This is a genomic window from Acetobacter pomorum (assembly GCF_002738225.1).
Taxonomy (GTDB): domain Bacteria; phylum Pseudomonadota; class Alphaproteobacteria; order Acetobacterales; family Acetobacteraceae; genus Acetobacter; species Acetobacter pomorum.
In genome coordinates, this window is record NZ_PEBQ01000212.1 from 1 (window position 1) to 57,671 (window position 57,671).

51 protein-coding genes, 1 tRNA gene and 2 riboswitches (1 of these 54 running past the window's edge) are annotated in these 57,671 nt (G+C 48.7%); of the genes, 19 read left to right on the forward strand and 33 right to left on the reverse strand.

What is annotated here, in order from left to right; genetic code table 11:
- Positions 1-792 (forward strand): glycosyltransferase family protein (locus tag CSR02_RS16705; RefSeq protein WP_167384176.1); only part of this gene is annotated, 792 nt, incomplete at its 5' end.
- A 661-nt stretch (positions 793-1,453) separates the two neighbouring features.
- On the opposite strand, the gene CSR02_RS15890 is transcribed toward CSR02_RS16705, so the two are convergent.
- Both CSR02_RS15890 and CSR02_RS15895 read right to left on the reverse strand, forming a co-directional pair.
- Positions 1,454-1,530 (reverse strand) — tRNA-Arg (locus CSR02_RS15890).
- A 73-nt stretch (positions 1,531-1,603) separates the two neighbouring features.
- A complete protein-coding gene (locus tag CSR02_RS15895) occupies positions 1,604-2,056 on the reverse strand; it encodes a hypothetical protein (protein WP_042788349.1) in 453 nt (150 codons plus the stop codon).
- Positions 2,057-2,275: 219 nt separating this feature from the next.
- On the opposite strand from CSR02_RS15895, the gene guaA reads away from it, so the two are divergent.
- Complete coding sequence (gene guaA, locus CSR02_RS15900) at positions 2,276-3,877, forward strand: glutamine-hydrolyzing GMP synthase (RefSeq protein WP_042788347.1); 1,602 nt, start codon at positions 2,276-2,278, stop codon at positions 3,875-3,877.
- Positions 3,878-3,947: 70 nt separating this feature from the next.
- Here guaA and CSR02_RS15905 read toward each other — a convergent pair whose 3' ends face one another.
- From CSR02_RS15905 to mtnA, 4 genes are all read right to left on the reverse strand, one after another.
- A complete protein-coding gene (locus CSR02_RS15905) occupies positions 3,948-4,988 on the reverse strand; it encodes a cysteine synthase A (RefSeq protein ID WP_099542335.1) in 1,041 nt (346 codons plus the stop codon).
- Positions 4,989-5,101: 113 nt separating this feature from the next.
- The gene (locus tag CSR02_RS15910; protein WP_099542336.1) at positions 5,102-6,025 is read right to left on the reverse strand and encodes a DUF2272 domain-containing protein; all 924 of its coding nucleotides are present in this window, start codon (positions 6,023-6,025) and stop codon (positions 5,102-5,104) included.
- Positions 6,026-6,170: 145 nt separating this feature from the next.
- Positions 6,171-6,662, reverse strand: coding sequence for a Cys-tRNA(Pro) deacylase (ybaK, locus tag CSR02_RS15915; protein WP_099542337.1), 492 nt, complete (start codon positions 6,660-6,662; stop codon positions 6,171-6,173).
- 144 nt (positions 6,663-6,806) lie between these two features.
- Positions 6,807-7,904 carry an S-methyl-5-thioribose-1-phosphate isomerase gene (mtnA, locus tag CSR02_RS15920; protein ID WP_099542379.1) on the reverse strand — a complete coding sequence of 366 codons (1,098 nt, stop codon included), beginning with the start codon at positions 7,902-7,904 and terminating at the stop codon, positions 6,807-6,809.
- 317 nt (positions 7,905-8,221) lie between these two features.
- Between mtnA and CSR02_RS15925 the strand changes: the two genes are divergently transcribed.
- Positions 8,222-8,926 carry a histone gene (locus CSR02_RS15925; protein ID WP_099542338.1) on the forward strand — a complete coding sequence of 235 codons (705 nt, stop codon included), beginning with the start codon at positions 8,222-8,224 and terminating at the stop codon, positions 8,924-8,926.
- Positions 8,927-9,076: 150 nt separating this feature from the next.
- Here the strand turns inward: CSR02_RS15925 and CSR02_RS15930 are convergent, their stop codons facing one another.
- The 3 genes from CSR02_RS15930 to CSR02_RS15940 all read right to left on the reverse strand — a co-directional run bounded on the left by CSR02_RS15930 (position 9,077) and on the right by CSR02_RS15940 (position 11,228).
- Positions 9,077-10,105, reverse strand: a complete 1,029-nt coding sequence (locus tag CSR02_RS15930) for an asparaginase (protein ID WP_099542339.1) — start codon at positions 10,103-10,105, stop codon at positions 9,077-9,079.
- A gap of 20 nt (positions 10,106-10,125) precedes the next feature.
- On the reverse strand, positions 10,126-10,371 hold the full coding sequence (locus CSR02_RS17135; RefSeq protein ID WP_244177072.1) for a hypothetical protein: 246 nt from the start codon (positions 10,369-10,371) through the stop codon (positions 10,126-10,128).
- Between the two features lie 284 nt (positions 10,372-10,655).
- Positions 10,656-11,228: a Fur family transcriptional regulator gene (locus CSR02_RS15940; protein ID WP_099542340.1), complete on the reverse strand. Its 573-nt coding sequence runs from the start codon at positions 11,226-11,228 to the stop codon at positions 10,656-10,658.
- 130 nt (positions 11,229-11,358) lie between these two features.
- Between CSR02_RS15940 and CSR02_RS15945 the strand changes: the two genes are divergently transcribed.
- The 3 genes from CSR02_RS15945 to CSR02_RS15955 are packed head-to-tail and all read left to right on the forward strand — an operon-like array spanning position 11,359 to position 13,862.
- Positions 11,359-12,261 carry a metal ABC transporter solute-binding protein, Zn/Mn family gene (locus CSR02_RS15945; protein ID WP_244177075.1) on the forward strand — a complete coding sequence of 301 codons (903 nt, stop codon included), beginning with the start codon at positions 11,359-11,361 and terminating at the stop codon, positions 12,259-12,261.
- Positions 12,261-13,067, forward strand: a complete 807-nt coding sequence (locus tag CSR02_RS15950; protein ID WP_099542342.1) for a metal ABC transporter ATP-binding protein — start codon at positions 12,261-12,263, stop codon at positions 13,065-13,067. The genes CSR02_RS15945 and CSR02_RS15950 overlap by 1 nt, the downstream gene beginning before the upstream one ends.
- Positions 13,068-13,862 carry a metal ABC transporter permease gene (locus CSR02_RS15955; protein WP_099542343.1) on the forward strand — a complete coding sequence of 265 codons (795 nt, stop codon included), beginning with the start codon at positions 13,068-13,070 and terminating at the stop codon, positions 13,860-13,862. It begins immediately after the preceding gene.
- Between the two features lie 18 nt (positions 13,863-13,880).
- Here the strand turns inward: CSR02_RS15955 and CSR02_RS16710 are convergent, their stop codons facing one another.
- Complete coding sequence (locus CSR02_RS16710) at positions 13,881-14,030, reverse strand: hypothetical protein (RefSeq protein WP_167384177.1); 150 nt, start codon at positions 14,028-14,030, stop codon at positions 13,881-13,883.
- A gap of 12 nt (positions 14,031-14,042) precedes the next feature.
- Entirely contained in the window at positions 14,043-14,549 is a 507-nt protein-coding gene (locus CSR02_RS15960) for a flavin reductase (RefSeq protein WP_042788333.1), read from the reverse strand.
- A 66-nt stretch (positions 14,550-14,615) separates the two neighbouring features.
- Here CSR02_RS15960 and CSR02_RS15965 point away from each other — a divergent pair, with 66 nt between their 5' ends.
- A complete protein-coding gene (locus CSR02_RS15965) occupies positions 14,616-15,635 on the forward strand; it encodes an enoyl-CoA hydratase/isomerase family protein (protein WP_042788332.1) in 1,020 nt (339 codons plus the stop codon).
- Between the two features lie 60 nt (positions 15,636-15,695).
- On the opposite strand, the gene CSR02_RS15970 is transcribed toward CSR02_RS15965, so the two are convergent.
- The 3 genes from CSR02_RS15970 to CSR02_RS15980 all read right to left on the reverse strand — a co-directional run bounded on the left by CSR02_RS15970 (position 15,696) and on the right by CSR02_RS15980 (position 19,224).
- A complete protein-coding gene (locus CSR02_RS15970) occupies positions 15,696-16,319 on the reverse strand; it encodes an acetate uptake transporter (protein ID WP_042788330.1) in 624 nt (207 codons plus the stop codon).
- A 141-nt stretch (positions 16,320-16,460) separates the two neighbouring features.
- Positions 16,461-18,716, reverse strand: a complete 2,256-nt coding sequence (locus tag CSR02_RS15975) for an FUSC family protein (protein ID WP_099542344.1) — start codon at positions 18,714-18,716, stop codon at positions 16,461-16,463.
- Positions 18,706-19,224 (reverse strand): MarR family winged helix-turn-helix transcriptional regulator, encoded by a 519-nt coding sequence (locus CSR02_RS15980; protein WP_099542345.1) that lies wholly within the window; start codon positions 19,222-19,224, stop codon positions 18,706-18,708. The genes CSR02_RS15975 and CSR02_RS15980 overlap by 11 nt, the downstream gene beginning before the upstream one ends.
- A gap of 155 nt (positions 19,225-19,379) precedes the next feature.
- Positions 19,380-19,619: riboswitch (cobalamin riboswitch) on the forward strand.
- A 159-nt stretch (positions 19,620-19,778) separates the two neighbouring features.
- On the opposite strand from CSR02_RS15980, the gene CSR02_RS15985 reads away from it, so the two are divergent.
- The 7 genes from CSR02_RS15985 to CSR02_RS16015 all read left to right on the forward strand — a co-directional run bounded on the left by CSR02_RS15985 (position 19,779) and on the right by CSR02_RS16015 (position 28,973).
- Complete coding sequence (locus tag CSR02_RS15985) at positions 19,779-20,207, forward strand: DUF1636 family protein (protein ID WP_099542346.1); 429 nt, start codon at positions 19,779-19,781, stop codon at positions 20,205-20,207.
- On the forward strand, positions 20,204-21,256 hold the full coding sequence (gene cobW / locus CSR02_RS15990) for a cobalamin biosynthesis protein CobW (RefSeq protein ID WP_099542347.1): 1,053 nt from the start codon (positions 20,204-20,206) through the stop codon (positions 21,254-21,256). Before CSR02_RS15985 ends, cobW begins: the two co-directional genes overlap by 4 nt.
- A gap of 19 nt (positions 21,257-21,275) precedes the next feature.
- Entirely contained in the window at positions 21,276-24,740 is a 3,465-nt protein-coding gene (cobN, locus tag CSR02_RS15995; protein ID WP_099542348.1) for a cobaltochelatase subunit CobN, read from the forward strand.
- Positions 24,737-26,098 (forward strand): cobyrinate a,c-diamide synthase, encoded by a 1,362-nt coding sequence (locus CSR02_RS16000; protein ID WP_099542349.1) that lies wholly within the window; start codon positions 24,737-24,739, stop codon positions 26,096-26,098. The genes cobN and CSR02_RS16000 overlap by 4 nt, the downstream gene beginning before the upstream one ends.
- A 111-nt stretch (positions 26,099-26,209) precedes the next feature.
- Positions 26,210-26,824, forward strand: a complete 615-nt coding sequence (locus tag CSR02_RS16005) for a histidine phosphatase family protein (protein WP_099542381.1) — start codon at positions 26,210-26,212, stop codon at positions 26,822-26,824.
- On the forward strand, positions 26,812-27,438 hold the full coding sequence (cobO, locus tag CSR02_RS16010; protein WP_373319838.1) for a cob(I)yrinic acid a,c-diamide adenosyltransferase: 627 nt from the start codon (positions 26,812-26,814) through the stop codon (positions 27,436-27,438). Before CSR02_RS16005 ends, cobO begins: the two co-directional genes overlap by 13 nt.
- 14 nt (positions 27,439-27,452) lie before the next feature.
- Positions 27,453-28,973, forward strand: coding sequence for a cobyric acid synthase (locus tag CSR02_RS16015; protein ID WP_099542350.1), 1,521 nt, complete (start codon positions 27,453-27,455; stop codon positions 28,971-28,973).
- Positions 28,974-28,988: 15 nt separating this feature from the next.
- Here CSR02_RS16015 and bluB read toward each other — a convergent pair whose 3' ends face one another.
- A complete protein-coding gene (gene bluB, locus CSR02_RS16020; protein ID WP_099542351.1) occupies positions 28,989-29,627 on the reverse strand; it encodes a 5,6-dimethylbenzimidazole synthase in 639 nt (212 codons plus the stop codon).
- Positions 29,624-30,613, reverse strand: a complete 990-nt coding sequence (cbiB, locus tag CSR02_RS16025) for an adenosylcobinamide-phosphate synthase CbiB (RefSeq protein WP_099542352.1) — start codon at positions 30,611-30,613, stop codon at positions 29,624-29,626. Before cbiB ends, bluB begins: the two co-directional genes overlap by 4 nt.
- Between cbiB and cobD the strand changes: the two genes are divergently transcribed.
- A complete protein-coding gene (gene cobD / locus CSR02_RS16030; protein ID WP_099542353.1) occupies positions 30,612-31,730 on the forward strand; it encodes a threonine-phosphate decarboxylase CobD in 1,119 nt (372 codons plus the stop codon). The genes cbiB and cobD overlap by 2 nt on opposite strands.
- Here the strand turns inward: cobD and CSR02_RS16035 are convergent.
- Positions 31,727-32,560 carry an adenosylcobinamide-GDP ribazoletransferase gene (locus CSR02_RS16035; RefSeq protein ID WP_099542354.1) on the reverse strand — a complete coding sequence of 278 codons (834 nt, stop codon included), beginning with the start codon at positions 32,558-32,560 and terminating at the stop codon, positions 31,727-31,729. The genes cobD and CSR02_RS16035 overlap by 4 nt on opposite strands.
- Positions 32,557-33,606, reverse strand: a complete 1,050-nt coding sequence (gene cobT, locus CSR02_RS16040) for a nicotinate-nucleotide--dimethylbenzimidazole phosphoribosyltransferase (RefSeq protein WP_099542355.1) — start codon at positions 33,604-33,606, stop codon at positions 32,557-32,559. The genes CSR02_RS16035 and cobT overlap by 4 nt, the downstream gene beginning before the upstream one ends.
- A 62-nt stretch (positions 33,607-33,668) precedes the next feature.
- Between cobT and cobU the strand changes: the two genes are divergently transcribed.
- Positions 33,669-34,223, forward strand: coding sequence for a bifunctional adenosylcobinamide kinase/adenosylcobinamide-phosphate guanylyltransferase (gene cobU / locus CSR02_RS16045; RefSeq protein ID WP_099542356.1), 555 nt, complete (start codon positions 33,669-33,671; stop codon positions 34,221-34,223).
- A 15-nt stretch (positions 34,224-34,238) separates the two neighbouring features.
- Here cobU and CSR02_RS16050 read toward each other — a convergent pair whose 3' ends face one another.
- Positions 34,239-35,435 (reverse strand): MFS transporter, encoded by a 1,197-nt coding sequence (locus CSR02_RS16050; RefSeq protein WP_099542357.1) that lies wholly within the window; start codon positions 35,433-35,435, stop codon positions 34,239-34,241.
- 197 nt (positions 35,436-35,632) lie between these two features.
- Between CSR02_RS16050 and CSR02_RS16055 the strand changes: the two genes are divergently transcribed.
- Positions 35,633-37,087, forward strand: coding sequence for an NAD-dependent succinate-semialdehyde dehydrogenase (locus tag CSR02_RS16055; protein WP_099542358.1), 1,455 nt, complete (start codon positions 35,633-35,635; stop codon positions 37,085-37,087).
- Positions 37,088-37,192: 105 nt separating this feature from the next.
- Here the strand turns inward: CSR02_RS16055 and CSR02_RS16060 are convergent, their stop codons facing one another.
- The 7 genes from CSR02_RS16060 to CSR02_RS16090 form a co-directional block, all read right to left on the reverse strand.
- A complete protein-coding gene (locus CSR02_RS16060; protein ID WP_099542359.1) occupies positions 37,193-38,512 on the reverse strand; it encodes a c-type cytochrome in 1,320 nt (439 codons plus the stop codon).
- Positions 38,505-40,142, reverse strand: a complete 1,638-nt coding sequence (locus tag CSR02_RS16065; protein ID WP_099542360.1) for a GMC family oxidoreductase — start codon at positions 40,140-40,142, stop codon at positions 38,505-38,507. The genes CSR02_RS16060 and CSR02_RS16065 overlap by 8 nt, the downstream gene beginning before the upstream one ends.
- Before the next feature lie 21 nt (positions 40,143-40,163).
- Complete coding sequence (locus CSR02_RS16070) at positions 40,164-40,784, reverse strand: sorbitol dehydrogenase family protein (RefSeq protein WP_099542361.1); 621 nt, start codon at positions 40,782-40,784, stop codon at positions 40,164-40,166.
- A gap of 164 nt (positions 40,785-40,948) precedes the next feature.
- Positions 40,949-41,419 carry a DUF2147 domain-containing protein gene (locus CSR02_RS16075; protein ID WP_099542362.1) on the reverse strand — a complete coding sequence of 157 codons (471 nt, stop codon included), beginning with the start codon at positions 41,417-41,419 and terminating at the stop codon, positions 40,949-40,951.
- A 41-nt stretch (positions 41,420-41,460) separates the two neighbouring features.
- A riboswitch (cobalamin riboswitch) is annotated at positions 41,461-41,699 on the reverse strand.
- Positions 41,700-41,777: 78 nt separating this feature from the next.
- Positions 41,778-43,370, reverse strand: a complete 1,593-nt coding sequence (locus CSR02_RS16080; RefSeq protein ID WP_099542363.1) for a carbohydrate porin — start codon at positions 43,368-43,370, stop codon at positions 41,778-41,780.
- Positions 43,371-43,723: 353 nt separating this feature from the next.
- Positions 43,724-45,028 (reverse strand): dicarboxylate/amino acid:cation symporter, encoded by a 1,305-nt coding sequence (locus CSR02_RS16085; RefSeq protein WP_099542364.1) that lies wholly within the window; start codon positions 45,026-45,028, stop codon positions 43,724-43,726.
- A 433-nt stretch (positions 45,029-45,461) separates the two neighbouring features.
- Positions 45,462-46,511, reverse strand: coding sequence for an aromatic ring-hydroxylating oxygenase subunit alpha (locus tag CSR02_RS16090; RefSeq protein ID WP_099542383.1), 1,050 nt, complete (start codon positions 46,509-46,511; stop codon positions 45,462-45,464).
- A 124-nt stretch (positions 46,512-46,635) separates the two neighbouring features.
- Between CSR02_RS16090 and CSR02_RS16095 the strand changes: the two genes are divergently transcribed.
- A complete protein-coding gene (locus CSR02_RS16095) occupies positions 46,636-47,550 on the forward strand; it encodes a LysR family transcriptional regulator (RefSeq protein WP_099542365.1) in 915 nt (304 codons plus the stop codon).
- Positions 47,551-47,828: 278 nt separating this feature from the next.
- Positions 47,829-48,797, forward strand: coding sequence for a glycosyltransferase family 2 protein (locus CSR02_RS16100; RefSeq protein ID WP_099542366.1), 969 nt, complete (start codon positions 47,829-47,831; stop codon positions 48,795-48,797).
- A 182-nt stretch (positions 48,798-48,979) separates the two neighbouring features.
- Here CSR02_RS16100 and CSR02_RS16105 read toward each other — a convergent pair whose 3' ends face one another.
- From CSR02_RS16105 to CSR02_RS16135, 7 genes are all read right to left on the reverse strand, one after another.
- A complete protein-coding gene (locus CSR02_RS16105) occupies positions 48,980-50,092 on the reverse strand; it encodes an acyl-CoA dehydrogenase family protein (protein WP_099542367.1) in 1,113 nt (370 codons plus the stop codon).
- Between the two features lie 237 nt (positions 50,093-50,329).
- Positions 50,330-51,067, reverse strand: a complete 738-nt coding sequence (locus CSR02_RS16110) for a class II aldolase/adducin family protein (RefSeq protein ID WP_042788307.1) — start codon at positions 51,065-51,067, stop codon at positions 50,330-50,332.
- 24 nt (positions 51,068-51,091) lie between these two features.
- Entirely contained in the window at positions 51,092-52,138 is a 1,047-nt protein-coding gene (locus CSR02_RS16115) for an isopenicillin N synthase family dioxygenase (RefSeq protein WP_095045908.1), read from the reverse strand.
- On the reverse strand, positions 52,138-53,004 hold the full coding sequence (locus CSR02_RS16120; RefSeq protein WP_042788305.1) for a TIM barrel protein: 867 nt from the start codon (positions 53,002-53,004) through the stop codon (positions 52,138-52,140). The genes CSR02_RS16115 and CSR02_RS16120 overlap by 1 nt, the downstream gene beginning before the upstream one ends.
- Before the next feature lie 29 nt (positions 53,005-53,033).
- Positions 53,034-55,307 (reverse strand): TonB-dependent receptor, encoded by a 2,274-nt coding sequence (locus tag CSR02_RS16125; protein ID WP_099542368.1) that lies wholly within the window; start codon positions 55,305-55,307, stop codon positions 53,034-53,036.
- Positions 55,308-55,454: 147 nt separating this feature from the next.
- Entirely contained in the window at positions 55,455-56,207 is a 753-nt protein-coding gene (locus CSR02_RS16130; protein ID WP_272867655.1) for an amino acid ABC transporter ATP-binding protein, read from the reverse strand.
- A protein-coding gene (locus tag CSR02_RS16135; protein ID WP_099542369.1) for an ABC transporter substrate-binding protein/permease crosses the window boundary here: on the reverse strand, positions 56,197-57,671 show its 3' portion. 103 nt of this gene lie beyond the right edge of the window; 1,475 of the gene's 1,578 nt are visible here — the last part of the coding sequence; the start codon falls outside the window, past its right edge; it ends in the stop codon at positions 56,197-56,199. Before CSR02_RS16135 ends, CSR02_RS16130 begins: the two co-directional genes overlap by 11 nt.

Consider the following 57,671-nt stretch of genomic DNA (forward strand, 5'->3'; position numbering starts at 1 on the left):
AGCAACCTCGTTCCTCGCGGTCATCCACATCGCTGCCGCCGCAGACTGGATCAAGTGCTAACAGGCCCTAGTCTCGCTAATCCGGGAAATTATCACGGAGATATTTTTCTTATCACCGATATTGATGTGAATGAACTTAATGCAATTATTCCAGATTGTTATAAATCGCGCACGCATATCATATCTATGTGCGCTAAAGATCAACTTGATTTCGTCGGTGCGCGTTTAGCTATCTTTGATTCTCCGGCTTTGGAGGGATATCAGCCTATTTTATATTCTGATGCAGATATTGTTTTTGATCGCCCCATTGAGGAATTTTTGCGTGAAGGGGCGCAGTCACGTTACTGCAGTGCGCAAATAGAGCAATTTCATAAAAATTTTAAAGAATCTGCACATAATGGAGGCACACTCTATGAGCAAGATCCTTACGATATTGATGATGTAAATGGCTTTAATGGTGGCTTATTACTTGTTCCTAATATGAAAAATCATGGGCGTTACCTTGCCGCCGCTTATCGTTGCCTGTGTTTGTATACAGCGCAAAATGGCCGAGATAGTATTCCATTTTATGATCAAAGTGTTCTCAATTATGTTCTATACAAAATGAAAGATTTCAGTCCTGATCCAGTTACAAAATGTACACAGATAGGAGGAGACGGGTTACCAGTAATCCGAGAGATGTTTGAGTTAAATCCCAAAAATCCAAAAGGATTTGTGCATTTTTGGAACGCTCCGGCAAAGCATCTTGATATGAAAAATTATTTGGAAGAAGTAAGAAACTCTCGCAATTGATTTTATAGGCATCTTATCAGTGATGAGCTCAAGCGTGATGCTATAGTGCGGATCACTGAATTGGGTGCCTAGGAGCAAAGGTTTTACAAGGGATTAGAATGTATTCGCTGTATGCGTAGAAGCGGCAATTTGTAAAAAGAGCGTTGGACAATGTGCTGACGTTTGAGGCATGCGCATATAGCGAATACGATGCATAGTTATGGAGTCATTAAGCCATATAGGCTTGTAAAGATCCGTGACAAACCAAACTGATCTATTAGAAAAACAAGAATAGCAAAATTTAAGGCTATCGTAAGTTGTATAGTGATCTGCTTTTACCGGCGGTTACAATTTAGAATATTCAACAAAGTAATACGAAAAATTGGCACGATAACACTATGGTGGAAAACTTTCTTCATTTCTCAAGTGGTCAGCGTATCTGATGCACAGAGGCTAAGAAACCAAGCTAGGCAGTTAGCGCGTTCTACGGCTGACCTGTTGAGACTATGAGATCAATGGGAAGAGAGGGTGAGGACTGCTATGGTTTTGAAAGCAGGAAAGAAACAGCGGTGGGAAAAGCCTCTGCCATGCCAGCGTAAAGCAATGGCTGCCAGTCACTCCGCAAAGCAAAAATGCTCTAACAGCCCAAAATGCTAATTTCGAATTTACTTAGGAAAGAGAATGGTGCACCCGAAGAGACTCGAACTCCTAACCCCCAGATTCGTAGTCTGGTGCTCTATCCAGTTGAGCTACGGGTGCGCCGTGGGTGGGTATTTAGCCGAGGGCGGGCAGGTCGGCAACCCCTAAAATGGAAAAAAGTGAAATTTTTTTGTTAGTCATTTCCAAGGAAGTTTTTCCAGCCGCGATCTGCCGGGCGATGGAGTGTGACATGCGCGCGGCATTCGGGCGTGCCATATACTCCTTCAAATGCATCGCCTGCAGGGTGGGCTTCAAACACCATGGGTAAAGGCTGGTTTTTGGCATCTTTCAGAATAAGCTGGGCATGGTAATGCTGTTTGTCCTTGTCAGGAATGCCGCGCAGAATAAGCGTGCCCATTTCTGGTACAAAGATCATGCGTTTTGGCTCAATCTGCATAAGAGATGTGCCGTTAACAGGGCAGTTTTCTCCTTTATCCTGCACTAATGTACCTATCCATTCTCCGTAAGGGTCATCCTCAGCGGATGGGGGTTGCTTGGCGGCATGGGCGGATGTGCAGCACAAGACCAAAGCCCCCAATGTGCCTGCAGCATATTTTAACCAACAGGAAAAACGTGTGTGCTTCATGCAAAAACTCCTGATTTGTTTGGTAATCTGTACCTAGTGTATGGCACAGGCAAGGCAGATCATTGGCAGCGGAGCCCCACACCTTTTTGGTTTTTAGGGTGACGGCATGACAGCATAGCTTTATATCCGCCTGTAAGAGAGCCCGTGCAGCCCAATATGTGGCGGCACATCCCTAAGAAAAGCCAGTTCTGGCACTGAAATCAGAAAGACCTGTAGTTCATGTCTGTTGATGCCACCCCGCCTGTTTCGCCTTCCAAGCTGGATGAATCCCTGCACCATGACCGTATTCTGATTCTGGATTTCGGAAGTCAGGTTACACAGCTGATTGCCCGCCGTGTGCGCGAGAGTGGTGTGTATTGTGAAATCTGGCCGTTTACGGCAGATGCTGAACGGATTCGCCAGTTTGCGCCTCGTGGTATTATTCTTTCTGGCGGTCCAGCCAGTGTAAACAATCCGGATGCGCCACGCGTGCCGGATGTTGTGTTTGAAATGGCTGTGCCGGTGCTGGGCATTTGCTACGGCCAGCAGGCCATGTGCAAACAGCTTGGTGGACAGGTTGAAAGCGGAGATCACCGTGAATTCGGCCGCGCCTTTGTTGATATTGTAGAAGATTGCGCATTGTTCCGTGGTGCATGGGCACGTGGTGGACGTGAACAGGTGTGGATGAGCCATGGTGACCGTGTGGTGGAACTTCCCCCTGGTTTCCGTACTGTTGCTGTGAGTGAAGGTGCCCCGTTTGCGGTTATCGCAGATGAGGGCCGGCGCCTGTATGGCGTGCAGTTCCACCCGGAGGTTGTGCATACGCCGCACGGTGCAGCACTGCTCAAAAACTTTACGCATAATGTTGCAGGTTGTTCCGGCACATGGACGATGGCTGGTTTCCGCGAAATGGAAATTGCCCGGATTCGTGAGCAGGTAGGAGATGGCAAGGTTATCTGCGGTCTGTCCGGTGGTGTGGATTCTTCAGTGGCTGCCGTGCTGATCCATGAAGCCATAGGAGATCAGCTTACCTGTATCTTTGTGGATCATGGCATGTTGCGTGCTGGTGAAGCTGACGAGGTGATTAAGACATTCCGTGGGCAGTTTAATATCCGGCTTGTGCACCGTGATGCATCGGACATTTTTCTGAAAGCGTTGGAAGGCGTTACAGACCCGGAAATCAAACGCAAAACCATTGGCCGCCTGTTTGTAGAAGTGTTTGAAGAAGAAGCCACAAAACTGGGTGGCGCACAGTTTCTTGCGCAGGGTACGCTTTATCCGGATGTGATTGAGAGCGTTAGTTTTACGGGTGGGCCATCTGTTACCATCAAATCACACCACAACGTGGGTGGTTTGCCGGAACGGATGAACATGAAGCTGGTTGAGCCGCTGCGCGAACTGTTTAAGGATGAAGTGCGCGATCTGGGGCGTGAGCTGGGTATTCCCGAAATTATTGTAGGGCGCCATCCGTTCCCTGGCCCGGGTCTGGCCATTCGTATTCCCGGTAACATCACGAGGGAAAAACTGGATCTCCTCCGTAAGGTGGATTCTGTCTTTTTGGAAGAAATTCGTGCAGCTGGGCTGTATGATGCCATTTGGCAGGCTTTTGCTGTGTTGCTGCCTGTGCGCACTGTGGGCGTTATGGGTGATGGCCGCACGTATGATCAGGCCTGTGCCCTGCGTGCCGTAACCAGCACGGATGGTATGACAGCCGATGTCTATCCGTTTGACATGGGCTTCCTTACCCGTGTTGCAGGACGCATTGTCAATGAAGTGCGTGGGATTAACCGCGTAACGTATGACATCACATCCAAGCCGCCGGGCACTATTGAGTGGGAATAAGGTCCCCATCATAAAAAAGGCCGGTGGCTTTTAAGCCCCGGCCTTTTTTGTTGCTTTGTTGCTAAATATCTTACTTGTTCAGCCAAGGTGCGATTGGCAGATTTTTTGCCCGCAGAAATTCTGGGTTGAACAGTTTGGATTCATAACGTGCGCCCCCATCACAAAGAATGGTGACAATCCGATGACCCGGACCGAGTTTGCGTGCGGTGCGGATTGCAGAGGCCACGTTAATGCCAGAAGATCCGCCAACGGAAAGGCCTTCTTCACCGAGCAGGCTATAAATAATTTCTAGTGCTTCGGGGTCTGGAATCCGCTCGGCGTCATCAATAGGCGCGCCTTCCAAATTGCCTGTTACACGAGATTGGCCAATGCCTTCTGTGATGGAAGAGCCAGAAACAGACAGATCATTGTTTTTAACCCAGCCATACAGGCCGGAGCCTTCCGGGTCTGCCAACACAATACGGGGGGCAGTTACGCCATCGCGTTTGGCAGCATCGTGCAGGCCCAGAGCAACGCCAGCTAGCGTGCCACCGGTGCCGCAGGCACAGGTAAAGGCATCTACCTTGCCGCCCATCTGCTGCCAGATTTCCGGGGCAGTCGTGGCACGGTGGCCTTCGCGGTTGGCAGTGTTGTCAAACTGATTGGCCCAAACCCACCCATTTTCTTCAGAAAGACGGCGTGAAACGTGCACATAATTGCCTGGATCACGGTAGGGTTTGGCTGGCACAAGGCGAAGATCTGCCCCAATCATGCGCAGAAAGCCGATTTTTTCCTGACTCTGGGTTTCAGGCATTACAATCACGCATTTATATCCACGCGCATTGGCAACCAGTGTCAGCCCAATGCCTGTGTTCCCTGCCGTGCCTTCAACAATGGTGCCACCAGGCTTGAGCACGCCACGGCGTTCGGCATCTTCAATAATAGCCAGTGCCGCCCGATCCTTAACGGACCCACCTGGGTTCATGAACTCGGCCTTGCCGTAAATATCGCACCCTGTGGCTTCCGATGCTTTACGCAGGCGTACCAATGGGGTTCCACCTACCGCGCCAGGCATATCGGCGGAAAGCGTGGTCCAGCCGGGATGAGGGGTGGAAACGGCATTTTCAGTCATTTGGTTACACCTTATGCTGTCACATATAATATATTGGCTGGATTATATCATGCTTTGCCTGAAAATTCTGCCATAGGGACAAGCAGAGAGGGCATGAGAAATGACACAGCCTTTTATTGGCCTGCTGTGGGTTCCTGTTCTGCATCGTAAAGCACTTCCAGAACTGTGGCCCATGGATAGCGTGAATCATAACTCTGGCCATCAGGCGAGGCGAGACGCCCTTGGGTATCGGTGGGGATGTGTGTCAGGGCAACTGCATCATCAATATTGCCACCGATAATGCTGATCTGTCGGCCAAAGGGTTGTCCGTTCTGGCCAACAGCAACAACAAAGCCGCAATGCGCCGGGAACCCGTAGGAAGTGGGTAGGCTGGAGAATCGGATGGTATCTTTGCTGCGGCCACGTGCCACACACACTAAATCACCGGGTTTAGGTGTGTAGTTTGCTGGATCTTGCGCTCGCAGGATAGGAGATTGCCCAGAAGCGGCAGCATTGATGTAAGTGGAATGGTTGGGAGAATACGGGAAGCGGCTGTTAGCCCCAGCTACGCGCATAACGTAGGAAATAAAGGCAGCGGACCAGGCGTAGGATCCATCATGCACAAAATCTGTCAGCCGTCCGTTAGCATCGTGTTTGCCGGTCCATGATGTTTCGGTCATGTCCGGGTCCATACCAATCCACCAGTATTCTCCAACACGTTCCCAAAGGCCGGGGGCGCGTTCTGGTTTTACGGAAGCAACTTGTGGTTCGGGGCGCTGTTCGGGGTCATCATCATTCACCGGGTTTCCAAACAGGCGCCATTCACGCATGGCAATGCCGACTACATCCTGCCGGTTGAAAGGCTCAAAATTACGGGTGGCAAAATCAGGTACATGACCCCCATAGCCGTAGCCGCTACTGGTTGTATTCCAAGTGTTTGTGGTGGCAGCACTTGGAGTTGGGCGTGCGCCAGGCTGCGGTTGTTGGGTAGCACACGCTGCCAGACACAAAGGACCCAGCAGGGCAACGGTAAGCTTGCGTGACAATCTCGTCTCCATACCAGAACAACTCTCCGGCAGATCCGGAGCGCGAGACAACCATTGGTCGGAAGTCTGAATAACATAGCAATAAGCGTCTGTTGTTCTGGGTGGAAGAGGGTTTGTGTTTTTGTGCTGCTCCTGTTTCCTTTTTGCGTCTCTGATATTAGGTGGCAGAAACGGTTACATCTGCCGTGCGGGCGTTTACGCATTTAATGGCATCTGCTGGTTTAAGAGCCACCACCAAACCTCTGCCGCCACCATTAATATAAAGTGTATCCAGTTTGAGAACACTTTCATCCAGCACAACGGGTACTTGTGTGCGGGCACCAAACGGGCTGATGCCACCCACCTTAAAACCTGTTAGAGCCTCGGCTTTTTCTGCGCCCAACATACGTGCGTTGCGCCCCCCAAATAGGGCTGCCACTTTTTTCAGATCCATTTTTTTATGAACAGGAATGGCGACGCAAACAATCTGCTTTTTATCAATTTCAACCATCAGGGTTTTGAAAACCTTGTTCTGGTCGATACCAATACCTGCGGCAGCATGTAGGCCAATTTTGCCCGGATCAGACACATAGTCATAATCCTGCAAGGTAAAGGCAATGCCATGGGCAGTCAGAAACTGCGTTGTGGGTGTTTCAATGGTTTCTGACATGGTAACCCTTTCTGGAAAAATCCATGAAGCACGGCGCCTTGTGCAAACGCATGCATATGGTTTTGCTTATTTAATAGTTATTCCCTGCGTCAAGCCATGCAGGCTGCATACCACCATGCAGGATAGCGGTATGCAAAATGCCATTTATGCGTGATCAGGAAAAAGGCCAAGCAGACCGTTTTCTGTGGCAGGGCAGCAGCCTTTTTCCGTAATCAGCCCCGTAACAAGTCTGGAAGGTGTGACATCAAATGCCGGGTTGGCTGCTGGGCTATTATCTGGAGTAATTTGGACAGAGCCTATTTTTCCATCAGGCAGACGTCCGTGCACATGTGTCACTTCGGATGCGGCCCTTTCTTCAATGGGAATATTACGGATGCCATCGGTAATGCGCCAATCTATGGTTGTAGAGGGGAGTGCAACCCAAAAAGGTATCTGATTATCCTGTGCGGCCAGAGCTTTTAGATACGTACCAATTTTGTTTGCCACATCTCCATTACGGGTAACGCGATCTGTGCCAACAATAACAATATCAACCAGACCATGCTGCATGACATGGCCACCTGCATTATCTGTAATAACAGTGTGCGGCACACCATGGCTGCCCAATTCCCACGCGGTAAGGGCCGCGCCCTGATTGCGTGGGCGTGTTTCATCTACCCATACATGAACCTTCAGACCTAGATCATGCGCCATGTAAATGGGCGCCAAAGCTGTGCCCCAATCTACAGTGGCAATCCATCCAGCGTTGCAATGGGTCAGAATGTTCAGGGGCTGTCCACTTTCTTTTTTGTGGGCAAGATCTTGCAAAAGTTTAAGACCATGCCTGCCAATAGCTTCATTCTGGGTGGCATCTTCATTGCAGATAAGCAGAGCCTCTGCATAGGCCGCTTGCACACGGTTTTCTGGGGAGATGGGCCGCAGCGTATTTAGCATTCTTTCAAGAGCCCAGCGCAAATTTATGGCGGTAGGCCGTGTTGCGGCAAGCATGGCTGCATTCTGTTCAAGGCTGGTATCGCTATTGTCCGCGCGTAATGCCAATGCCAGACCATAAGCAGCAACAGCGCCAATAAGTGGCGCACCACGTACCTGCATACTGGTAATGGCATGGGCAACGTCTTGTGCGGTTGTCAGTCGTAGAATTTCCAGAGCGAAAGGCAGGCGGGTCTGATCGAAAATATGAATAGACCACTGGTCTTTTTCATCAACCCATACGCTGCGATAGGAGGTGCCATTGATTTTCATGAAGGGTGTTCCGTGAGAAGAAGGGTTTGCATCTGAGATATAAGGATGAATGGTTGGTTTGAGCAATATGTGAGAAGCATATGAAATTTTTGAGAACGTATTTAGAACAATTTTGAGGTAAATAGACAGGAATAGCAAAATATATCTTTGAATTTGGAAGTATTTTTTTGCATTTTCTATAGCATTTGTTATGTAGAATGAAAATTCAAGGGTGTTCCCGTTTTTGCGGGGGCATGTGTCAGTCGAAAAATTTTTGTGGTTTAAAAATTTTGTTTTTGTATCTCCTTTTTTTTAAAGGAGGTTGAAAAGGAGCTAGAATGAGTGAAACCAGAACCAGCCGAAAATCTGCTGCGGGTAAAACAGTTTCCAAACGCAAAATTGCTGTTTCAACACCTAAAAAGCGCACACCCCGTGCAAAAATTACCGAAGTAGAAGAACTTTTTGATTTTGAGGTAGAGCCTGAAGCTCCCAAGCCGCGTCGTGCGTATGTGCGGAAGGCTGCACCTAAAAAGCAGGTAGAAGAAACGCCAGTTGCGCCTAAAAAAGCTGTGCGCAAAAAAACGGCAGCCGCTAAAACAGAAGATAAGGTTGCACCTAAGGCAACTAAAGTAACACGCCGCACGAAAGCCAAGGTAGAGGAAAGTGTAGAAACGCCCGCACGCGTTACCCGAAAAACACGTGCGACCAAAGCGCCGGTGGCTGCCGCAACACGCAAGGCCGCAAAACCCGCCAAGGCAGAAGAAGTAAAGCCTGCACGCGCAACACGCAGCACAAAAACAACAGCTTCCGCACGTAGCGCTTCTGCACCGGCTACACGTAAGCGGACTGTGCGGGTGGTGGAACCCGTAGATAAAAAGAAGCTTTCAGCTGTAGAAAAGCTACGTATTGTACAAGAAGAACGTCGTCGCAAGCGGTATGAACGTCTGGCAGCAGAAGCCGAGGCTGAAAAAGCTGCGGCAAAAGTATCTGCTTCCCGCAAAACAAAAGCCAGAACAACACGCCGGACGACACGAGGATCCTAAAGCATAAAAATATTTTATCTGGATAAGGTATTTTTCAGATAAAAGAGTGTTGTTTTAAAACAAGGCCCATTCCGTATTGTATCGGAATGGGCCTTGTTTTTTCGACATATTGTAATGTTAAAAAATATTCAGTGTCTTTTAATACATGTTTTATGAGCTGGCGACAGAAGGAAATTGTTCTGGCGCGAGGTTGGAAGATACCCTGAACTCACCCACCACACTCCCATTCCAATTTTTTAGTTCTCTACGCATGTAGTGTGCTAAAATAGGATGATCTTCTTGGTTAAAGCGCGCAATTAAAGCTGCGGCTACGGCTTCAGCCGCCTGAACACTGCCATTACGACATTTGATGGCAATACCAAGGCCTTTTTCAGGCAATGCAATTGTCCGCACACCTTCTGCGCCCATTTTTGTTATAACGCGTGGTGCTAAGGCCTGCATGACAACAGTATCAAACTCACCAGTGCCAGCCACCATAAAAGGGTGAGCAAGTTGTGCCGTGCGCAAACGTTTGGCCGCATTTGCTTGATCTGCACTTAACCCTGTGCCTGTTGCAAAACGTGCAAAAGCCAAAGCCAGAGCAGAAAGTGGAATAGCCCATGTGGGAATGGCACATCCATCTGTGCCCCTGTTTGCATCTGTATGCGGAACACCTGTTACTTCTGCCAAGGTATGGGCAATTTTTTGCATAATAGGGTGCGTGGGCCGAATATAATGTTCCGGGTTTTGGCCTGTGGCGCATGCCAGACAAACAAAGCCCGCGTGTTTGCCAGAACAGCAGTTATGCAGAGTTGTGGGTTCTTCTCCTGCACAGGCAAGGGCACGACCACTGCGTGCATCCAAGGGCCAGTGTGCGCCACACTCTAAAGCGGTGTAATCCATTCCTACACGGCCCAGCATGTCTGCGGCAACAGCAGTATGTGCGGGCTCCCCCTGATGGGATGCACATGCCAAAGCCAGAGCTTCATCGGGGAGGGAAAGTTTGTCTGCGGCACCTTCTGTCAATAATGGAAGTGCCTGCAAGGATTTTACGGTTGATCTGGGGTAAATTGGTGTGGAAACATCCCCTGCGGCAAAAACTGTTTTACCGTGCGCATCAACAACACTTATTGCACCATAATGGCGAGATTCAATAAGGTTGCCGCGTGTTGCTTCTGCCAGAAGCACATCCTGTGTCATGATTACTGCCTGTTATTTAATTAAAAAGAGTTGCCGCTTAGCAAATAGCATCTACTTGCAAATTCTGCGGTATGGTCAGGGTCGGGTTCAAGCGCATCTTCTACCATAACCCGGCGTAAACGCAGAATAACGGCTGGCTCAGAAAAATCACCCGGATCGTAATTGGCTATTTTGGACAGCCATGCACCAAGACCATTCTGCTCTGTTAGCATGAGTGGGTGGCGTGTATTGAGCGGAAGCCCTTCTTGCAAAAACAGAGAAGCCATAGGGGCATCTGCAACATGATACAGAAAATCGTCTGTTTCCTTGGAACAGGTCGCAGCTAACGAGGATATACGCGTTAACCGTATTTCATCTGGTAAAAAACGTGTCCGTAACGGTGGAAGAAGCGGAAGAGAAAACAAATCCGTTTGTATTTTTTCTTTATCGGTGCGTGAGTTTTGTACAATCTTGCATTGTTTTAAAGGGCGTTTATGTCGTTTTTCTTCTGTTGCTGGTAAGACTATTCCCGGCAACACATCCTGTAAGGAAGAAAAGCGACGCTGACCCATTATGCACCTTGAGAGGATATCTCTTTTGAGGGATGAGTTGCAGAGTGTTTGGCTGCGCAATGGGCGCATATCCCTTCTACTTCCACAGACGTGCTCTGGATTACAAAATTTTCATTTTTACAAATGTGTTTTAGTGTTTCCAGAACCGTTGTATCTGCGATTTCCGTCACAGTTTTGCAATCGCGACAAATAAGAAACTGAGCTGTGTGCAGGCATGCTTCTGAGTGTTCATGCGTATGGGAGCAATGCCGCAAATTGGTGCAGGGAATAAAGGCGGAAAGACGTTCAATACGGTGGATGAGACCGTGTTCAAGCAGAAAATCCAGCGCCCGATAGACTGTAGGAGGAGCCGGACGCCGCCCCGCCGTTTTAAGCTCTTCCAGCAGATCATAGGCACCAACAGGGTGCGCATGGGTAAGAATAAGGCCTAGTACATCACGGCGTTGGGCTGTCATACGTGCCCCCTGTTGGGTACATAATGCCGTGGCTTTGTCGAGCTGATGCTCAATATGCGCGGAAAAACTATGAGGTGGCGTTGGGGAAGAAGATGTAGGGCGGGGCATGTTCATCATCCGTTCTCTGTGTTTTCTAGCGTAACTTACTCCATAGGTGAAGACCAAATTTGTGTCCAAAGGGAGGTGACGTGTGGGTGAAGAAATGTAATAATATTACATTGTATTCAGGCACGTCAGGATAATGGGTATGGGGTTGGGGAAAACAAAGGGTATTTTGTGCCCGATATTGCTGGGTATCGGAGCGGTGTTCGGTTTCGCAACCATGAAGGTGGGATATGCGGCACCACATGCATTATCTGTTGTGGCAGCAGAAAACACATGGGGAGATCTGGCAGCACAAATTGCAGAGCCAGATATGCATGTGTCCTCCATACTTGTTTCCCCTGCGGTTGATCCGCACTTATATGCGCCAACACCGGATGATGCCCGCCGTGTGGCAGATGCCACGCTGGTTGTTGCCAATGGTGCAGGATACGATACGTGGATGGACCACCTGGTGCAGGCATCTGCTTTGCCCCAAGCCCATTATGTGCGTGCAGATGCATGGGCGGGGTGGCATGAAGGAGATAATGCGCATTTATGGTATGATTTAAATGCCGTGGCAGATTTTGCGCAACGGTTTGAAAAGGCATGCGAGCAGGCAGACCCGGCACACGCAAAAGCATATGCTGAGCGGGCTCGGAAATTGCAGGCAGATATAGCCAGTGTGCAGGCCCAGGCATTAGCATTGCGGCCACATGTGCAGGGCATGGCTGTAGCTGCAACAGAACCGCTGTTTACGCCGCTGGCCCGCTATCTTGGATTGGATATGAAAGAAAATGATTTCCAGATAGCAATTATGAACGATGTTGAACCACCGCCTATTGCTGTTGCGGCATTTGAGCAGGACCTTGCGCAGAGAAAGTTAAAGCTACTTGCCTATAATGTGCAGGTGGAAGAACCTGCCAGTAAACGTTTGATTGATCTGGCACATAAGGCAGATATACCCATTTTGCCACTGGCAGAAATTATGCCACAAGGTACCCATTGGCAGATATGGATCAGCTCAACACTTACCCAAATTGGGCATTTATTGGGTGTTGCGCAGTAATGTCGTCTGCTGCTGTACAAGTGTCTGGTGTCACATTGTTGCGCCAGCAAAGGCCTGTGCTGGACAATATCAGTTTTACAATTCCAGCGGGTAGTTTTGTAGGTGTTCTGGGCGGAAATGGCGCAGGCAAAACAACACTGTTCAGAACTCTTTTGGGGTTGGAAAAACCTTCTGCCGGTCAGATTTGGATAGAAGGGCAACCCACGCAAAAAGGCCGCATGTCTATAGGGTATATGCCACAGGTACGCGGTATGGTAGCAGCACAGCTTAGTGGCTGGAGCATGGTAGCGGCAGCACAGCAGGGCTGGAAATGGGGCTTGCCCTTTTATAACGAAAAGGCGCGGACGGATATTGATGCCGCTTTAGCCGCAGTAGATGCACAAGATCTGGCATCTTGCCCCGTAGGTTCTCTTTCTGGGGGAGAAAGGCAGCGGCTTATGCTGGCGCAGGCATTATTGGATAACCCCCGTATTTTGTTGCTTGATGAACCTTTGGCCAGTTTGGATCCAGCGCGAATGCGTGAAACGGCTGAACGTATTTATGCATTGGCACAAGCCAGAGGTATGACAGTGTTGATGTCCACCCACGATATAAATCCACTTATGGGGCTGATGGATCATGTTCTGTATATGGCGCACGGCAAGGCCGTTCTGGGTCGTGTGGAAGATGTGATGACAACACAGACACTGAGTGCACTTTATGGAGCGCCAGTTGAGGTGGTGAGGGCAGGTAACAGATTATTTGTTGTAGCGGAAGGCGGAGGTGCCTCTCTTCAGTCCTGCATGTGTGTGGGGCATGGTGCCTGAATGCTTGCCTATGAATTTATGCGCACGGCCTTTTTGGCTGCCTTTCTGGCGGCATTAGTCTGCGGGCCTGTGGGGTGGTTTCTTGTTTTGCGGGGGCAGAGTTTTGCCAGCCACGCCCTTTCTCACGTCGGGTTTGCGGGGGCTGCGGCAGCTCTTTTGCTTGGGCAACCAGCTTTGCTTGGCTTGGGGCTGGGTGCTGTTGGTGGGGGTGTTGCCATAGGCATGGCTGGAGACAGACTGGTAGGCCGGGACGTTACAATTGGGCTTGTACTTTCTGTTGCCATGGGCATTGGCGCGTTATGTCTGCATTTTCTAACCCATTCTGCCAGTTCCGCCACGGCGCTACTTTTTGGTGATATTCTGGGGATCGGGCCTTCCATGCTGGTTTGGTTGGGGGCACTTTCCGTTGCATGTTTGCTGGGCTTGGCAATTGTGGCAAGGCCGCTGCTTTTTGCATCGCTTCAACCAGAACAGGCGGAAGCGCGAGGTGTTAATCTGCGCCTGCTTGATATTCTTTTTCTTGTAATTGTTGCTGTGGCCACAGCGCAATGTGCCCAGATTACCGGGGTGTTGCTGGTATTTACCCTTATGATTGCACCTGCAGCAGCCAGTTTGCGTATGGGTTTTGCACCCCTGCAGGGGATGGGTATTGCAACATTGCTTGCACTTTTGGAAGGTTGGTTGGGCCTTGTGTTGGCATGGTATACCAATTGCCCAACAACATTCTGGATTGCCATCTTGGGAGGCAGCGTGTTTACAACAGCCACCTTATTTTGCCGCCTGCGAGGTCGCTAAAATAGGGGTATGCATGCTTTAGGTTGCACAGGACCAATCCAGCCAAGTCCACAGCGCAATAGCAGCCAAAAGCGCAACGTGCATAATAATAAGCGCTTTAAAGGTAATAAACGGAACGTAGTCGGGATCTCCTTTTACGGGAAAATCATCATGATAATCCTCTGACATGCTTCAATACCTTTATTTTGTGCCTTTAAGGCTGGGTATAGGAAGAGCGTGATACATTCTGTTGAAATAAACAAGCCCGTGGGCTGTTTCATGGGTGCGGATCGCCTGTACCGCTCCAAACATCACGCTATGTGTTCCCACTTCTACAATCTGGCTGATCTTGCAGTCAAACGATGCAACGGCCTCTTCCAACACTGGCGCGCCGGTTGCCAATGCAGTCCAATGCCCTGCGGCAAAGCGTTCTTGCATGGAGTTGGGGCTTGCAAAAAGATTGGAAAGCTCTTTCTGGGTAGAAGCCAGCACATTCACGCATAATGCGCTTCCTTCATGAAACGCCTGTCTGGCGCGGCTTGTACGGTTTAGACACACAAGTAGTGTAGGGGGCGAATCAGTTACGGAACATACAGCGGATGCGGTAAACCCTACAGGATTTTCCAGCGTTCCTGTTGTAACAATGTTCACAGCTGCGCCAAGCCGGGCCATGGCATCGCGGTAGGCGCTGGTCTCCGGAGCCAACATCTGCTCTCCTTAAAATCAATCAAAATGAGTCTGTGCGTGTTTGTGCATGAAATAAAGAGGAAAGCAATGATAGAACAAACTCTCCCCCCCTTGTCTGACGTAAGATTGCAGCAGGAAGGGCATTTGGGATGCATTATTCTGGATAGACCCAAACGGTTGAATGCCATTGATATCACTATGGCCAGTGGCATCAAAATGGCTTTGAATGCCTGGAAAGATGATCCTTCCATTCATACTGTTCTTTTGGAAAGCAGCAGTTCGCGCGCCTTTTGTGCCGGAGGCGATTTGCGTGCCATTTATGACAGCGTTAAAACGCAAGGACCATTGGCCGCTTACGAACAGATGAAGCGTGTGTACGATGTGATGCTGCAACTTGCAGATTATCAGAAGCCCGTTGTTTCTTTTTTAGATGGCGTTGCCATGGGCGGTGGCATTGGGCTGGGCGGGCATGTGCGTTATCGGGTTGTTACGGAAAGATCTGTATTGGCCATGCCTGAAACAGTTATTGGCCTGTCTCCAGATGCCGGGGGAAGTTGGCTTTTGGCACGAGCACCCGGGTTTTCTGGTTTAAGACGCGCTGTTACCGGTGGGCATATGAACGGAGCAGAAGCCGTTGCCATGGGGTTTGCCGATGTTCTGGTTTCATCATCATCTCTTGCAGATTTAAAAGATACATTGAGTATTGAAAGCGCAGAACATGTGTTTGCGCATCTGTCCTCTCAACCGGCAAGCCTTGACGTGCAAAGTCTGGATTCCTGTTACGATGCGCCAGATATCTTGCAGGTTATTGAAAAGCTGAAAGCAGATAATTCGGAAGGCGCGCAAGAGGATCTTGAGGTTTTGTCACGCGTTTGTCCGTTTTCTGTGCAGGTTGCCTGGCAGGGGTGGCATCGGGCACGTGCTGCTTCCTCATTACATGCGGCTTTTCAGCTTGAGGAAAATATGGTGCGCCATATGGTTGCGCGGCCTGATTTTGCAGAAGGTATTCGCGCCCGCCTGATTGATAAGGATAACAAGCCGGCATGGGCGCCCTCAACACTTGCAGAAGTGAATATGCAGGAGGTTCAGGCTTGCTTTGAGAAGTAGCTCAAACGTGCGTCCCGCAGTATAAAATACTGCGGGACGTGATTTTCCTTAGTTTGTTATTTAGGCCGATGCTGTCCGGAAAGACATGGTAGCGGTTGTTGGTTTGCCTATGGGTAAGAGGGCATATCCATACGTATCTTCCAGAATTTCGGCAGCAGCCAGGTAAATGGCAGAAAAGCCGCAGAACAGCCCTTCATACCCAGCAAACTGTGTAACAACAGGCATAGCCAACATATCGCCCAGAGCAAGAAGTATGAACAGAACAGTCAGGCTGAGAAAAATGACCTGATGTGCCCGTGTTATGCGCAGCGTGGCAATAAACATGATAAAAGTGAACAATCCCCAGGCAAGTAGGTAACTGCCAACAAGGTTGGGCGTGCTGGCATCTACAATGCCGGTATGGGGCAAGCCAATAAGTGCCACGAATGAAAGCCAGAAAGCGCCATAGGCCGTAAAGGCTGTCATGCCAAAGGTATTGCCATTGCCGTATTCCAGCATGCCAGCGAGAATTTGTGCAATACCTCCAAAAGTCAGCCCCATGGCCAGAATGGCTGAACCCATAGGTACCAGATCTGCATTGTGCAAATTAAGAAGAACGGTTGTTAACCCAAAGCCCATTAAACCTAATGGGGCAGGGTTGGCCTTCCGAACGTTTATCGGAAGGGAGGTATCTGAATATGCCATGCCAGATGCTTCTTTTTTATGAGTGTTATGACATTAAGCCTTAAGCGGCAGGCAGGAGAGAAGTTCTCAATAAACAGGAGAAATATGATAAAATTAAATTCATCATTTCTCCTTTTATTTCAGGAAACTTTTCTCTTTAGTTTATTTTGCGGAAACAGAACCCAGAAGAATAGAAACAGGAGCGTTTGCTCCAGGTTCATCCGTGGAACGATGGATTGGGCCGTACTGATCATAAAACCCAGGAATGGCCCGGATAATACCAGCAGCTTGGATAAGGCAGGAAATGGTTCTGTCCCGCATGAGGGAGGCGCCTTCCTGTTCTGTCGATGTTGTATGCATAGCTGCGGCAGCCTGTTCCAAAGCATCGGCTGTAGCCAGAGGCGTATGCCGCAAAAGGGCAAAGGACTTGAGCGCCTTTTCAAGGGCGGCATGAGCCTGAGTATTGGACTTGAGATAACCTGCATTCCACCGGAGGCGTAAAATCAACCGGCCGAGGGAAAGTGTTGCAAAGGCTGCATCTGTATAGCCCTGACGATCTATTCCGGAAGGAATAAAGGACAGGCGCATCATCAAGCGTGTGATTTTTTGAAGCTGGAGACCTTCCCACGTTATCCATTGTACAGGTTTGCGACTATGGGAAAGTGCCAGTTGTTGCAGGCTGCGCGTAAGGGAAAAAACCAATCGTGCTGCATCCAGCCGATGGTCTGGTGGAAGAATAACCCGAAAAACCAACACCAAAAGCGCACAGGCAGCCAACATGGTTATCCAGTTATTGGTGAGTGCCAGATCATTATAAACAATGGGGTTGTTAATGGAGAGAAGCATGGTGAAGAACACGGCATACCCAAATGCACCAATGCTGTAGCGCGGATGAAATTGCAGCCATACACCCGGTAGCAAAAATAGGCAGAGCGTGAGCCATAAAAGCGGGTAGCCATCTATACGGGGTAAAAATAGGGAATGACAAAAGAACCCCATAGGCACGGCCAGCATGGTCCCGATAGCCATCATGGGGCTTGCTTTTCCGGCGGAAGGCGCTGTTGAAAGCAGGCTGGAGGCGGCCACCACATATAAAATGAGCATTGGCCCTGCGCTCCAATGGAAAATATACCATAGCATACCGGCCAAGAGCGCAATAAACATGCCACGTACACCGTTACGCAAGGCGACAGGCCATTCCAGATACTGACGTGTATGGGAAGATTCACGATCTCGGCGCAGGCTTGTCAGATCATAGAGAGCAAGATCTATCTGCACGAGAATATCTCGCGTATTATCCAGTGTTGCCAGTAAGTTGGGTGCAGGATTGTTGCGTGAAAGTTGCTCCAGATATTTTAGGCATTTATGCAAACAGGCAGAAACGGGCGCAGGGTTTTTCAGCCAACCGGGGTATTCTGTAAGCTGTAGAATCTGCTCCAATGTTTCGGCAATATGCTGGTGCACGGGGCGTGATTGTGCATCCACCAAGGAGAGATTCAGCCAGTAAGGATGATAGCTGACAATAAGCCCCGTTAAACGGTTGAGAGCAAGGCGCAGGTTGGAAACGCGCGCCTGCATATCAGGGTCATCTGCTGCAGCAAATTCTATGGCGGATGTTAATCCTGCCATGTTTGCCAGAAGGCGGCTGCGGCTATCATAAAGAGGTTGGGGCAGGTTACGGAATGTTGTGTCAGTGACGGGCGTATCTGTAATGTCAGAAGGATTGTTCTCTTTTGCTGCAATTTCACCGGGGTGGGAGGCAATACCTTCCTGTGCGTGAAATTTTTTTGCATGGAGAATGGTGTCGCGGAACGCATTCCCCAATTTTTCCAAAACAGCACTGGGTTTGCGGGGGCTTGTCACCATAAAAACACAGGCGGTTACAACCACACCTGTGACAACAGCAGATAACCGCCCCATTGCAGAAAGAAAAATATTGTCTGGGTCTGCAAATGCTGGGGCGGCAATAATAACAATAGTGTAGCCGGTCAGCACAGCAGCATAAGCCCGAAAGAAGCGCAAAAATGTAGCCACCATGCAGGCTATACCAACAAAAACTGAAAGCGCTGCAAAATACAGAACAGGAGACTGCACAAAAACAGCCATAATACTAATACTGATAACTGCCCCAATAACTGTGCCGATAACACGCCATACGCTTTTGGAAACCATAGCCCCTACAGTAGGGTTTGCAACAATAAGAACAGTTGTGGCTGCACTAAGGGGGGAATGAAGCTGGAACATGAACGCCAGAAAAACAGCGATACCAATGCACAAAAATACACGGGCGGAATAGCCAGCGGTGGCCTTGAACGTGTTCCACTGTGTTTCATTGGAAAAAAGTGCTGGAATGCAGCGCAACAGCAGAGACCTGAAAGAAAAGAGAGCAGGGCTGTCCTGTTCTGATCTAGCGTTCATGATGCGCTTTCAGGAGGCTGGAAAGATCATCAATCAGGTTACGCACTTGATCTTTTGTAAGGTTCTGGCGGACATTCTGTTCAAGCTGGGCAGAAATGGTGTGGAACAAAACACATCTTTCATGCCCTGCAGGTGTGAGAACCAGTTTTTTGGCGCGTCGGTCCCGTTTGTCTTGCTGACGTGTGATCAGCTTCTGTTTTTCCAGTAAATCCAGAATGCGTACCAGTGCAGAGCAATCTACATTCATGGCGGTTGCCAGATCACTTTGTGTGGCGCCATCGGGCATCATCATCAAATAAGCCATGGGGCGCATGCTGGCCAATGTCATGCCATGCGGGCGGAGGGCACGGTCCAGTTGTGTGCGCCAGACGGTGGCCAGCCGCATGATGCGGAAGGTAAGCGCCATGTCTGAAAAACGCGTTTCATCCAATGTGGGCAGAACGCGTGAAGATGTCATGGAATCCTCATTAGTTAGGTAAAGAATATTTGATATATAAAGTATATTTATACGAATATAACATGGCTGTTCTGCGCGTCAATAATGGAAATGGCGTTACAAAGCACAGAAACGTTAGCGTGACGTTTCAATCACGTTGCAGGGTAGGTAGGTTTAAAACAGCAGGAGCCAAAAACTGCGGGTTGAAAGCAAAGGTAGCTTATGCGCATTGTGTGCGCGCTAATGGTGTCCTTTACGGGATGAAAAGGGAAGAACGGTGCAAGGCCGTCGCTGCCCCCGCAACTGTAAGTTACCCATGGTGTTCCGTATTGGGCCCTTCGGGGTCAATATGCCACTGGCTTGTAGGCAAGCTGGGAAGGTAAGGAGCGCTATCTTGTGTTCTAGCCTGTGCGGTTAGACCACATGTGGTTACAAGCCAGGAAACCTGCCATTGGTACCTGCATGCGTAAGCATGCAGGAAGATCTTGGATTTTTAAGTTCTGGCGTTGCTGCTGGCGGGGTGCCCGGCAGGCATAAATGTGCCAAAGGGTACATTTCTCTTGCTGTTTTTGGCAGGGGCGTCGGGTATCTGCACCCCTTTTGGGCCGTTATTTTAGGGGTACAGTATGGTCGAAGTGCACGATTCTTCCCAAAATTCACTTCAAAATCGGCCTGTTTTGCATGTGTGTGTCACGTGTCGGCAGGGTGGACCGGGTATGGATCAACCGCCGGGTGCCCAACTGTATGCGCGTTTGCAGGCTTTGGTACAGGAAGCAAAAGCCCTAGGGCAGGAGGCTCCGATTGTGCTGCGTCAGGTGCAGTGTCTGGCCGCCTGTGATCGTGGCTGTACTGCAGCTATTGCCATGCCAGAACGTTGGACATGGTTGTTAGGGCACCTGAGTGCCGAAAAAGCAGAAGATCTGCTGGCATATGCCCAATTATACGCAAATTCAGCACGGGGGACCGTTATGCCTTCGCGCCGTCCGGTATCGCTTTCCAATATGGTGCTGGGGCGTATTCCCGCACAACTTTATGATGAACAGGAGCCCTCATGACAATCGCATCACGCATACCTGTAACCATTATCACTGGTTTTTTAGGGGCAGGTAAAACCACACTGTTGCGTAATCTGCTCCGCCGTGCAGCCGGGCATCGCATTGCCGTGGTGGTGAATGAGTTTGGCTCTCTTGGCATTGATGGTGAAATTCTGCGAGGGTGCGGGGTAGAAGACTGTAAGGAAGATGACATTGTAGAACTGACCAATGGGTGTCTGTGTTGTACTGTCGCAGATGATTTTCTGCCAACCATGGAAGCTCTGCTTGATCGGGAAAATCCGCCGGAACATGTGGTGATTGAAACATCTGGTCTGGCGCTGCCCAAACCATTGCTCAAAGCTTTCGGCTGGCCAACAGTGCGTAACCGTATGACTGTTGATGGCGTGATAACAGTAGTGGATGCGCCAGCAGTAGCCGCAGGCCGTTTTGCAGATAACCCGGAAGCCATTGCCCGGCAACGTGCTGCCGATCCTTCTTTGGATCATGACAATCCGTTGGCAGAGGTTTTTGAAGACCAGATCAACGCGGCAGATTTAGTAGTGTTGAACAAAACAGACTTGCTGGATGTAAATGCATTTGCATGTGTTGAAGATGAAATCCGCCGTACAGCGCCGCGTCCTGTACAAATTGTACGAGCTACGGAAGGAAAGGTGGATCCTGCCGTATTGCTTGGTATTGGTGCTGCGGCGGAAGCTGATCTGGCTGCACGTCCTTCTCATCATGATGCAGAAGGTGGGGAGCATGAGCATGATGACTTTGAAAGCTTTGTAGTAAATGTGCCCGAACAGCAAAGTGTCGATCAGTTTCTAACACTCCTGCAGGATACAGCGCGCCGTTATGATGTGCTGCGTATGAAAGGGTTTGCCGCCGTTAAAGGTAAAGCCATGCGTTTGGCTGTGCAGGGTGTTGGAGCGCGTTTTCGGCATGAGTTTGATCGCCCATTTTCCGTCAATGAAGGACGGGGAGGCTGCATTGTCGTGATTGGGCAAAAAGGACTGGCAGCACCGGCCATTGCTCGTGCGCTTGGTGGTGCGTTGGTAACAGCCTGAATAAAGCCGGAGTGGGTTTATGCATCTTCTGGTAAGAGAAAACCGCACGTTGGATGAACAGGATCTGCCAGAAGATCTTAACCTCCCCTCGGCAGATATTGTTGTACTTTCTTTTACAGAAAGTGATCTTTTGGCTTTGCGTCATGCAGAAGGTCTATTGCGCACGACAGCAAAGAGTAATGAATGTGTTCCAACCTTGCAGGTTACAAGTCTGGCAAGGCTACGGCATCCTATGTCGGTTGATCTATATATAGAAACCACCTTGCAAAAAGCACGTTGTGTTGTGGTGCGGTTACTGGGTGGTTTGGATTACTGGCGTTATGGGGCAGAAGAACTGGCAGCATGGAGCCGTGAAACCAAAGTGCCAGTGGCGTTGTTACCCGGTGAAGCCTTACAGGATGCAGCTCCTGATATACAGAAACAGAGTGCATATACGGAAGATGACAGACGGTTATTATCACTTTCCACGGTCCCTTCAGAACACTATATGCGGTTAAAGGGTTTTTTTCAGAACGGTGGGCCGGATAATATCTGTGCTGCATTGAACTTGATGTCTGCCCTTGCGGGAATACAAAAAGATAGCGGAGAAGACCCCAAAATATTACCTGCATGGGGCTGCTATCGTTCTTACAGTCCGGTCGTCTCCATAGCGCAGTCACAGATCAAAATGGTTATGTTGCTTTATCGTGCACATTTGCTGGTAGGGGATGTGGCTGGTCCAGAATGTCTGGCGAATGAACTGGCGCAACGTGGCTGTGCCGTAGATGTTGTGTATGTTACATCTTTAAAAAACTCCAAAGTTGCAAAAAGTGTAAGTCAATATCTGCAATCTGTGCAACCGGATGTCATCTTGAATGCAACGTGTTTTTCTGCACGGAACCAGAATGGGTTTTCACCGCTGGATGTTGCAGATGCACCCGTTCTGCAACTTTTGCAGCCGGGTTGCACACAGGATTTATGGGAAAAAAGTGCTCGTGGTCTGGCGCGGGCTGATATGGCCATGCAAGTGGTGTTGCCAGAGCTGGATGGCACAATTGCAACGTTTCCAATTTCTTTCAGAAAGGATGCTCAACTTGGGCAACCTGCGTTGAGAGAACCTTATGTGCCGGGCATAAAATTGGTGGCAGGCCGTGCAATTGCATGGGCTAAATTGCGCAAAATTCTAAATTCAGAAAAGAAAATTTCTATTGTTCTTTCAGATTATCCTAGTGCGGGTTTAGAAAAATCGGGTGCCCATGTAGCGCATGCAGTAGGGTTAGATGGTTTTGCATCTGCATCTTCCATTCTGACACTGTTGCATAATGCTGGCTACGATATAGGCGCAGATGAAGTTCCGAATTCAAAAGCACTTGCCTCTGCGCTTGTTAATGGCAGTTTAAAGCCTGTTCTTGATGTAGATTTATACCGTCAGCTTTTATCGCAGTTAGCACCAGATTTTGTGCAATCTGTTTTTGCTGCATGGGGTGAACCTGAACAGGATATGCATGTAACAGACGGTGTTTTTTGCCTGCGTTATCTCCAGTTTGGCAATATTTCTTTGGCTGTGCAGCCTAATAGAGGAACAGCGGCTGAGCGTAAGGCGCTGTATCATGATCCAGACACGCCGCCATGCCATGCTTATGTTGCGTTTTATTTGTGGTTGCAGTATGTAAAAAAATTGGATGCCATGGTGCATTTGGGCACACATGGAACACTGGAATGGTTGCCGGGCAAGGCTGTTGCGTTATCGCCATCCTGTGGGCCAGCTGTTCTGACTGGACATTTACCGGTTATTTATCCGTTTATTGTAAATAATCCGGGTGAGGCCGCTGCGGCGCGTCGGCGTTTGGGCGCGGTGATTATCGGGCATATGACGCCGCCAGTTATGCAGGCTGAGCTTTCAACTGATGCGCAGGAGCTTGAGCGTCTGATTGATGAATATGCTGAAGCTGATGGTTTGGATCCGCGTCGAGGAGCTTTGCTGCGGGCTCATATTCTGGATAAAGCCGTAAGCACCGGAGTTCTGGCAGAAAGCGGTGTGCGGCCCGGAGAGGTGGATGAGGCAGAAGCACTTGCACGGCTTGATGCCTATTTGTGCGATGTCAAAGACTTGCAAATTCGTGATGGTTTACATGTTTTTGGCAAACCCACATCACATTCTAAAAAACTGATACAGGTTATTGCGCAGGCATGTGGGCGGCAGAAAGATGCCACTTTTATATCTGATGTCGCGCAGAGGATCCAACAAAGTGGAGATGCAGAAGCACAAGCACTTCTTGCTGCATTGAATGGATGTTTTGTGGTGCCTGGCCCAGCTGGGGCACCAACTCGTGGGCGGGTGGACGTGCTGCCTACCGGGCGTAACCTTTTTACAATAGACCCACGTACATTACCCACACCGTCTGCTACGGTACTTGCCAAGAAAATGGAAAAACTGTTGCTGACAAGGCATTTGCAGGAACAGGGTGAACATCTGAAACATATGGTTATGGATATGTGGGGTTCTGCCAACCTGCGTACTGGTGGGGAAGATATGGCTCTTGCCCTGCGCCTTATGGGAGTGGAAGTGCAGCGTACTGCCAATACGGGGCATGTTTGCGGGTTTGAGGTTATTCCCTTGCCTTTGCTGGATAGGCCAAGAGTGGATGTCACTTTGCGTATTTCTGGCCTGTTTCGTGATGCTTTTGCAGATCAGATTGCCCTGTTTGATCAAGCCGTGGCAGCTGTTGCGGAGCGGAATGAACCTGCTGAATGGAACCCGTTGGCAGCGTCTGTCAAAGGATTGGTGGGAGAGGCCCGAAAGCGTGGCACGGCACGTATTTTTGGTGCTGCAGCGGGTTCCTATGGAACGGGTGTTGAGGAGCGTCTGAATACAGGTTCATGGAGCAATTCCCAAGAACTGGGAGCAGCATGGCTGGAAGGCTCGTCCTGGACGTATGGTGGTGAGCGGGATGGCAAACAGGATATGCAGGCTCTTTCCAGTTTGCTTGGGCAGGCTGAAGCTGTGCTGCATGTGCAGGATAATGCTGAAACCGATATTTTGGAAAGTCCAGATATGGCGGCACATGAAGGTGGGATTTCTGCCGCAGCAGCTATGTTGGGCGCAAAACCAGCCGTATTGCATGGTGATACATCCCGGCCAGATATGCCGCGGTTGCGTACAGCTGCACAGGAAGTGGTGCGTATTGTGCGCGGTCGATTGGCTAATCCGCAATGGATTAGTGGCATGCAACAACATGGGTATGCAGGCGCAGCAGAAATAGCCCGCGGGCTGGATACATTGTATGGATTTGCAGCAACATTGCCCCAACGGTTTGATAGGCAGTTTGATCTGGTTTTTGCCCAAACCTTGGGAAATGCTGCATGTGATATGTTTTTGAAGCAGGAAAACCCAGCAGCGAGGGAAGCCATGCGCGCGCGTTTTGCCGATGCATGGCGGCGTGGGCTGTGGCACCCTAGAGGGAACAGTGTGGCCTGTGTTCTGGATGAGGAAAACAAGGCATGATCGTCCCCCGTATTATTATGGTTGCGGCACCACGTTCTGGCGGGGGCAAAACAACAATAACACTTGCATTGTTGGCGGCTTTTCAGCGTCGTGGGTTGCGTGTAGGCGCCGTTAAAACAGGGCCGGATTATATAGATCCAGCTTTTCATGCAGCGATCACACATCGTCCGCCTCTTAATGTGGATAGCTGGTGTATGCCTGTGTCTTTGCTGTCTGGTATCATGAATGCAGCAGCCACGGATGTGGATGTGGTGGTGGTAGAATCCGCCATGGGGCTGTTTGATGGATTGATGGCACCAGAAGGCGCGCGAGGTGCCCCTGCTGATATAGCCGCTCTATTTGGCGTTCCTGTTCTGCTGGTGCTGGATGTTTCTGGGCAAGGGCAGTCTGTTGGGCCCATTGCGCAGGGGTTTGCACGTTGGTCTGAGACTGTGCAGGTGCGTGGTGTTGTACTTAACCGTGTTGCATCTCAACGGCATGAACGTTTGGCACGTTCTGCGGTGGAGATGGCAGGACTGCCTGTTTGTGGTGCGCTTATGCGCCAGAAAGGCGAGGTGTTGCCAGAACGGCATCTTGGGTTGGTACAGGCGCGTGAGCATGGTAATTTAGCAGGGTGGCTCTCAGATCTTGCCGACAAGGCAGAACGTGAGCTGAATTTGGATGCTATTTTGCAAATTGCGTCGCCCTTGGTAGAGGCCAAGGTTAATTCGGCATCCTTGGCGGCTGCTTGTATTCCTCCTCCTGGTCAGCGCATTGCTGTGGCGGATGATGCCGCTTTTTCCTTTTTATATGGGCATCTTTCTTTATTCTGGCGGCAAGCTGGGGCTGAATTGGTTCCGTTTTCTCCATTGGCCGATCAAGCACCAGATGCGTCTTGTGATGCATGTTGGCTATCCGGTGGGTATCCAGAACTTTATGCAGGCCAGATTGCACAGGCGGAGCATTTTAAAAAAGGCTTAAAGGATTTTGCTCTCACACATCCGGTACACGGTGAGTGTGGGGGGTATATGGTTCTGGGGAAGGCTTTGGAAGATGCGCAGGGGCAAATGCATACCATGGCGGGTTTGTTGGGGCATGTAACCTCCTTTGCGCATAGAAAATTACATCTGGGTTATCGAGAAGCCACGTTATTGGCAGATAATATTTTAGGTCGTGCTGGCACACGTTTGCGTGGGCATGAATTTCATTATGCAACAGTTACGGATAAAGGGAGTGATGCGCCATTGGCTGATCTGGTTGCTGGTGATGGCGCATCACTGGGTGCGTGTGGTGGTCAGCGTGGTTTAGTATCAGGTTCATTTTTTCATGTTCTGGCGCGGAGTTCCAATCAGAATATTTTGAACTCTTCCGCTTTCTGAAAAGAGCATATGCAAAAACGAACGCGGAAACTTGTATGATAACAAGGTATGTACAAAGTGTTCTGCCGTCCTGATAAAGCCGGGGTAGGCGGTGAGAAGGAGATATTGAAAATGCGATCTTTTCCCGTGTTGCTGGTAAGGCATGCCCCTGTTCAGGTTGGGCAGGGTATCTGTTATGGTCGGCAGGAAGTGGCCCTTCGCCCTGGATGGGAAAGTATTGTGTCAGGGCTTTCTGTTCTTGCAAAAGGCGCGGTTTGCCAAGTGCTATACAGTTCTCCTGCGCAAAGATGCTGGCAGATGGCACTGCATCTGGCGAAAAGCGCTGGCATGGAACTACGTGTGGACCATCGGTTAGCAGAACTGAATTTTGGGAAGTGGGAAGGGCTGCCGTGGCAGGATATAGACCGCACATTGCTGGATGAATGGGCCCAGAACCCAGAAAGCTTTGCACCGCCCGAAGGTGAAAGTGGGCAAGATCTGTATAAAAGAATTCGGAGTTTTTGGCATGAAATGTGCCAACGTGAAGAAAATGTATGTGTGTTATCCCACGGGGGACCATTGCGGTTGTTAAGTGCGTTTGCGGGTGGGTATCAACCCCAGCTGCTTGCACCTTCCATGCCGCAAGGATTTGCGCGTTTGTTTATGGTAGGGGAAAACAATGAATTCTCTACGAATAAAAATCAATTTTTGAAACATCATAAAAAGGAAGAACCGTGCCAGGCATAGTGGACCCGCATACATCACAGGAAGCAGAACGCCATCGTGCCAAAATGCAAAAACGCAAGGCCATGCAAGATAAAGAAGTGGCAAGCAAGACGGTGGAAAAAGGCCTGTTAATGGTTAACACCGGGCCAGGTAAAGGAAAATCCACTGCAGCATTTGGGTTGGCTTTACGCATGTTGGGGTACGGGCGCCGTGTTGTTGTTATACAGTTTATTAAAGGGGCATGGCATACGGGAGAGCGGAAAGCACTGAAACGTTTTGATGATTTGGTGGAATGGCATGCCCTAGGGGAAGGATTTACGTGGGAGACACAGGATAAAGCACGCGATATTGCTGCATGCCAACGGGCATGGGGTATTGCCCAACAGGCCTTTTCTAACCCCGATATTGGGTTGGTGATCCTAGATGAACTAAATGTTGCGTTAAGATACGATTATCTGCCAATGCACCAGGTTCTGGCAGATATTGCTATGCGCCCCATAACACAACATGTGGCGGTAACAGGCCGTAACGCCAAGGAAGCCATGTTAGAAGCCGCAGACTTGGTAACTGAAATGACATTGATAAAACATCATTTTAAAAACGGTGTGAAAGCACAGGAAGGTATAGAATTTTGAGAGCGCGTGTGTTGATGGTTCAGGGCACTGGCTCCAGTGTAGGAAAGTCAACACTTGTTGCAGGTCTTGCCCGTGCTTATACGCGGCGGGGGCTAAAGGTTCTGCCTTTTAAACCTCAGAACATGTCCAACAATGCAGCCGTAACATGGGATGGCGGAGAAATTGGTCGCGCGCAGGCTTTGCAGGCGCGTGCTTGTGGTATGCCTGCAAGTGTGGATATGAATCCTGTCCTTCTCAAACCTCAAGGGGAAACAGGAGCCCAGCTTGTTGTGCAGGGGCAGATAGAAGAAACAGTGCAAGCGCGGGATTATCAGAACCGAAAGGCATTTCTGATGCCATATGTTTTGCAAAGTTTTGCAAGGCTTGCGTTACAGGCAGATCTTGTTTTGGTAGAGGGCGCTGGTTCAGCTTCAGAAGTGAATTTACGTGCACATGATATTGCCAATATGGGTTTTGCAGAAGCTGTGAATGCTCCGGTTGTATTGGTGGGAGATATAGATAGAGGGGGCGTTATTGCCAGCCTTGTTGGCACACAGGTTGTTGTAAGTAAGGCAGATGCACAGCGTATTAAAGGGTTTATTGTAAACCGTATGCGGGGTGATCCCTCTCTGTTTGCAGATGGCATGCAGTTTGTGGCCGAACGCACAGGGTGGCAAGCATTGGGGCTGGTGCCAGATTTACCGGAAGCCAGAAATCTTCCCGCAGAAGATGCTGTTGATTTGCATGAAAAACTTGTGCAGGTAGGACAACATTCAAAAACAATCTCACATCAGAAGGCGCAACTACGAGTTGTTGTGCCTCTTTTGCCGATGATTGCTAATTTTGATGATTTGGACCCGCTTTATGCAGAACCTGGCGTACACCTTATGCTGGCAAAACGCGGCCAACCTTTGCCAGCATGTGATTTGATTATATTGCCTGGATCAAAAGCAACATTATCTGATCTTGCCTGTCTGAAAGAGCAGGGATGGGATAGGCAGATTAAAGAACATGTTGCAGGTGGTGGTTACGTTATGGGTATTTGTGGCGGCTACCAAATGTTGGGAGACAGTATAGCTGATCCTTATGGAACGGAAGGTCCAGCCGGGCAGGCCCAAGGGTTAGAACTGTTGAAAATCAGCACGGTTTTAAGCCGGGATAAAAGTCTGGAACACAAGGAAGGAAAACTGGCGGCAGAAGGTAGCAAAGTAACCGGATACGAAATGCATGTAGGCCAAACAACAGGAACAGACTGCCAGCGCCCTTTGATATATCTTGACCAACAGAGCGAAGGTGCCATTTCTGCCAATGCACGTGTATGGGGCACTTATTTACATGGCATTTTCAATGACCGGGCTGCGCGTATGACCTTACTTGCGCGTGTAGGTGGAACTGCGTTTCAGCCGGATGGTTCATGGTATACTGCGGGAGCAGATTTGCCTGAGAGCCATGACCACACCGTAGAACAGGCATTGGATGTGCTTGCAAAGCATCTGGAGCAGCATATTGATCTAGATGCTTTGTTACAATTGTCTGCTGTGCCAACAGGTATTTGAAAAGCAGCACATATTTTAGCGTTGGATCCACCGTCGTCTGGCGGGGTTGCGCTGCTCCCATCCACGGCGTTCAAGTTCTGGCGTGTTGGCATGTTGTTCAGGATAACCAACGCACAGATACGCCAAAAACTGCCACTTGGGTTCCACACTTAAGGCTGCATGTGCTTCCTGCGGATTAAGGATGGAAACCCATCCAACGCCAATTCCGTGTGCTGTAGCAGCCAGCCAAAAGGTATGGATAGCCATAACAGCGGACCACGTAGTGGTTTGCGGCATGGTGGCTCGGCCAAGGCCGCGTCCCTGTTGGGGGTGGGTTTCACAAAACACTGCAATATGGTGGGGGGCTTCATCCAACCCGGCAAGTTTCAGGCGTGCGTAGCGCTGGGCGTCTTTCCCATCTCGTCCTTCCAGTTCCTGCGTATTGCTGCGCATAAAGTTCTGGCGGATGGCATCTCGACGTCTGGAATCGTTTACCAGCACAAAACGCCATGGTTCGCTTAATCCAACCGAAGGCGCCAGACAGGCAGTTTCCAGCAGTTCATCCAGCACAGGTGTTGGCACAGGTGTTGTGCGAAAGTGCCGCACATCTCGCCGCCAGATGAGGAGCTGTTCTAATTCGTTCTGAAAGGAAGGTGAGAAAAAAGGTGCTGTCATGCATTTATCATGCAGCCAATAGCGGCCAGCAGCAAGCCACCCATAAGAATACCACATGCTCTGCGGTAAAGAATAAGACCATGTTCCAGATCATGCAGTGTGGCTGTGGTCGCGCCTTCTCCAATCCAGCCATCATCAACTACCCTTCCGGCATAAATGCGGGGACCACCAAATTTTACACCAAGGGCTGTCGCCAATGCTGTTTCAGGCCATCCGGCGTTGGGAGAACGATGGCGTCTGGCATCTCGCCAGACAGTAGCCCAAATTGTTCGCCATTGCGTGGGCGAGGAAGCCAGAAGAATACACAGGGCCGCCAAGCGTGAGGCAGGAAGATTGATAAGATCATCCATTTTGGCAGAAACCATGCCAAAAGCCGCATAACGCGGGCTAAGATGGCCGATCATGCTATCTGCCGTATTGATGGCTTTGTAAAAAACCGTTCCGGGTAAACCAAAAAGTGCTGTCCAGAATAAAGGTGCTACAATGCCATCAGAAAAATTTTCGGCCAGGCTTTCCAAAGCGGCACGAATAACAGCCGCTTCATCCAGCGTAGAGGTATCTCGCCCCACAATTTGGCTTACGGCTTTGCGTCCGCCTTCTAATCCAGTCTGTTGAAGCGCTGTGGCAACTGCCTTGACATGTATCCATAAAGATTTCTGAGCTATCAGTGTGCATGCCGCTATCGCCTGTACACCAATCATGACAGTTGAGGGCAATAACATATAGCCGATATGGAGCGTAAATACTGTAAGCCCCACAGGAATACCGACAAGAAGTAGGAACGTAAAAAAACCGGATACCCGGCGTGTTGTTTCAGACCATTCTGGTCTGTTGAACGTTTGCTCCAGCCTGTTTATCAAGGAACCAATCCACACAACAGGGTGGCTTATGGTGGCAAAAAGTTGTGCAGGATATCCGCACAAGGCTTCCAGCCCCGCAGCCAGAGCAGCAACGGGCAGGGTTACGGAAAAAGGATAAAGCAGCATGGCAGATGCAGGCGTGCGGGAAAAATGGCAAGAAGGCAAGGGGTATAAGCCACAACAGACAGTTGCGGGTTTTGTATCATCTGCAAAAACGCAAGCAGAACCATGCCATATTCCTGCGCATGGGGGGCAGGTGCAAAAGATTATGCAGATGTTTGCAGAGGCACCCCAGCCATTTATAGATCTTTCTACAGGAATCAGCCCCATTGCTTATCCGGCCAAACTGCCAGATTTGTCTGTTTTGCATAAATTACCGGAAGAAGCAGAAGAAGTTGCCTTACAACATGCAGCGGCCATGGCATATGGTGTTTCTGACCCCAATATGGTGGTTGCAGGCGGCGGAAGCCAAAGCCTGATTGCTTTATTGCCAAGAGTTATAAAGGCCGAACGGGCAGTTATATTGGGCCCCACGTATTCTGGGCACTTACAGGCGTGGAAGCAGAATGATATTCCGGTATCAGAGGTCTCGCATTTTGCACAATTGCACATCTTGGCACAGCAGAAGAATACAGTATGTATTGTCTGTAACCCCAATAATCCCGATGGACGTTTAATTCAGGCCCGGCATCTGCTTGATCTTGCCAATACCTGCCATGCTGCAGGAAGCTGGTTGGTGGTGGATGAGGCTTTTGCGGATATTATCGGGCAAAGTATTGCATCGGCACTTCCGCATCCGGCTTTGCTGGTTTTGCGTTCTTTTGGCAAAACATATGGGTTGCCTGGAATAAGGCTTGGGTTTCTGCTGGCGCAGGAAAGAGTAGCTGCGCACGTACGAGCTTTATTGGGATCATGGCCCGTTAACGCCATTGCGTTGGCGGTTGGGTGCCAGGCTTTGCAGGATAAAGCTTGGTTAAGGCAGGCATCTGTCAAGTTGTTTGCCGCGCGTTCACGCCTAAAAAAATTGCTGACAGAAGCAAGATTAAATCATAAAGGGCAGGCTGTTCTGTTTGAATTGGTGGAATGCGAACAGGCTGTAGATTTATGGCGGCATCTTTGTCAGCAGGGTATTGTAACCAGAATTTTCCCGTATAATTCCCATTGGTTGCGTATGGGGCTACCGAGCTGTGAACAGGACTGGTTGAGGTTAGAGGCTGCGTTACAGGCTTGGTGCAGACTTTAATAAAAAAGGGCTGATAATACAGTCATTATAGTACATTCGGTTATAACGGCGCACGCGCCCAAAATATCGCCTGTATACCCACCAATCTTACGTTGTGCGTATCGGGCTATTAAGAAAGATATTGCCACGACAAGAAAAATGGGAAGGCTCAGGCATGCCAGAAAAGAGGCGATGCCAAAGGATGTGGGTATTAAAAGGACTATCAGGCAAAAGCAAAAAAAAGCTCCGTTAACCAAAGCGAGTATCAGGTTTTTTTGCGGTAAGGGGTGCAGTAAACGCGCCAGACCATCAGAGCGTGCTGGTGGAATGATGGCTGTTACAATCAATAATGCTGCACGTGCTGCACATCCCGCAAGCCCACATATAAGGCAAGTCAGAGTGATGGAATGCAGGGAAGCAAGCACACCGGCGCGTATTAAAAGAGCCAGACATAAAGCCAGCACGCCATAACTGCCAATGCGGCTATCACGCATGATATCCAGCTTGCGCTCTGGGGTTGTACCCCCCGAACTATCGGCCGTATCGGCCAATCCATCTTCATGCAATCCGCCTGTTGCAAGAGTTTGTAACCCTAATGCAATGCCGGCAGCAGCAAGTGGCGGGATATGACATATTTGCAGTATGACACATAACCCTCCGGTAAAGATGCCTATACCAGCGCCAATAAGAGGCCAGCACCAGATGGATTGTGCCAACGGCCAAGGATCTGAGCTGTTTTTGTATGCAGCAGGTAACAACCAATTAACGGGTATGCGTGTCAGAAGTCCGATACCACAGGCCAGATGCAACCGTAACGTATCAAACATGGAAAGATGGTAGGCAGAGGTCATGTTTTCTGGCTGACAGCAGCTTCTGTAAACGTGGCCATACCTGTGTGGCAGGCAAGAGCTGCCCGTATGATAGAAACGGCAAGCGCTGCACCAGAACCTTCACCCAGCCTTAATCCCAACCCCAGAAGGGGCTCCAAACCAAGGTAAGAAGCAAGGCGATGGGTTTGTCCTGTTGTTGTTGCACAATGTGATAGGCAGGTGTGGGCCAGCCCCGCAGGGTGTAGTTGTGCAAGTGGCGCTGCTGCTGCTGTGCACACAAAACCATCTAACACCACAGGTACGTTTTTGTGTCTGGCAGCCAGTGTGGCACCTAATGTGGCAGCGAGTTCGTACCCACCAATGCAGCGCGCTGCTTCCAACGGATCAGAAGATATATGCTGATGGAGGCTGAGGGCTTTATCAATAACGGCGGCTTTGCGTTTCAATCCTGCATCATCTGCACCCGTACCGCGTCCTGCCCAGATAACACCTTTTTCCTTGAACAGGGCCGCTGCCAAAGTGGCTGCGGCAGTGGTGTTTCCAATTCCCATTTCACCCAGGCATAAGAGGTCACAGTCGGATGAAACGGCGTTATAGCCAAGCATAACAGCGTGCAAAAAGTCCTGTTCTGTCATGGCGGCAGACTGCGTAAAATCTGCTGTAGGTTGCAGATTATGCACAGGAATAACGTGTAAGCATGCGCCAACGGTTTTGGCGATCTGATTGATGGCTGCCCCTCCGTGATGGAAATTACTGACCATTTGTGCCGTAACAGTGGCTGGCCAAGGTGAAATGCCTTGCTGTGTTACACCGTGGTTTCCAGCAAAAACCAATATCTGTACATTTTCCAGTTGTGGTGTTGTGCGTCGTTGCCAGCCACCCAGCCAGCGTGTCAGCTCTTCAAGGCGGCCGAGGCTGCCTTCAGGTTTGGTAAGCTGTTGCTCGCGATATGCGATAGCGCTTTGGGCCGCTTGATCAGCCTGTGGCAAGGTATGACACAGACTTCTGAGTTCCTGCATGGAACCAAGGTGATGCGCTGCGTTAGAAAAAGGAAGAGATGATGGCATACCATTGATTTTGTGCTGTTATCAGAATGTAGGCAAACAAAAATAGTGAAGGCGCATATACCATGAGTATCCTATCTCTCAATCTATCGGAAACGGGAGCACAGGGTGCTGTTCTGGTGCTGGGTGGTGCGCGTTCGGGGAAAAGCCGTTTAGCCGAGGAAATGCTGACAGCCTTGCCTCCACCATGGGTTTATTTGGCAACAGGCCGTGCATTTGATGCAGAAATGCAGGAGCGGATTGAACATCACAAGGCCAGCCGAACAGAAAAGGGATGGCAGACGGTTGAAGAACCGTTGGATATTGCATGGGCTTTAAAAACCTATGCGCATCTTCCCGTATTGGTGGATTGCCTGACCTTGTGGGTGACCAATATGTTGCTGGATGACCAAAATGTTGAGGAGGCAACACAGCGCTTGTTGGATGTCCTGCAAGAGCGTTTGGCCCCCACCATTCTGGTTGGAAATGAAGTGGGGTTGGGGATTGTGCCAGAAAATGCACTGGCGCGTCGCTTTCGGGATGAAACCGGTCGTTTGCACCAGAGGATAGCCGCACAGGCGGGGCAAGTTATTTTTGTAGCTGCCGGGCTTCCTCTGGTGCTTAAAGGCAAGGGTCTCTAGCGGTTGCCGATATTGTCAGCTTTCAGGTTCAGGCTGATCATGCAACACATGTGGGAAGGCAACCGGGCTGCATAGGCCTAATGCTGTGGCCAATATAACAATACCAACAGCCATGGGTGGCAATACGGAAAGCCCGGCTGTGTTCAAGATTGCGCCCCCGGCAGCAGACCCAAAAAGAATACCCACATTACTGCTGGCGTTTACAGCGGCACCTGCAATATCGGCTGTGGTTGCACGGCTGCGGATGGCGCCAGACATAATAACGGGAATAAGGGCGGCATAACCGGCACACCATATCCCCACGGCACCCACAGCCCACCATCCGCTTAGAAACGAGCCACAAAGTGACCCCATGCCGCAAGCGGTAATAAGGCCCGCTGCCAGCAACCCAAGGGCAGGTCTGGAATCCACTACCTGTCCGGCTGCCCATAGTCCCAAAATGCTTACTCCACCTGTAATCAGCAGGGCGATGCTAAGTGCGCTTTCAGGCAGCCCATGAGACATGAGCAAAGGAGAAACATACGTATAAAGCAGGTTGTGCCCGAAAAAGAAGAATGTGTTGACGGCAATAACCACCGCAAAAACCTTGGCAACGCCAGGTGTGCGAAAAGTGGGCAGGTGCACGGAACTGGAAGATGCCTCTACCTTGGGCAGAAAAAATGCAATGCATACGGTAAGAATGGTGGCCAACCCTGTAACAACCATCATGGAAACCCGCCATCCTGCCAGTTGCCCAATGGCAGCCGTGCCAGGAACCCCCAGAACAGATCCCAATGATGTGCCGCCAAACACAAAGGAAATAGCACGTCCTGTCATACGCGGTGGCACCAGATGTGCAGCATAGGCAGAAACAATGGACATCATCAGTGCATGTGCGGCTCCGCCCACGGCACGGCCCAGGCAGAGTATGGCAAAACTGGGCGCCACAGCTGCAATCAGGTTAGAGGCAATATAGCCAGCCAGAGCCCAGAGCATGAGTGTCTTGCGGTTGATTTTGGCTGTTAGAATAGTGAGTGGTACAGCCGCCAACGCCACAACAAGCGCATATGCACTTACGGCTAACCCAGCCTTGCCCTCCGTAATATGGAAGGATTTGGCCATATCAATCAGCAACCCTACGGGGGCAACTTCGCTGGTAATGGCCGTAAAGGTGGCTGCAAACAAGGCGCATAGCCCAATTATTGTCTGGCCGGACAGGGTTTTGAAAAGCATGGGCTTTCTACTGATATAACGGAGGGTTGGAAGGATAATGGCTCTGCCGGCGGAACTGAACCGGGTAGGACGCCATTATGCGCTGGGGTGTATAGACCTCTTTTTCCTTGCGTGGCAGTACATAAAATGGTGTCAGCAAAATTTTTCGGATAAAGGCTCCATGGTGGATGTCTGCCCGTTCTGCTTGAGAGATGTAGATGTCAGAAAAAGAATTACACACGCAGCTGTTGGTGGCCGGGAAATGGCAGGATGCGGCAGATGGTCGTACCATTCCTATAACCAATCCGGCTACGGGCCAGGTTATCGGTCAGGTGGCGCATGCCTCCAAGGCGGATCTGGAAAAAGTGGTTGCAGGTGCGCAAGTGGGTTACGAGGCATGGCGTAACCTTACAGCATGGGATCGGTTTGTGATCATGCGCAAGGCTGCAGATCTGCTACGTGAACGGGCAGAGCAGATCGGCCGCATCATGAGCGAGGAGCAGGGAAAACCGCTTGCTCAGGCAATTATCGAAATTCAGGGTGCTGCCGGTGTTATTGAATATTTTGGTGAAGAAGGCCGCCGCCTGAATGATGAACTGGTGCCGCCGCGGGCACCATATGTGGAACAGCGCGTGCTGCATAGGCCCATTGGGGTTGTGGCAGCCTTTACACCGTGGAACTTCCCTATCAATCAGATAGCACGCAAGCTGGGTGCTGCTTTGGGTGCTGGTTGTGGGGTTATTGTAAAAGCTCCAGAAGATACACCCGCCTCTCCAGCAGAACTGATCCGGTGCTTCTGTGATGCCGGTATTCCAGCGGGCGCGGTTTCTCTGGTTTATGGTGTGCCGGCAGAAATTTCGGAATATCTGATTGCCCATCCGGTGGTGCGCAAGATTTCCTTTACCGGTTCTACACCCGTAGGCAAACATCTGGCGGCATTGGCTGGCGCGCAGATGAAGCCAGTGACCATGGAACTGGGTGGCCACGGCCCGGTTATTGTCTGCCCGGATGCAGATTTGGATGCCGCAGCTGAACGCTTGGCCGCAGCCAAGTTCCGTAATGCCGGACAGGTATGTATTGCTCCCACACGTTTCCTTTTACACAAGGAAATTGCAGCGCCCTTTATTGAAAAATTCAAGGCCCAGATGAGCGCGCTCAAGATTGGCAACGGTCTGGATGAAGGCGTGACCATGGGGCCATTGGTGAATGAACGCCGTGTAAAGGCATTGACGGAACTGGTGGACGATGCTCGCCAGAAAGGTGCTGAACTGTGGCAGCCCGATATTTCCATGCCGAATGAAGGATGCTTCTTTCCGCCCACATTAGTGCTGAAGCCCACATTGGAAATGCGGGTAATGCAGGAAGAACCTTTTGGCCCCATTGCCATGATGGATGAATATTCTGATCTGGCAGATGCCGTGAAGGAAGCCAATCGTCTGCCATATGGCTTGGCAGCTTATGTTTATACCCGTTGTGAACGTACGGAACGCCTGCTGGGTGAAAAACTAGAAGCCGGAATGGTTGCCGTTAATCACCATGGCATTGGTGTGCCGGAAGTGCCATTTGGTGGCATGAAAGATTCCGGCTATGGCACGGAAGGTGGGCCCGAAGCCCTAAAGGCACATACCATTACACGTCTGGTATCTGCTCTTCATGAAAAGCCTTCTTTCTAAGGTTGCAGTCTTCGTTCTGAAGATCATGTAAAAAGGGCGGAGGGGTTTTAAATCCCTCCGCCCTTTTTGTTGTGTGGTTCAACTACTTTAGTATGTGGGTGGCTGTTATTTGTCTTTATGGAACTGCGCAACCTGATCTGCTGTTACGTGTGGGTCTCCACTGCCAAAGGTTGCCATCACATAATTTACGATCTTGGCAATTTCAGCATCACTCAAACGTTGCACGTCTGAATGCCCGCTAAAGTCAGGCATGGATACATCGCCTGCTTCGGTTTTACGCTGCACCCCGTGCAGAATGGTCATGATAAGGTTGTCTGGCCGTGCGCTGCCCACAGTGGAGTTATGGAACAGTGAAGGTGCGTATTGGTCCTTCGTACCCATACCAGTCTGGCCGTGGCAGGCTGCGCAGTTGGCATCATACGCGTGTTGCCCGTCCATTTCGGTCAGATCATCAATGCGGGTAGGAGCGCTCTGGCGGATGTCCAGCGCTTCGATAGCTTTGCCAAAGCTATCTCGTGCCTGATGTTCCATATCATCTTCCATGGCAGGCACTTGGTGGATATAGGCCGCTATGGCGTGCAAATCCGCATCGGTAAGGTGGCTGGTGCTATGTTCTACAGCTTCTGCCATAGGGCCAGCGGCCTGCGCATGATCATTGGCATGGCCTGTTTTCAGGTAGGCAACAATATCATCTTCGCTCCAATTACCTATGCCGCCGGTTTTGCTGGAGGTAATGTTGGGAGCATACCATCCATCCAGCGAGGCACCAGCCAAATATCTGTCCTGCTTTTCACTTAACATGAAGTTACGGGGTGTATGGCAGGTGCCGCAATGTTCCAGCGCATTGGTAAGATACTTACCCCGGCGTAGTGGATCATATGTGCTGGAATCCCCGCTTTCGGGTTCTTCCTTGGTGGTTACAAAGTTCCATGCCGCCATTGCGCTGCGCATGTTGGCCGGAAAGACCAATGTGGTTTCTGCAGGTGCGGTTGCAACAGGTTTTACGCTGTGCATGAACCATACATAAAGTGCATGCACATCCTGATCTGTCATGCCTGCGTAAGAGACGTAGGGCATAACAGGATAAAGGTAGGCACCATCCTTACGCACACCATGGCGTACAGCCTGCTCAAAGTCCTGCTCTGTATATTTACCGATGCCGTGGTCTGGGTCTGGCGTAATGTTGGTGGAAATCACATCACCCATAGGTGTTGCAATTTTCAGGCCACCAGCAAAAGGTTGCGAACCGGGTTTGGTGTGGCAGGCAATACAATCTGATGCAGTGGCAATATAGGCACCACGATCCAGCACAGCCTGATCTGGAGCCGCATCTTCTGCATGTACAGGTGTCTGGCTAAGGGCACAGACCCCCATGACCGTGCTTGCTGAAAGAAGGACGCGCAAGGTTTTGGAAAAATCAGGCATGAGCAAGTTCTTTTTTCAGCGTATCGGCAACACGTAGCGCCAAGGCGGCTACAGTCAGAGTGATGTTGCCGGTGCCAACGGTTGAGAAAACCGAGGAACTGGCAATAAACAGGTTGTCGTGGTCATGCGTCCGGCAATGGCCATCCACTACGGAATCCTTGGGGTCTGTGCCCATAATGGTGCTGCCTGCGGGATGATCCTGCGGGAAGTAGCCCGGTGTCCACTGTTCATCCGTGCCGTGCATGAGCTTGATAAGATCACGGAAAACGTAGCGCGTGTGTTCACAGCTGCGCACAGTATATTCGGGCAGTTTATAATAGACTTCCGGATGTGGAATACCCAGAATGTCTTTACGATCCTTGCTGAGTGTGAGGCGGTTATTAGGGTCTGGCAGGGCTTCGTTATGGCTGAACAGGCGCACTGTGTGCGAAGCCAGATAGCGGATTTGTTCTTCCAGTTCCCGGCCAACGTAACCTTTGGAAATTGCCAGCTGGGTGGCCAGATCCACCTGGTTATCATCCACCATATGTACAAGATAGGCACCACGATCTGTACGCCAGTTTCCATCACGGAAATTGTCGATCACATTCGTTTCCAGCGGCCCACGGCCCGGCCACAAGGCTTGGTCACCACTAATGAAGGTGACCTGCACACCTGTATGGTCCATCATGTTGCGGCCTACATGGCCGGAACTGTTGGCAACACCATCGGGGCTTTGTTCATCGGCGGAAAGCAGCAGCAGTTTGGCTGTTTCAATGCAGTGTGCGGCAATAACAAAATATTTGCCCGTGACGCGGTGAGACCCTTTGTCGGGGTCAAAGTAATGTACGGCGGTTACACGCTTGTTCGCGCTGTCTCGCTCAATTTTATACACTACGGCGTTGGGGATAAACTTAGCCCCGGCGGCTTCTGCGTGGTAAACAGAATAGCTGCCGTTATACATGGCCCCGATAGGGCAGATAGGCATACAGTTGTTATGCCCTTCACACGTTGGGCGGCTATCATACGGGCGGGTGTTACGTGCCTGTGGTTCATGCACCACGCGCCACGGTGTTTTTTCTTGAATCAGCTTACGGAATTGCTGCGCAGCGTAGGAAATGGGCAGAGCATCCATAGGATAAGGCTGTTTGCGGGGAGACCCAAGATCTTCCACCGCTGGGTCTGGTCCGCAAACCCCCATCATGACTTCTGCCTGATAGTAAAAAGGTTCGAGATCATCATATGTCAAAGCCCAATCGCGGCCCTGACCGTAACGTGTTTTCAGTTCAAAGTCTGATGGCAGGTAGCGCCAGGCACAACCTGCCCAGTGCCATGTGGTACCACCCATCATGCGCAGGTAAACCTGCTGATAGGCTTCGGCATTCGGGCCGGTAGTGTGCAGGTAATCGTTCGGGGTTTGCTGATCAGGCGGATGCCGTGCCCAAGGCACAGCCGGAAATGGCCCCTGATAGGAAGGTTTGTTTTCCAGATTGCGGAAGTTTTCTACAAAATGCTGGCGGTCAACGCGCGGGCCAGCTTCCAGCACAATGACGGAAATACCAGCGCGTGCCAGTTCATTGGCAATAGAGCTGCCTGCAACGCCTGATCCTACGATCACAACGTCGGCTGAAAGATTTTCTTCGGAAGGCATAAGGCGGGGTATCCCGTAAGATCAGGTCGGTTCGATAACAAGGGCGGAAGCAGAAAGTGCAGGGTGCCCTTTGGGGCGTGCAACTTCTGGTGGCTTGCTTGTCCAGTAGAATGGGCCGCCCGTTGCGTAGGTTTTGGGGTAAACGGCATCCTTGGTGATGTCGAACATCAGGGCAGAGCGGTAAACCACCACCTTGCCATCCGCAATGCCCCGGTACCAGCCGGTTAGAATTTCATGGATGACATCTTTAAGCTTTGGATCAGATTTTTCTGCTGCATGCGCAAAGGTTGATGCGGTTGTAAACTTTTCTCGTTCAAGTAGCGCGTGCAGGGCATTTAATTTTTCCTGCCGATCAGCGTTGGTGTGCACGATATTGGCGTACAGGGCGGCACCAATTTGAGGGTTCAGCGTTTCCCGATCTGTCAGGCGCAAGGAAACCTGCATGAAGCGGGAAATATCTTCGTTGTTTGTTGTAGCAGGCGCGGTATCTGCAAGAGCGATACCGGTTGTGCCTGCTACGGAAAGACCAATGCCGCCTAAAAGCGCATCTCGCCGTGACATGCGCAACAATTTGTTTAGGCGCATGGCGTTAGGAGATAAACACCACTCCGCTACAGGTTGCCCCTTGTGCGTTTGTCTCATTCTTTGCGCTCTCCCTATAAAGCCGGGCTCCGCTCTGTTAGAATGAAAACATTGCGGAGAAATATGGAATTCAAAATTCTGAACAGTTTTATAGGCACGCGCAGAGCTTGCAACCTGTTATAACGGAATAGGACTTATTTTATGCCCCGTTAGGGCCGATATGCTTAGGGAGTAATGCGGCAATTATTGCCTATGTGGCCATGAAACGGCTGCCACGTATCTGTTCTGCCAAACAGTTCCAGACCTAAAAAACCATGCAGCTTGAGAGTGCCATCTTCTGCCACCCATAAAATGGCATCATAAGTATTTTTGCTTTGGGGATCAAAAATGTGGCCTTTCCAGTGGTCGCGTCGGTCTTCCATAGGGTGGAAGCCTTTGAGCATCTGAAGCTCACATTCTGCTTTTCTGCGGCCAGAGGTTTCTTCTTCTGGGGTCAGATTTAGGCCCACAAGATTGCCGCACACTTTATCGCCGCAAGTATGGATATTGAAGACTCCTTTACCGTCTTCCGTAATCCATTGCCCTGTTATGTCAGGTCTGGCGCTACTTTCCGCATGAAGGGTGGGGGTAAAAAAGGTGCTGCCCCATGTCAGAAACAGTGCTGTGAAAAGTGAATTTAAGGCATATTTGTGCATTTTACTGCCTGTCTTGCCGTTGCCGGTTCATCCCGCCCGGCGTCATGTGCCTGATGGAGGCCGGTCTCCTGGCTTGGGGATATTGGTTTATCAGACCATGTACCTTCCCAGCCGTGTTACGGGCCAGTGGCGCGCCATGCATGGCAACAGGTCTGACCTCCCCTTACAGTTGCGGGAGCAGCTGCCGACTATGAAATTCCGCTCCAATATGGCGCGAAAGCCAGTACACGGCATTCCCTTTTAAGCCGCTTGCGCGGCACCTTCCATCTGTTCGAAAGGCCATTCTAGCAGTAAGCAGGTGTGATGCCAGTATAGGAAAAGCAGGGCAGGTGAGATGTTTTTGCGCCCTGCTTTATCTTTAGAGTGCCGCGATGACTTTAAGCCCTGCCAGAATGGCATTGGGAATAACCGAGGTTTCACCAGGGCGCATCATGTATTCAAACTCTGGTGTAATCACCAGGCCCGGCGTAACGGGAATGCCATAATAAGCCTCCAGAATAGCGGAATGGGTTTGTGGACCATTAATGTAGGGGCCAAGTGGCACACCGGCTGCTTCTTGCATACGCTGCCCATAGGCTAAACGTGGGCTGAGTTGGTAGTAGGAATACATGACGCCCAGACGGTCCAACGGTCGGTGAGGAATAATGCCCAATAGGGAAGCCCCAGCGTAAAACTCGTTTGAGAATGTGGAGTTGCTGGGGGTATTATGGATAAACCCAGCTAATACGTAACCACCGGCCATCTGATGTTCACCATGGCTGCGATAGACCATCTGATCGGCCTCAATATAAAATGTATCGCGCGGTTTAAGTTTGTGCGGCCGCACAGAACCCGCAAAAGCTGCCGGAATGGTGCCGACCATATCTGGATAAGGCGATGTATCGTGCCCAAAGCCAATTTTATAATGCCCAGGAAGTTTGCGGGTGCCAAAAAACGGTTCCCACGTTAACTCAATAGGGGTTTGAATCCCTGTATAAGGTTCGTCCCCCCATGCCCAACCGGTATTGTCACGCGCTTTGGGGCCTATACGATAAATACCCGTGCGCAGGATAAGATCATGTGTGGGCCGAAAGCGCACTGTGCCGCCCCATGATGTTTTGGGGTAAACACTCCAACCGGCCGGCTCGCGTATGGCCATAGGGGCAGAGCACATGGTCATAAATGTGCAAAGCAAAATAGACGTAGAATATGTGTGTGTAAGTGAAATGCGCCCGACATTAATATTGATACGGTTATTGAGAAAAGATTTTTCCAGATACAAGTCTGCCAGGCGTGCAGCTGCGGGGCCGTGAATACTCCATACTTCTGTTAAAAGGACATTTCTTTCCCCAACATGGTCCCAGCCCACCTGTCGGCCTTCACGGTTCATGACAATGCCGTGTAGGTACCAACCCTGCAAAGGGTTCCAGCCTGTTAATTTGCCTAGATCAAAGAGCATGCTGGCACGAATTTCATGCGTATAATCCATGCCTTTTGAAAGACCACCAGAAAGGTTGGCCATTCCTTCACCTTTATATGTCAGTTCAAAGGTAAATCCGTGCTCGCTCAGTCTATCCCGCCAAGGTTTGAGGCCAGGGGCCAGATTTCCAAAGGCCTGTTCAGCAACAAAGTAGCCTGCACTTATATCTTGCCTGCGGAGCGCTGTATTATTGTGGTTTAACAGGTAGGAAAGGCTTTCTGTATCAAACAAGGCATTCAGCCGTTCCTCAGCTATGGGGCGTTTGTGTTTTTTAGGTATTTCCGTGTTGACGATAGGCTTTGAAGATATTTGGGGTTTGGGTGAAGCTTCCGCTGCCTCACTTTTTTGGGCATGTGCAATGTTGGCGTTAAAAGCCATATTGGATGTAAAAAAAATTGTTCCCGCGCAGGATAAACGCAGAATATATAAAAAATATTGTGCACGAGGAGATATTTTTTGTTTTGTTTTTGAAATTATATAAGATAAGGGCATAGCCCGATCCTCACGGCGCAAGAACTGCCATTGCGTACATGCGTTTAACATGATGGCAATGATGTATCTTTGAAGCAAAAGGGGAATATCACCTGCAAGTGAAAGAGTGCGAGATTGCCTTACAGCTTTAAAATACGAAGCGAGCAATTTTTAGAAACATTTTTCCATTTCCGTGTCTGTTTTATTTTTATTTTCACGAATTTCGGAAATTAAATTACAATTCGAAATATTCAAGGCTTTTTTTATGTTATAACGCATATTCAAGAAAAAGTTTGGGCGAAGTATTGTTGTAACAATAAATGCTTCCAACAAGAAACCGTAGGAAGCTTGCAACTTCCTACGGAAAATTTAGCTCAGGCAGAAGGTGTTTTTGCAAGTGCAGGTGGTTTGTTTAAAGCATTATGGAGTTGTGTGTCGTCCAGTGCATTTTCCCAGCGTGAGACAACAATGGCTGCGACAGCATTGCCAACCAGATTGGTTAGAGAACGACATTCAGACATAAAACGGTCAATACCCAAAATAAGGGCCATACCACCTACCGGCACGCTGGGAACAACAGAAAGTGTGGCGGCCAATGTAATAAAGCCTGCTCCGGTTACACCGGCAGCACCTTTGGAACTGACCATAGCGACCAAAAGCAAAGCCAGTTGTTCCTGAAAGCTTAGGTGTACATCTGTAGCTTGTGCAATAAACAAGGCGGCAAGGGTCATGTAAATATTCGTGCCATCCAGATTAAAGGAATATCCCATAGGGACAACCAACCCAACAATACCTTGAGAACAGCCAGCCTGTTCCAGCTTGGAAATCAAGCCAGGCAATGCAGATTCAGAGGAACTGGTGCCCAATACAATCAGGAGTTCTTCTTTTAAAAAAACCAGCAAGCGCAAAATGCTAAAGCCAGCCAATCGGGCTACAACACCTAAAACAATGCCGACAAACAGAATAGAGGTAAGATAAAATGTGAGCACCAAAGCCAGCAGATGCAGGATGGAATGCAACCCAAATTTACCAACTGTAAACGCCATGGCGCCAAACGCCCCAATGGGTGCCAGATACATAACCAGACGCACAACACCAAAAACCAGTTCTGTCAGGCTATAAAACAGATTAAGAACGGTTTCGCCCGCCTTTCCCATTTTTGCCAGACTGATGCCAAACAGAATGGCAACCAGCAAAACCTGAAGAATTTCACCCGATGTAAATGCACCAGCCGTAGTGGATGGAATGATTTGTAGCAAAAAATCTGTAAAGGAATGATGTTGTGCTGCAGCACTTACAAATTGTGTAACAGAGCTTGTATCTAGGCTTTCCGGGCGGATATGCAAGCCAGCGCCGGGTTGTAGAATATTGGCCACAAGCATGCCAATAGCTAATGCCAGAGTGGAAAAGCACAAAAAATACAGCATGGCCTTGCCTGCTACGCGGCCTGTTTGTTTAAGATCCGCCATGCCAGCAATGCCCGTGCAGACTGTTAGGAAAATAACAGGCGCAATGACCATTTTGATCAGCTTAACAAAACCATCCCCCAAGGGTTTGAGTGTTGTTGCAATGGATGGAAACATTGCACCCACGGCAATGCCTGCACCCACTGCCACCAGAACCTGCAGGTAAAGGAAGCGTTGGTGTGAACTGGAGAGGGGAGCAGATGATGGAAGCACGCCTAAAAATCTTTCTGTTCTTGTTTTTTATGCCTGTGGTGCATTCTGATGAATATATAGTGTTATATCAGGAATATACGCGCAGACTGATTTAAGGTAACGCCTGTTTATATCGTTTGGGAAGATAGGGTATATCTCTTTTTCTTGAGTTTTCGGCGCGCACACAAGGTGTAAAATGACGATTTGGGCGGAAAGTCCTACGCTATAGCCATATAATTACATGGATGTAATGATGTGGTATTTGGCCATATTTTTATTTTCAATGTCATAACCCTGTATGAAGGGCAGGGAGCGCATAGTAAGTTGCGTAAGGTCATTTGGCCTGATCTGGATACAACACGCATACATACTCCATAGGTAGCATGAAACTGATTATTCAGAGAGCATGCGTGTTGTATGAGCTTCCATGAGGAAGAAAGCGGGAGAACTTTTTTCAGGCTGTAAAGAACTGACTTAAACCAATGGCCCGCAATGCACGCCGATAGGCAATGGAACTACGGTCTGCCATAACATGGACTTCCAGAGTTGGATCAAGTGGTAGATTTTCCGGTTTCTGGGCTTCCACCAAAGCGCGGTCTTCCTCAAAAACCTTGCGATTGAAATCATAAACATCTTGCAAGGGAAGCTCGGTATCAAAATTGCGGCACATTGGCGCAAACATGCGCGTTTTTTTGGCAGAAACAGGTGATGCTGCGTTCATGATAACTAAGCGCCCATTATTGGGGAAATGAATTTCCAATGTTGCGGTAAATGGAACATGCACCCGGAAATGGCGCAGCCATTCAAAATCTGGCGGCGTTTGTTTTGAGTGCCCGATTGGATAATTGGCAACATTGCTCCGATATTCTGCTTCAAACCCATATGGTGTCATCTTGGGCATATAGGCAGGTACAACCGGGTTTTCTGGGTCGGCAAAAGTTTCTGTGTGCACAAATGCAAAATGGGCAACATCTATAAAGCCCTCAACCTGCCGGCCTGCAAATCCGGCAATATCAATCCATGGGCAATTAATGTGTTGGAAGCCAGCTTCATTCCAATGCGGCATGGATGGAATGGAAACTTCTCCATCTTTTTGTGGGCGTAGGCAGGTCCAGATCAAGCCGTATCGTTCTACCGCAGGGTAAGTGTGCAGATTCAGGCGCGAAGGGATGCCTTTGTCAGGGTGGGCAGGAACACGCACACAGTGGCCCTTATGCCCAAATTGAAAACCATGATAAGCGCAGGCAATTGTGTGCCCATTTCCTTTACCCATACTGAGCGGCACGCCACGGTGGGAACATAGATCATCCGCCACAATAATTTCTTCATCCGCGCGGTAAATTACCAAAGGTGTATCAAGCAATGTTACGCCTAATGGTTTGTCTTGCAATTCACGTACAAGGGCAATGGGATGCCAATATGAGGCAAGAATAAGCCAATCATCAGCATCAAAGCTAAGATCGCGGGGAAGTTTGGAATCGGGGGTGCGGACTGAGGGGGGCATGGCGCAATCTCCTGAATATTGAGGAAAATCTTCCCCATTCTGCAGGATGTAGTGTTTCATCAAACGCATATTATCGGATATATCTATTTCATGCAGTGTGCATTCTCAAACTGAGAACGGGTAAATGAATCCATTTTCACGCTTTCTGATCTACTTTCTGGCTGTGGCACGGCATGGTTCCATCCGCAAAGCATCGGACGAACTGCATATTGCGGCTTCTGCCATTGATAGGCATATTTTGCTGGGAGAGCAGGCTCTTCAGACACCGTTATTTGAGCGTCTTTCTTCTGGCATGCGTTTGACTGCGGTAGGAGAGTTATTTTACGCGCATGCCAACCGGTGGGCAAAGGATTTTGAAAGCCTGACCCATCAGATTGATGATCTGAAAGGGATGCGTCGCGGTCGTATAGATATTCTTGCACCAGAAGCGTTAACACGTGTTTTTCTGCCAGACATTGCTGCGTGCCTTAAACAGAAATATTCTGGTATTGTTTTGAATATTCATATCCATGACAATACGGAATTGGTAGAGCGCCTTTTTGCAGGTGAAGGGGATCTGGCATTTTTACTGGATCCCGCAGATTTGAGAGACTCGCAGATACGTTCAATACTTTCTTTTCCACTTGGTGTGGTCAGTTTGCCAGAACATTTTGTTGCCAAACAGTCTTCCGTAAGATTTTCAGTCTGTGCGGAATATCCAGTTATTGTGCCTGAAGAACCATTGGCTCTTGCTGTAGTATTTAAAAAATTGGAAGCTGTTACACTGGTAAATCCCCGTATTGTTTCAGGTTCCAATAATGTACAAATGATCAAGTCTTTGGTAAAGAAGGGCTTGGGTATTACCATTTTGAGTTATCTGGATGTGATAGATGAGGTTCAGAATGGGAATATGGCTTTCACACCGCTGACAGGAGCGCATGTTTTTCCCTTACGTTTGGCGTTGGCGCATGATCGCGCACGGCCGTTATCAGCGGTGGCACGGCGTGTGGCAGATAGTGTAGAGGCAGAGTGGGCCGTTTTGTGCCAGAAAATGGTATAAAGGAGCGCAGGATTTTTAGATAATAGTGTAAAGTTTTTTAAATATTATTTTATATAAATAAATTTTTACTTTTATATTTTTTAGAGAATATTTTGTATTTTTCTATTCAATATAAAAAGTTTTTCCATACAGAAAATGCTTTGAGGCGTATGAGTAGTAAGTTCGACTATGTTCTAATAGGCTTTCATATATTGTACCATATTGTCTGACCATTTTGGTAAGTCTTATTATTTGCGAGCATATGCAGAAATGATAAATGATTGGTATTATTTAATACAATGTTAAAGTCACGCTCAAATCAGCCTCCACCTTGTCTTGCTGTAGTAATACCTTGTTATAATGAAGAAGATATTCTGCCTCAGACGTTGGATGTTTTATCCACGCTTCTTTCTGATTTTATAAAATCTACACTAATATCAGATACAAGCTATATTCTGTGTGTTGATGATGGCAGCAATGATAACACGTGGGAGATTATCAATCGCAATGCCGTGCACAGTTCATATGTGCGGGGATTAAAGCTTTCACGTAATTACGGGCATCAGAATGCACTTTTGGCAGGACTTGCCAATGTTGCTGATGGCGAAGTTATTGTGAGTATTGATGCCGATATGCAGGATGATCCACAGGTTATTCGGGATATGCTTGTTGCTTGGTCTAATGAATATGACATAGTTTATGGCGTTCGTAATGACCGACAGAGCGATACGGTATTCAAGCGTGAAACGGCAAAGTTATTTTATAAACTCATGAAGTTTATGGGCGTGGATCTTGTGCCGGATCATGCCGATTTCCGCTTACTGGACCGCCGCGCGTTGGATGCCTTGCTTGAATATAATGAGCGTAATATTTTTCTGCGGGGACTTGTACCTCTTGTAGGATTTTTATCTACCAATGTATATTATGCCCGTAAATCTCGTATAGCAGGTGAATCTAAATATCCTTTAAAGAAAATGTTGGGTCTGGCTGTTCAAGGTGTTACTTCTTTCAGTATTATGCCTTTACGTATTATTGCAGTTGGTGGCCTGCTTATTTCAACTGCATCGGTCTTGGCTATTATTTATATTTTATTTGATAAAATAAATGGACACGTAATACGAGGTTGGACATCAATAACAATTGCCATATTTTTTATGGGTGGTGTACAAATGCTTTCATTAGGTGTTATTGGAGAATACATAGGGAAAATATATATTGAAACCAAACGTCGCCCTCGTTTTCATGTTGAAAATAAGACTGAGATATAAAAATTTTATAAATAGTATAGGGTTTATTTTAACGGTTTGCTGTATGTGATTACCATCTTGTGAGAGAAAAAAGTAGTCCAATAACTTCCTAATCATAATGTGTAGGATTACCTTGGACCATATTCCAAATTAACTGAACAGCTCTTTTATCAATGATTTGGCAACATATCATTATACGTAACCTATGATTTTTCATTGAATACTGAAGCGCCAGATTTTTCTAAAATTATGTCTGCCTGGGGTGAGTGTATGCGACCACACAAAACATCCCTATAGTGTTTTTCTAAAGGGTTTGTTTGGGATAGTCCCGGGTTTCCTGTTACTTCCAGCATATGCCCTACAGTTGAAATGGCATTTTCTGTTACAATGCGTTTTGTCTGGTTAATCTCTTTGTCATCAAGCTCATTTTTTATGGCCGCATTCAGCAATACTCTTGATGTAAGCAATAATCCATCTATCTTTCCTAAAATGGTATGAAAACGGGGTAAGGTTGATAAAGGCTTTCCTAGCCCGGAAGGCACGCGGTTTTCTAGAAAATGTATAAACCATTCTCGTGCCGACTGTGCCACAGCATCATAAAGTGTTGCTATCAAAATGGCGTGCCTTCTTCCCAGTCCAGGTGTTTCTGGGTTTTCTTCCTGAGTATTTAGTAAACGGACTAAGAATTTTTCTGGCACAAGAACATTCTCGAAAATAATCGTATCACTTCCGGTTGCTCTCATTCCAAGCTGGTGCCAGCTTTTCTCAATCCGTATTCCTGGTTGATCCAGTGAGACCAGAAATTGCCCTATACGTGGTGTATCTTCATCTGTGGCGCCCCATACCAAACCCCATTTTAAAGCAGATGAACCAGTAGAGAATATCTTTCTACCATTTAAACGCCATTCATTATTTTTGAAATTTAACTTTGTATCAGGAATGCCGCCTCTTGCGGGTGTTCCCAAAGAGGGTTCAACGCGTAAGGCATTTATAAGTGCACCATGATTTAAAATGTCGTTTAAAACTTCTTCACGTACCTCTGAGGGCCATTCATTAGAAACACTGACTGCCCATGTATGCAAAAATTGCATTGCCAAAATCAGTGCCGTTGAAGGATCAACTTTAGCAAGGGAAGCGACTGTTTCGACCATTTCCTGTAAATTTGCCCCATGACCTCCTAGATTTTTGGGAATAGCTAATGCTGTAATTCCTGTGTTTTTCAAATCCTGGATTGTATCCAAAGCTAAAGTGCCTGAACGATCATGAATAATTGCGCGTTCTGCAAATTTATTTAATAAATAAGATGGAATTTTCATCTTCGTAACCTTATATCAAGTATGATGGTGTGCTTGGAATGATGTGAAATTGATGTACATTCAGCAGCCTGTCTAGGCGAGAAATCACTCTTGATCATAGAACCAGAATTACGCAAGATCGACAAAAATGTTCAATGCAGAAAATAATTATGTTTTTGCCCTTTCATTCTGTAAAGAAGATGAAAGGGACTTAAGACAAATGTATAAAACGTAAGTTATAATAAATTTCTGCTCAATTTATTTTTTATAATCAGGTTGTTCTCTATCCAGTTTGCGACGTAAGGCTTTCCAGATCATTTGTCCTTGATCCGGGTCTGTATCAAATTGGTTTTTGGTGCGCAAAAGTTTTTCTTCTGAAGGTATGTGTAAAGGCACCCCTGTAGACTGCGCCGCAATCTGGATTTTGCAAGCTTGTTCCAAATAATACATACGGTAAAATGCTTGTGCTACAGTGCAACCAACTGTTAGCAAGCCATGATTTTGTAGAATAATGGCGTTATGTGATCCGAGGTCGCGCACAAGCCGTTCGCGCTCACTCAGATTATCATCCGCTGCAATACCTTCATATGCATGGAATGCTACAGCACCATAGAATTCGATGTTAATCTGGTTAAGTGGTAGAATACCTTTGTCTTGTGCAGCAATCACCATACCTGGCACGGTGTGTGTATGCATGACACATGCTGCATCAGGGCGGTTGGCATGTATGGCTGAATGGATAACAAAACCTGCCGGATTAATAGCCCAACTGGTTTTTTGCTGTGGAATACCATCAGCATCTACAATAACCAGAGAGCTTGCAGTTATTTCTTCAAACAGTAAACCATATGGATTGACCAGATAGCGGTGTCCGGCATTTGGGATCCGGACGGAAAGATGGGTGTAAATTAAGTCAGTCATATTGAAATGCGCCATCAGCCGATATGCAGCTGCCAGATCTTCCCGCAGTTCCTGTTCTGTTTGGTGTGTTGTCATTTATAATGGTTCCTTCAATTTATATTAAGCGGCAGGGTTGCGTTTGAAATGTCCAAAAGTAGCAGTTTTACGTGCATCTTTAGGTAATTTCAGTTCGCCTTTTTCAACCTTTTTAACCAGATATTGATATGTTTGCAGTGCTTGGGACCACATATGCTCTCCAATTGTTATTGTTTCATAAGAGGCAGCGTCTTTTTTTGCAAAAGCAGGCAGTGGGCGAATTTGTGTATGGTAATCACAGGCATAAAATAATGGAAAAGAATAGCGTTCTTCAGAAACTTTTCTAACACGATGTGCTGTGGCCACAAACTCTCCAGCTGTCATCACTTCAAGCATATCACCGATATTCACAACAAATGCACCAGGAATGGGGGGGGCATCAATCCAGTCTCCGTTGCCATTCATAACTTCCAGTCCTGGTTTGTCTGCAAGCAGAATTGTAAAACACTCGTAATCTGTATGAGCGCCAATGCCTGGGGCATCCTGTGCCTCTGGATCATAGGGATAATGAATCATGCGTAATTTTGATGGCGGAAAGTTTGCAACTGTATCAAAGTAGTTTTCGTTCAGCCCCAATGCGAGAGCAAAACCACGAAAGAGGGTGCGACCGAGATCGAAAACTGCACGATAATAAGCTTCTGCAGCAGAGCGAAACTCTGGAATATCTGGCCAGTTATTAGGTCCAAGTAATGGGGTTCCGGCTTGTACTAGCGGGTGATTGGCTGGTACTTCATATCCAATATCAAAAGCTTCCTTATGGTCAGGCCGCCCTGCGGAATAGACTTCTTCTCCTTCTGGCACGAAACCTTTATGCGTAGCAGATGTGCCTATGTAATATTCCATCTTTTTTTCAAATGGTTCAGCAAAAAAATCACGTGCTGCTTTTCTGACGTTTTCGATCAAATCGGCATCAATATTATGGCCGGCAATATAAAGAAAACCGACATTGCGTGCTGCATCACCCAATTTTTCGGCCACAGCCTTCCGGTCAGCAAGATCAGCGCTATATAACTTGCTGATATCAATAACAGGAATACGGGTAAAAGTTTCAGTGGTCTTGGAGACAGACATCATCCCAGTTCCTTCTTGTTGCCAAGGTCTGACATGGTATGTTGAAAATGTTTGTATTCAGTCTGGCCCGTCCAAACATTGAGTGACCAGAGATCAGCCACAGGCATGTTGGTAAATGGCAAGGTATGCAAATAACCATCTGGTCCACATTCCGGGGTCATGGTGGTGGTCGTGTATCCACGTATGTGCTGGCTTTGCCATATTTCTTGCCAGATATGCTGGTGAAAGCGTAGGGCAGGTGCATATTCGGGCGCTGCCGGGTGTGGAACCTGCGGGCCTTGGTCATATCCAACGCGCGCCTGAATATGGTGAACACGATTTATAAAGCTGGAGAGATCATCAGCAGGATCATTCAACAAACGTTCACAGCAGACAACCCAATGGCTGATATCAGCGGTAAAGAGCACATCTGGAAGTTGTCTGATAATATCAAGAGTTATCCATGGCGTTGCCAGAATACGGGAGCGATGTGTTTCAAAACAACATGTTATATTCGCTGCACGACATATTTCTTGAGCAGATGCTATGAATTCGGCCTGTTGGTTCGCAGGCCAGCGGTCATTTCCTCCCAAAATGGTCATAAAGCGTGGGTTCAGGAGTAACGCACGGTCTATGGTCTGACGCAGATCTTCCAGATGATCCTGTACTGTTGCAGTTTGCTGGGGAATAACGCCTCCACCTGTCATGGCAATAGCAATGTAAGGGGCGTCTTCTTCCCGTAAAATGGTAGCGCATTCCTGGGCTTGCGCCTGAGTTTGAGGAATGCGCCCTTCCAATCCAATAAAACCAGCGTTGCGTGCTTCTGCCAAAGGGATGTCCCATCGGCGGTTATCGCCCCATAATGTGCGGAAAAGTTCAAGTTCCATATGGTCTTTCCCGGTTTCTGGTGTGATGTTTAGAAGTTGTAGTGCAAGTCGCAGCCAACCCAACGAGGTGTTTGAATATACTGCGCACGGTTATCATCACTTCCGGTAAAGGAATAAGTGGTACCATGTTTGTTTTGCAGATTGTCAACATATACGGCAGCTGTCCATTTTCCGGTTTTGGGGCCAAATTCCATGCGCAGGCCAAGTGAACTGATCTTGCTGGATTTAGCGTTGGGATCACCCAGAGCGACCCACATATTGTCTTTCCAGGTGTAGCTGGCTTGTAATGTTGTGCGGTAAAGGCCCATGTCTATGCCGTAGCGGGCAACAGCGCTCCATGAAAAACGTGGTGCAAATGGCAAAGGCGAATTATGCGTCACGGGAGGATCCAATGGAAGCCCGTTAATGGAGCCTACAGGGCTTTTGGCTTGCGCATCCAGATAAGCAAATGACCCACGCAAATCTAGGTTAGGAACAAGATTATGCAGGGTGCTAGAGATTTCTCCACCACGTGTGCGTGCACGGGAAATTGTGCCGAGTGTAAGGGAGTTTGAACCGTCTGGCATGGGTGCGAAGAAAAGAGTCTGACGATTATGATATTCGTAGTCAAACAAAGAACCTTCTAAAATAAGTTTGTTATGAAGGAGAGACGATTTAATGCCAACTTCATATGCAATCAGGTTTTCAGGCTTTACATAATCCAGAGCCGATGTGGCAGCTACCGGACCAGCAAAGTAAGTGCCGGGCTTATACCCATTGGAAATGGTGCCATAAGCATATGTGCCTGGCACAATCTGGTAGCGCAGACCAACACGTCCGGTAAAACGATGATACGCGTGGGTGGTATCTAGAAATGTTCTTTGTTCACCAGTTTGCACATTATGTGTGCCACCATTAAAGCCACGTTCATCGTAAGATAAACGGCCAGATGCAATAAAATCGAGCTTTTTGGTAATATTGGTAACTGTATTGACGTACAGACCTGTAGACAGGTTTTGCTGAGAAAATTGGTCTCTCAGCCAATAAGGTGGTGTGGCAGACAAGGAGTTACGAAAGCTTGTGTAACTTCCATCAATTTTATCATAAGATTCGTAAACACCAACAGTTAGATGGAGGATTTTAGCAAGATTCATCCGCAGGTGCATATCGTGTGATTGCGCAATGGATGTATCATTCCAACGATAATCACCATATTCGTTGGATGTGCCATCATAGTTATCGTAATCATCACGACGGTAGAAATCTATGCCTGTGGTGGAAGTGAATGTGCCAAAGTCAAAGGCTTTGGTATACGCAACAGAAACACCACCACCATTTTCATTGCGCTTGGCAGGATCTTTTCCAACATTTACGGCGTTGGCACGTGGATGTGGTCCTACGCCATCTACAGGGTCCAGATCCTGTGGAGACATGGGGGTACCTTTGTCTCGTGTATAATGGAGATTCAGTAATACGGAAGATGTATCATCTATTACAAACTTGGTGAGGTTGCGGATGGCTAAAAGATCCTGAGATCCATATCTTGCACCTGTTCCAACGTCTTTTTGCCAGCCATCACCCTTTACGTAGTTAAAGGCTGTACGATTGTAAATCTTGTTGGTAATCGGCACGTTTACAGCAAATCGGCCACGGTTTGTATTGTAGCTGCTATACCCCCACTCGGCATAACCACCAAATTTATCAGATGGTTTTACAGATTGTATGTTAACCGTTCCCCCTGTAGAGCTACGGCCCATATCAAAGCCTTGTGGTCCTTTTTCCACAGCGACATTTTCGGTGTCGAGCATTTGACCATTATAGAATACCGGATACGGTGCCAGAAGCCCATCCAGATAAATGCCAATTCCTCCCATATTCGTGCCGATGTAATCATCCAGACCAACACCACGGATAGAAAAAATGGGTGTTGAGCCTGAAGTGGCATTTACGGCTGTAACACCCGGGGTAAAAGCGGCAATATCTTTTGGGCTTTCAATACGTAGTTCACGTAGTTCCTGGCCGCTCATAACGTTAACTGTTCCAGGAGAGGACAAGTAGCGATGTGTATGGGAACGTGTGACCTCAAGCTGTTCTGTAGAACCCATGTGCGGGGCAGCATTTTTATGGCGCGGTGTAACAGTTGTATGTTTTCTGCTGGGGGGGGCAGAATGCACAGCAGCAGGCCGCGTGGTTGCGGTAGGCGTTGCAGTAGCAGCCAAAGAAGATGTTGATGCCAGAAGCAGGCAGGGCAAGGTGGGTAGTGTGATATATGTTGGAACAACGGCCAGAAAACGGAAGGACCGATGTAAAAAAGATGATTTCATGCCCGTATTCCTGTTTCATTCCTATTGGCACCGGTTACGGGGGCGCGAAGATAACCGGCTTTTCATTTCCATTTGACAATGAAAATTGCATGTCTTCGTTTAGGAATGACTCAACCATACTTTCTTTGATTGATATTTGGAGGCTTCTTAATAACGAAGCATCTGGTTAAGAAAGTTCTGTGCCCGTCCTGTTTGTGGTGACGTGAAAAAAGTTTCCGGGGGCGTAATTTCCAAAATTTTTCCTTGATCCATAAAGATAATATGGTCTGCAATGCGGCGGCTGAATGCCATTTCATGTGTTACGCATACAGTTGTAATGCCCTGTTCAGCCAGTTCATCTATAATACTTACAACGCCAACAATTGCTTCAGGATCAAGCGCTGCAGTGGGTTCATCAAACAGCATGACTTCTGGTTGCATGCATAGGGCGCGGGCAATGGCAACGCGTTGCTGTTGCCCACCTGATAGCTGAATAGGGTATTTGTCTGCCTGATCAGGAATGCCCACTTGGTTAAGGTAGCGGCGAGCAAGATCTGTCGCTTCAATGCGTGTCATACCGCGGACACGCATCGGTGCAAGAATACAGTTTTCCAGCACACTAAGGTGCGGGAATAAATTGTAATTCTGAAAAACCATACCTACCATACAGCGTAGTTGGATGGGATCAGTCTTGTCCGTAATCAGCTTGCCATTGATTGTAAGAGTTCCGCTATCGTGGGGTTCAATGCGGTTTAGTGTGCGGATAAGAGTGGATTTTCCGGATCCAGACGGACCCAGAATAACAATTTTTTCGCCTTTTTTCACATCAAAGTTCAGACGATCAAGAGCAACAAAGTCTCCGAACAGCTTGCTCATGCCGCGTACGGAAATCATGGAGGTAGCTGTAGATTCATGCTGCATTGGACACAACCTTTTTGCGGTCAGACCAGGTGAAGCGGCGCTCAACCCGTTTTTGTAGGAAAAGAAAGAAAAAGACCATAACAAGGTAATAAACCAAAGCGGCGGCATAATACTCTGTAAAAGCAAATGTACGTGCAACCTGTATTTGTGTCACGGCCAGAAGTTCTTGCAACGAGATAACGGAAGCAAGGGATGTAGTTTTGAGAAGATTGATAAATTCATTGATGGTAGGGGGCAGGGCAATACGAAATGCTTGCGGAAAAATAACCCGCCAATAAATATCACGTCGGCTCAGCCCCAGGGCGCTGGCCCCAAGTTCTTGCCCCGGATCTACGGCACTTAATGCAGAACGGTTAATTTCTACCTGATAAGCAGATTCATTGATGGAAAGGGCAAGTACTGTTGCTAAGAAGGGTGTAAACCATTGTTCACGAAAAATAGGGAAAAATTGCGGTACAGCGTTCCAGATGAAAAGAAGCTGTAACAATGTGGGAGCTGCACGAAAAAGGGCGACGTAACCTTCCAGAGCAATTTTAAGCACAGACCGTTTGGGATTGTTGAGTGCAATGGCAATTGGCACGGACAACGTAATAGCGATGATGTGAGAAAGAAGGGCTACAGCCAGTGTGATTAGGGCGCCATGAAGGAAAGCAGTAGAGGTCAGAGCAGAAAAAAAGGCGTTCCAATCAAATATTGAGGTAGCGGAAGAAGTATTTACGCTATTTTTTGTGGATTGATCTGTGATGGACCATTTATTACGCAATGTTGCCAGTGTTCCGTCCGTTTCCAGAGCAGTGATGGCTGTTTGCAGCAATGCCTGATCTTGCTTATTCTGGCGAAGATAAATGGCAAAGTGCCGGTAATCGGGAATGTCTGGGGTAAGGAGGATATGCAACTTGCCCTGGAGCTGGCGCATACGAAAAAAGATTTCAACATCCTGACTGACAAATGCAAAAACCCGCCCAATAAGCACTTGCTGCACAACCTGTTCTTCGGTTGGATATTGCTGGATAACCATGGGGGCTTTACCAGCAGCAACAAGGGCATTGTTTATGATGCCAAGCCGGGTCACGTAACTCGTGCCAGATTCTACGGCAACATCCTTGCCAGATAGTTCATCCATACTGGTTAGAGCAGGTGTGTTTGCGCGTCCTGCCACCACCAATGCTGTGTCTTGATAAGGAACAGCATCAAAGCTTTTCTCACGTGATGGCGTCTGGATAATACCACTCATCACCAAGCTACAGCGTTGGGCTCCCAGACTGGGGAATAATCCTGTAAAATCCATTGTTATAACAGAAAGTTGCGCATGCCAGCGTGTTGCCAGAAAATGCGCTACGTCAATATCAAACCCTTCCGGATGCGTGACATCCTGCCCTTTAACAAAGGTCATGGGTGGAAGGGTTGGATTGGTACAGATGGTGAGCGTGCCATTATGTACGAACGAGGGAAGTTCTTCAGCCC

Coding starts and splice junctions, on each gene's coding strand:
- CSR02_RS16120 (WP_042788305.1), bottom strand. CDS start 53,004: ATGGAACTTGAACTTTTCCGCACATTATGGGGCGATAACCGCCGATGG.
- cobD (WP_099542353.1), top strand. CDS start 30,612: ATGGCAGATGCAGGCGTGCGGGAAAAATGGCAAGAAGGCAAGGGGTAT.
- CSR02_RS16075 (WP_099542362.1), bottom strand. CDS start 41,419: ATGCACAAATATGCCTTAAATTCACTTTTCACAGCACTGTTTCTGACA.
- CSR02_RS15925 (WP_099542338.1), top strand. CDS start 8,222: ATGAGTGAAACCAGAACCAGCCGAAAATCTGCTGCGGGTAAAACAGTT.
- CSR02_RS15930 (WP_099542339.1), bottom strand. CDS start 10,105: ATGACACAGGATGTGCTTCTGGCAGAAGCAACACGCGGCAACCTTATT.
- CSR02_RS15985 (WP_099542346.1), top strand. CDS start 19,779: ATGGTCGAAGTGCACGATTCTTCCCAAAATTCACTTCAAAATCGGCCT.
- CSR02_RS16100 (WP_099542366.1), top strand. CDS start 47,829: ATGTTAAAGTCACGCTCAAATCAGCCTCCACCTTGTCTTGCTGTAGTA.
- CSR02_RS16125 (WP_099542368.1), bottom strand. CDS start 55,307: ATGAAATCATCTTTTTTACATCGGTCCTTCCGTTTTCTGGCCGTTGTT.
- CSR02_RS15945 (WP_244177075.1), top strand. CDS start 11,359: ATGGGGTTGGGGAAAACAAAGGGTATTTTGTGCCCGATATTGCTGGGT.
- cobW (WP_099542347.1), top strand. CDS start 20,204: ATGACAATCGCATCACGCATACCTGTAACCATTATCACTGGTTTTTTA.
- CSR02_RS16035 (WP_099542354.1), bottom strand. CDS start 32,560: ATGACCTCTGCCTACCATCTTTCCATGTTTGATACGTTACGGTTGCAT.
- CSR02_RS15955 (WP_099542343.1), top strand. CDS start 13,068: ATGCTTGCCTATGAATTTATGCGCACGGCCTTTTTGGCTGCCTTTCTG.
- CSR02_RS16000 (WP_099542349.1), top strand. CDS start 24,737: ATGATCGTCCCCCGTATTATTATGGTTGCGGCACCACGTTCTGGCGGG.
- CSR02_RS15975 (WP_099542344.1), bottom strand. CDS start 18,716: ATGAACGCTAGATCAGAACAGGACAGCCCTGCTCTCTTTTCTTTCAGG.
- CSR02_RS15895 (WP_042788349.1), bottom strand. CDS start 2,056: ATGAAGCACACACGTTTTTCCTGTTGGTTAAAATATGCTGCAGGCACA.
- CSR02_RS15960 (WP_042788333.1), bottom strand. CDS start 14,549: ATGTTGGCTCCGGAGACCAGCGCCTACCGCGATGCCATGGCCCGGCTT.
- CSR02_RS16065 (WP_099542360.1), bottom strand. CDS start 40,142: ATGCCTTCCGAAGAAAATCTTTCAGCCGACGTTGTGATCGTAGGATCA.
- cobU (WP_099542356.1), top strand. CDS start 33,669: ATGAGTATCCTATCTCTCAATCTATCGGAAACGGGAGCACAGGGTGCT.
- CSR02_RS15970 (WP_042788330.1), bottom strand. CDS start 16,319: ATGGCATATTCAGATACCTCCCTTCCGATAAACGTTCGGAAGGCCAAC.
- CSR02_RS17135 (WP_244177072.1), bottom strand. CDS start 10,371: ATGGCTTCTCTGTTTTTGCAAGAAGGGCTTCCGCTCAATACACGCCAC.
- CSR02_RS16005 (WP_099542381.1), top strand. CDS start 26,210: ATGCGATCTTTTCCCGTGTTGCTGGTAAGGCATGCCCCTGTTCAGGTT.
- CSR02_RS16095 (WP_099542365.1), top strand. CDS start 46,636: ATGAATCCATTTTCACGCTTTCTGATCTACTTTCTGGCTGTGGCACGG.
- cobN (WP_099542348.1), top strand. CDS start 21,276: ATGCATCTTCTGGTAAGAGAAAACCGCACGTTGGATGAACAGGATCTG.
- CSR02_RS16050 (WP_099542357.1), bottom strand. CDS start 35,435: ATGCTTTTCAAAACCCTGTCCGGCCAGACAATAATTGGGCTATGCGCC.
- CSR02_RS16060 (WP_099542359.1), bottom strand. CDS start 38,512: ATGCCTGATTTTTCCAAAACCTTGCGCGTCCTTCTTTCAGCAAGCACG.
- bluB (WP_099542351.1), bottom strand. CDS start 29,627: ATGACAGCACCTTTTTTCTCACCTTCCTTTCAGAACGAATTAGAACAG.
- CSR02_RS15950 (WP_099542342.1), top strand. CDS start 12,261: ATGTCGTCTGCTGCTGTACAAGTGTCTGGTGTCACATTGTTGCGCCAG.
- CSR02_RS16105 (WP_099542367.1), bottom strand. CDS start 50,092: ATGAAAATTCCATCTTATTTATTAAATAAATTTGCAGAACGCGCAATT.
- CSR02_RS16055 (WP_099542358.1), top strand. CDS start 35,633: ATGTCAGAAAAAGAATTACACACGCAGCTGTTGGTGGCCGGGAAATGG.
- ybaK (WP_099542337.1), bottom strand. CDS start 6,662: ATGTCAGAAACCATTGAAACACCCACAACGCAGTTTCTGACTGCCCAT.
- CSR02_RS16115 (WP_095045908.1), bottom strand. CDS start 52,138: ATGTCTGTCTCCAAGACCACTGAAACTTTTACCCGTATTCCTGTTATT.
- guaA (WP_042788347.1), top strand. CDS start 2,276: ATGTCTGTTGATGCCACCCCGCCTGTTTCGCCTTCCAAGCTGGATGAA.
- CSR02_RS16130 (WP_272867655.1), bottom strand. CDS start 56,207: ATGCAGCATGAATCTACAGCTACCTCCATGATTTCCGTACGCGGCATG.
- CSR02_RS16110 (WP_042788307.1), bottom strand. CDS start 51,067: ATGACAACACACCAAACAGAACAGGAACTGCGGGAAGATCTGGCAGCT.
- CSR02_RS16710 (WP_167384177.1), bottom strand. CDS start 14,030: ATGTCAGAGGATTATCATGATGATTTTCCCGTAAAAGGAGATCCCGAC.
- cbiB (WP_099542352.1), bottom strand. CDS start 30,613: ATGCTGCTTTATCCTTTTTCCGTAACCCTGCCCGTTGCTGCTCTGGCT.
- mtnA (WP_099542379.1), bottom strand. CDS start 7,904: ATGAAAATCAATGGCACCTCCTATCGCAGCGTATGGGTTGATGAAAAA.
- CSR02_RS15965 (WP_042788332.1), top strand. CDS start 14,616: ATGATAGAACAAACTCTCCCCCCCTTGTCTGACGTAAGATTGCAGCAG.
- CSR02_RS15910 (WP_099542336.1), bottom strand. CDS start 6,025: ATGGAGACGAGATTGTCACGCAAGCTTACCGTTGCCCTGCTGGGTCCT.
- CSR02_RS15940 (WP_099542340.1), bottom strand. CDS start 11,228: ATGATGAACATGCCCCGCCCTACATCTTCTTCCCCAACGCCACCTCAT.
- CSR02_RS15905 (WP_099542335.1), bottom strand. CDS start 4,988: ATGACTGAAAATGCCGTTTCCACCCCTCATCCCGGCTGGACCACGCTT.
- CSR02_RS16015 (WP_099542350.1), top strand. CDS start 27,453: ATGGTTCAGGGCACTGGCTCCAGTGTAGGAAAGTCAACACTTGTTGCA.
- CSR02_RS16080 (WP_099542363.1), bottom strand. CDS start 43,370: ATGCCCTTATCTTATATAATTTCAAAAACAAAACAAAAAATATCTCCT.
- CSR02_RS16090 (WP_099542383.1), bottom strand. CDS start 46,511: ATGCCCCCCTCAGTCCGCACCCCCGATTCCAAACTTCCCCGCGATCTT.
- CSR02_RS16070 (WP_099542361.1), bottom strand. CDS start 40,784: ATGAGACAAACGCACAAGGGGCAACCTGTAGCGGAGTGGTGTTTATCT.
- cobT (WP_099542355.1), bottom strand. CDS start 33,606: ATGCCATCATCTCTTCCTTTTTCTAACGCAGCGCATCACCTTGGTTCC.